The sequence below is a fragment of the Spirillospora sp. NPDC047418 genome (genome assembly GCF_040643275.1).
Lineage (GTDB): Bacteria > Actinomycetota > Actinomycetes > Streptosporangiales > Streptosporangiaceae > Spirillospora.
The window spans coordinates 1-55763 of sequence record NZ_JBEYTW010000036.1 but is presented as its reverse complement, the minus strand read 5'-3'; the positions used below and the strand labels follow the sequence as shown (position 1 = coordinate 55763).

Below are 55763 nucleotides of genomic sequence, written 5' to 3'. Positions count from 1 at the left end.
GGGAGAGGTGCTGGCGGGGCCGGCGCTGGCCACCGAGATCGTCCGCAGCGTCGCCGGCACCCTCGGGCTGATCGCCGCGGTCCCGATCACCACCGCGCTCGCCGCGCTGCTGCGCTCCCGGGGCGCCGCCGCCGGCGAGGCGGCCGAGGACGTCCCGGCATCCGGGGAAGGCGGTGATCACGGGTACGCGCCGGCGGTGAACACGCCGGGCACGGCCGGGCCCGGCGACGCGCGCCCGACCGGCGGCAGGTACCGCCTTCCCCGTCCACCGGCGACCGAGCTCCCACCGCCATCGTGGCCGAGCGGCTCCACCGACCCTTTCCGATGACTCCCGCCCCCGTCACCGCGCCACCGTCCGGGTGCGCGCGGCGAGGTGATCACGAGGGGTAGGGGCCCCACGCGGTCCGGCCCGAGGTGGACGGCTTGCGGCCCAGCTTGCCGGCCCGCACCTGCACGGCGAGGCTGTCGAGGATGACGCGGCTGCTCATCAGGCATGTCGTCTCCGCCCAGTCGTAGGGCGGCGAGCACTCCACGATCTCGATCCCGGCCAGGCCGGGTTCGGAGACCAGCCGGACCAGGTTGAGCGCCTCGCGGGGCAGCAGGCCGCCGGGCTCCGGCCAGCCGGTGCCGGGCACGAACCCGGCATCGATCACGTCGATGTCGAAGGAGAGGTAGACGGCGTCGGCGTCCTTCCAGGCGATCTCCAGGGCCGTCTCGGCGACCTTCTCCACGCCGACGCGCTCGACGTCGCCCACCGTGATGATCGTGGTACCCCGCTCCCGGCCCACCTTGACGCCGGCCCGCGGCGACTGCCAGCCGCCGATCCCGATCTGGACGAGGTTGGTGGCCGGGGCGTTCTTGATGTTGGTGGCGTGGAACCAGGGGGTGGTGTGCATGCGTTCGTCGAGGTCGGTCTCCTGGGTGTCCACGTGCCGGTCGAAGTGGATGATGCCGACGTTGCCGTCCATGCGCGGCGCCAGGCCGCGGATGGTGGGGAAGCCGATCGAGTGATCGCCTCCCAGGACGACCGGGAAGGCGCCCTGCGACACCACGTGCGACATCGCCTGGCTGATCTGGTCGAAGGATTTCTCCAGGTTGCCGGGGATGGTGAACACGTCACCGATGTCGACCATGTTGAGCTGCTCGCGCAGGTCCACGCCGAGTTCGTAGCTGTAGGTGCCGAACAGGCCGGTGCAGCGGCGGATGCCCTGCGGCCCGAACCGGGTGCCCGGACGGTAGGTCGCGCCGGCGTCCAGCGGCACGCCGAACACGGCCACCTCGGCGTCGCCCACGGCGTGGACGTCGTCGACGTAGGGGCATTTCAGGAAGGTTCCGGTCTCGCCGGCGAAATGCGGGATCTCGCCCCTGGCGAAGGTCGAGATGGTCCGGTCCTTGATCGTGGGGGCGCCCTGCAACCCGTGGGCCAGGCGCCGCTCGATCTCCTCCCGGCTCCTGCGCGTGGGCAGCTCGCCCTCGGCCCTCTGCGCCCAGGCGCCTTCCCTGTCGGTCTGCTCGGCCACGGGACCTCCTCCGCGAATCAAGGGGAGGAGGCAGGCCGTACCCCGGCAGCACCCGGCCACACGAGGACCGAGGACAACCCCCGTCCGGACGCGCCGGACGGAGGTGTGCGGACCGTGTCAGATGCGTGTGGGTGGGGGCCGGAGGGCGATGATGCGTGCGGACGCCTCGTCCGGCGAGGCGATGGTGCGGCGGTCCTCGGAGAGCTGGACCAGGCGGGCGGCGGTGTCGGCGAACAGCAGCAGTTGGCGGGCGGTGGAGGGGCTGAAGGGCTCGGCGTTCGGCCGTCCGAGGACGGCGAGGACACCGCGGGTGCCCTCGCCGTTGTCCAGCGGCAGGATCAGGATCGGCCCGGCCGGCAGGGCGCTGAGCGTCTGGTCGGTGACGATCCGCGCCGACAGGGCCCGGCGGGAGTTGAACGCCCGGCCGAGCATCGACCGCCCGCGCCGGACCGTCAGCCCGCGTATCCGGTCGCTGCCGACGCCGACCGCGATGTCGATCCGCAGGGTGTGGGCCTCTTCGGCGGGCAGGGCGATGAACGCCAGGGGGACGCCGGCCATGGAGCGGGCCCGCTCGGTCACGAGCTTCAGCAGGCCGGGCAGGGCGGTCCCGTTCAGGACCGCCGCCATCAGGTCGAACGAGGCGTCCAGCCGCTGCCGGTCGGCCGCGCCCCGGGAGATGCCCGATGGGCCCCAGGCGGTCGCCGGTAGTTCGTCGCCGGTCATGTCGTCATCCCGCTCTCTTCTCTGGCCGGGCGGTGGCCGGGCCCTGAGGCCGCGGTCCGCAGGTCCGCACTGGACGCGACCCGGTGTCGGTGCGTGCGAGCGCCAGGGTGCCGCGGGTCGCTTCGGCCCGGTGGTGTGCGCCGACGGGCATCGACACGTTGCGGCGTCATGGCGCCGGACCTGTCTGGGCTGGAGCGCCCGGTTTGAGAGAAACCAGGGGATGCAGGCTTGGCCGCCCGCATCGAGAAGACCCTCGTCACGATGAGTCTACGCGCTCGCCCCTCCGGTGGACGGCTCGCGCGTGGAGTGTCCGGGGTGTGCCGAGGGGAATGGGTCCGGTGTCCGATCGAGGGGATGAGCATGACCGGGCAGGTGAACGATCGGCCGAGCGCCACTCATGACCGTTTGGTGGAGGCGATGAACTCGGGGGTTCTGGCCACCGATGAGCGCGGCCTGATCACGGCGTGGAACCCCCGGGCCCGGGAACTGCTCGGCTACACCCGCGACGAGGTGCTGGGCAGGCCGATGCACGGGCTTCTGCACCGGGACGCCGACGGGCGCGTCCCGCCCGAACGGGACTGCCGCTTCCTGCGCGGGCTGCGCACCGGCGCCCCCGACCACGGGGACGGCCAGCGGTTCGCCCACCGGGACGGGCGGCTGGTGACGTGCTCCTGGTCGTCCGCGCCGATCTCCACCGCGCACCCGGGCCGGACCGGACCCGCGGACGGGGCGGTGGCCGGGCTGGTCATCGTCTTCCAGGACGCCGCCGACCGGATCGAGGCCGAGCGCGAGCGGCGCGAGCAGAGGGGGCGGGTGCGGCGGGCCATCTCCCGGCTGCGGCTGGTCGCCGAGATCACGACGGTGCTGTCGTCCACGCTGAACGAGCAGGAGGCGCTGCGGCGGCTGGTCCGGCTCGTGGTGCCCGCGCTGGGGGACTGGGCCGAGGTCGATCTGCTGGTCCGCGACGGCCGTGTCGAGCGGGTGGCCGCGACGCACCACGAACTCTCCGCCGCCGACATCGCCCGGCTCGAGGGGCCGCTGCCGCCGCTCCCGCGCGCACCGCGGGGACCGCTGGCCCAGGTGCTGCGCGGCGGCACGGCCGTCGTGGTCGGCGGTGCGGCCGACGTGCGTTCCGACGAACCGCTGGACGCCGCCCAGCGCGAACTCTTCCAGGTCATGGACGCCCAGAGCGCGATCATCGCCCCCCTGGCCGCCCGGGGCGAGACCTACGGCGCGCTGACGCTGGGCTACTCCCGCCCGGGGCACGGCTACGGGCCGGACGACCGGCTCGTCGTCGAGGACGTCGCGCGCCGCACCGGCCTGGTCCTGGCCAACGCGCGCCTGTACGCCGAGCAGCGCAACACCGCCGAGGCGATGCAGCGCAACCTCCTCACCCCGCTGCCGCAGCCGGGCGAGTTGCGGCTGGAGGCCCGGTACGTCCCCGCGGCCCGGGTCAGCTGGATCGGCGGCGACTGGTACGACGCCTTCACCCTGCCCGACGGCGCCATCGGAGTGGTCATCGGCGACATCGTGGGCCACGACCTGCAGGCCGCGGCCCGCATGGCCCAGGTGCGCAACATGCTCCGGGCCCTGGCCTGGGACATGGCCGCGCCGCCCAGCGCCGTGCTGGCGCGCCTGGACGGCGTCATGGCCGCCGTCAGCGACGCCGACCTGGCCACCGGTGTGTTCGGCCGCGTCGAAGAGGCCCCCGGCGGACGGTGGCGGCTGCGCTGGTGCAACGCCGGCCATCCACCGCCGCTCCTGATCACCGGCGACGGCGGCACGCATTTCCTGGAAGAGCACGGAATGCTCCTCGGCGACCCCGACCTCACCGGGATCCGCCCCGACGGCGCCCGCATCCTCCCGCCGCTGTCCACACTGCTGCTCTACACCGACGGCCTCATCGAGACCCACGACACCGACCTGGCCGACCGCCTCACCAGCCTCCGCCGCCACGGCTCCCACCTGGCCCAGCTTCCCCTGCCCGACCTGTGCGACCAGCTCCTGGAGCGCATAGAGCCGAGCGGCGAGGACGACGTCGCGCTCCTCGCCCTCCGCATCCCCGGCTGACCGCCGCCCGCCTGCCCGGCCCTGACGCGACCCAGCCGCCTTCAGTCCCGGCCGGTCGGGTGCGGGTAGTCGGGAGAGCGGTGCTGGAACGCCAGGACGGCGGGGTTCTGGACGACGCCGTCGCGGATCTCGATGGCCCGGTGGACGGTCTTGTCGGCGTCCCAGGCGGCGGGGCCCTTCAGGACGGTCGACAGGTGCGGTATCAGCGCCTGGCTGATCTCCCAGGTCGCCGAGTCCCACAGGTAGGAGGGGCTGTGGTCGACGCCGTAGTGGTGGATGTTGTCGCCGACGGTGTACATGGGGTCGGTGAAGGTGGTCGGGCGGGCCCATTCGAAGCCCATTCCCGCGTCGCAGGAGACGTCGACGACGAGGGTGCCGGGGGAGAAGAGCGGCAGGTCGTCGTTCATGGCGAACATCAGCGGGGCGCCGGTGTCCTGCAGGACGCAGTTGACCACGATGTCGTTCCGGGCGAGGAAGGCGGCCGCCGCGACCGGGCCGTCGTCGGTGGGGACGAGGGTCCGGGTGGGGTTCTCGGGGTCGCGGTCGAAGTGGACGATCTGAGCGGAGTGGATGGGCGAGCCGACGGCGCTGACTCCGCGGTGGGTCAGGACGTGGACGTCGTGGACTCCATGGGCGTTGAGCGCCGTGACCGCGCCGCGCGCGGTGGCACCGAAGCTGATGACGGCGGCGCGGCGCCGCCGGCCGTAGGCGCCGGTGGATCCGGTGAGGGCGAGCGCGTGCAGCACGGAGCAGTACCCGGCGAGCTCGTTGTTCTTGTGGAAGACGTGCAGGTTGAACCCGCCGTCCGCCGCCCAGTGGTTCATCGCCTCGAACGCGATCAGGGTGAGCCGCCCGTCGATGGCGGCCTGGGTGAGTTCCCGGTCCTGGACGCAGTGCGGCCAGCCCCACAGGACCTGGCCCGGGCGCAGTTCCTTGAGGTCGTGGGGCAGCGGTTTGAGCAGCAGGACGACGTCGCAGCGGGCGATGAGCCGGTCGCGGGGGAGGAGCCCGGCGACCTGCGGGGCGAGGTCCTCGTCCGGAATGCCGAAGCTCTCGCCGTAGCCTTGTTCGAGGTAGATGCGCGACCGCAGCCGGGGGTCGATCCGCCGGAGATGCAGCGGATGTATCGGCTGCCGGCGCTCGTTCTCCTTGGCCGTGTGCGCCAGGACACCGAGGCTCAGGCCGGTATCCGGGGTCGGCGACGCCGTTGCGGCGCCGGAATGGTTTAAGTCGTTCTCGTTCGGCAAGTCGGTCCCCTCTCGGGGGTGAAGCCGGTAGGGCGAGTCAGCCTCGACGCTGGATGTCGCGGATCTCCGGCTCTTCCGACATTACTGCAGGCACCTCCGCCGACTTTCTCGGACCAAGGTGCCGGGTCAGGAAGTGCACCTGGTGGGAGACGGCGGCGGCGTGCCAGTCCGCGCCCTGGTAGACGTCGAAGTGGTCGCACGGGTAGTGCCGGACCTCGGCGCGGGCCTTCACCGCGGCCTTGACAGCGGCGTACGGCGGTGCGCTCCGGTCGAAGTCGGCGATCTGGAACAGCACGGGGCACGCGACTCCCGCGGCGTCCTTGATCGGACGGTACGAGCCGAGTTCGACGGTGATCGCGGCGCCGATCCGATTGCGCCAGCTCGGCCCGGCGATGGCCAGGTAGCTCTCCTGGACCCCTTCGAGCGTGAGCGCCGCCCTGGAGCCCGGCCTTCCGACCACCGGCATCATCACCTCCTCCGCGCCCACCGCGCGGGCCGCGTAGGCGCGCAGGCCGAGCGCGGTGGTCCCCAGCAGCTGCGACTTCGGATGGCCGGACAGTGCGAGCCGGCCGGCCGCGGCCCCGTCCACCAGGGGCGTCAGGGCCACGACCGCGGCCACGTCCGCACGGCCCGCGGCCACCGACAGCACGTGGCCGCCCGCGAGCGAAACCCCCCACAGCACCAGCCGGCCGGGGTCGACGCCGGGCAGTCCGGCGGCGGCCGCCAGTGCGGCCCGGTAGTCCTCCTGCTGGCGGCGCGGGGAGACGATCTGGCGCGGGGTGCCGGAGCTGAGCCCGAAGCCGCGGTAGTCGAACGCGAGTACATCGAGACCCGCCCGGGCCAGCGCCGTCGCGAAGGGCTCCAGCCCGGAGTCCATGGTGCCGGCCAGACCGTGCGCCATCACCGCGCACGGCCGTCCCTTCTCGGTGGCGAGGTCGTCGTGCAGGGCCCGGAAGTGCCAGCCGCGGCACTCGACACCGCTCGAACCGAAGCCGATCGTCTCAAAGGTCACCGGGTGACTCCTCGGGTGCGGCGCCTGCGGCGTCAGGGGGGACGGTGCCGTAGATCGTGCGCAGCCAGACCGTCGTCAGCGCGCGGATGTGCTGTTCCCTGGAGAGCGGGCCGCCGAGGACGACATGCTCCAGCGCACGGTCGTTGAGGTCGAGCAGCACGGTGGCCAGTGCGGTGGCGCCGACCCCGTCCGGGGCGTTGCCGGCCTCGCGCTCGGCCCGGATCATGCTCGCCACCGGCTCCACGAACGACTGCCGGTCCGCTCCCCACAGACTTCTGACCGTTTCGCTGACCGCGCGCGTCTCCAGCACGGCCCGATAGATGTGGCGGTGCTCGTCCACCGCCTCGAAGAGGCGGCGGATCACGGTCTCGATCCGCCACTGCGGGCTGCCCTCACGGCCCACGAGCACTTCCGCGGCGGGCCGGATGTCGTCGTACAGCTCCCCGGCCAGCGACGCCACGGCGTGCACCTTGTTCTCGAAGTAGAAGTAGAAGGCCGACCGGGACACGCCCGCGCGGCGGGCGATGTCGGCGATGTTGATCGCCTCCAGGCCGCTCTCCCGCAGGTGCTCCTTCAACGAGGCCAGCAGTGCCTCACGCCGCTGGTCCCCGCGGCCCGGTGGCCTGCGGTCCAGCCCGTCCGCCCGTTCCGCGGCGGCCATCAGACCCGTCCCGCCAGGGCCGGCGCCCCGAACCTGGCCGCGCGGCGCCGTCCGCGCGGCAGTTCCTTCGTGCGCAGCTCGTGCTCGTAGACGAAATAGTCCACCTGCTGGGTGTGGCGCGCCGACTGCACCATGTGCGCGGTGAACCGCTGCTCGTCGGTGGTGATCACCGCCTCCATCTCCGCGGCCGGCGGAGGCCGGTAGTGACCGGCGCAGTACGCCGCGACCAGCCGGGCCTGGCACTCGACGAACGGGAACAACGTGGGCGTGGACTGGGCGAAGCCGACAAAGGCCAGGTCGTCGATGCCCGGCTTGAAGATCCGCTTGTAGAGCCGGATGTGGTTCTCGCGCGCGCTGACGAAGTCCTCGTCGAAGAACGGGAAGGTGATGTTGTAGCCCGTCGCGTAGATGACGACGTCGAACTCCTCGGACGTGCCGTCCTGGAAGTGCACGGTGCGCCCGTCGAGCCGGGAGATGTCGCCCTTCGCCGTCACGTCGCCGGAGCCGAGCCGCAGGGGCAGCTCCACCGACTGGGTCGGGTGCGCCTCCAGGAACTGATGGTTCGGCTTCGGCAGCCCGTACCGCTCCGGCCGGCCCGAGATCAGCGGCTGGCCCAGCTGGGCGATCTTCCGCTGCCAGGACAGCGGGACGTGGGGGACGGTCTGGAAGAGCTCGTCCGCCGGCCGTCCGGCGAGGTACTTCGGCACGATCCAGGCGCTGGACCGGGTGGACAGGGTGACCTGGTTGCCCAGTGCCTTGGACGAGACCTCCACGGCGATGTCGGCCGCGCTGTTGCCGATGCCCACGACGAGGATCCGCGTGCCGGACAGTTCGAGCGGCGTCCGCGGATCGATGTAGGCGTGGGAGTGGAGGGACTCGCCCGTGAACTCGCCCGGGAAGTCCGGAAACCGCGGGTCCCAGTGGTGGCCGTTGGCGACGACCAGGAAATCGAACCTGGTCGTCTCCCCGGACTGCGCGTCCAGCTCCCAGCCGCCGCCGTCGAGGCGCCGCGCACGCACCACACCGTTCTCGAACTCGATGTTCCGCTTGAGGTCGAACGCCGCGGCGTAGTCCTCGAGGTACGCCTTGATCTGGCTGTGGTGCGGGAAGTCCGGATACGACCTGTCCATCGGGAAGTCCTTGAAGGACAGCCGCTCCTTGGACGTGTCGATGTGCAGCGAGCGGTACGCGCTGCTGTGCCCGTTGGGGTTGCCGAACGCCCAGTTGCCTCCGATCCGGTCGGAGGTCTCGAAGCACACGTACGGCACGCCGTAGTCGCCGAGCATCTTGCCGGTGGTCAGCCCGCTGATACCGGCGCCGATCACGGCGGTGGTCGGAGGCGGCACGGAAGCTCCTGCCCGCAAAGTGTGACGAACGTGACAACCCACAAGCTAGCGGCGACTTTTGACACGCGTCAACCACTGTCGACACACGTGCGGAGCTCACATGGGGGGTGGTCGGGGAAAGATCGGGAACACCCGGCGCCGTGACGCTGTTGGTGAATCCTTGGAAGGGCATGATGCGGGCATAAACGAGGTTTGTGCTTGGTTTGCTTTTCTTGTGAAGGTTGCTTACCTTCTATCCGAATCTTGCAGCGCGCCCCATGCGTTGCCGCCGGCCGTGCGATGTGCGGCCGAGGATCGCGGAGCGGTATCCGCACGCGATGCGCGCCATGTGACGCGCGCACCCTCACCGAGATCAGTCGCTGAGATACATCCGTAAAAGTCTGCGCCGCGCCATGCGGTGCGAGGCCGAGTCCGTCCCGGTCGATGCGGCCGGACGGAGCCGGGGACCCAGTGTTCCAGGGGTGAATCGGCGCGCCGAACGGTCGCGCCGTAGGGCTGCTTCCATGCCCGAATCCGTCAGCTAACCCGGTAGGCGTCATGGAAGACAAGGAGATTCCCTGCATGACCGGTCGTTTCGATCGTCTTTCGCTCACCCGGTTCTCCTCCGAGGACAAGGCCGTCGGCGTCGCCGCCGGTGCGGTCCTGGCCGGAGCCGTCGGACTCGCCGTCCTCAACCCCCTGGCCGGCGGCAGCGCCGCGGCCGAGACCCCCGCCCAGGCCGCCGCCGCGGTCGCCGAGCAGAGCACGACCTCCAACAGCACCACCTCCAAGAACGCGGCGATGACCACAGCCGAGGCCAAGAAGGCCGGCTACAAGGTCGCGCCGGGCGCGGTGCAGGCATCCCAGGTCATCAAGCTGGCCGAGAAGCAGGTCGGCATCAGCGAGGGCAAGGCCGGCCAGACCAAGTTCCACGACTGGTACGTCTCCACCCCGCACGCCAAGGCCACCGCCCAGCGCGACGGCGGGTTCTCGGTCAAGGCCTACAACGGCGCCCAGTGGTGCGACATGTTCGTGTCCTGGCTCGGCGCCCAGACCGGCGTGAAGAACATGGGCTGGGACGCCTACACCGTCCAGCACGCCACCTGGTTCAAGAAGACCGACCGCTGGGGCGACAAGCCCAAGCCCGGCGCCGTGGTCTTCTTCGACTGGAAGAACGGCTCCAACGGCTCCATCGGCGGCATCGACCACGTCGGCCTTGTGGTGAAGGACAACGGCGACGGCACCGTGAAGACCATCGAGGGCAACAGCAACAACGAGGTCCAGAAGAAGACCCGCGACACCTCCCAGATCGTCGGCTACGGCTACCCCGACTACGCCAAGAAGTAGCCCCAACCCCAGACCCACCACCCCCGAAGGCGCCCGGCCCCCCGCCGGGCGCCTTCGGGCGTTCGGAATGAAAGCCTCCGCTAGCACGTCCGTCACCGCGCCCAGATCACGCACGGCTACTCCGCGCCCGGACCGGGTCGCCGATGCATCCATCGGAGGGGTACTCGGGCGCGGTCAGATGTCGACCTGGGAACCCATGATGACCGTGCGCGTTTCGGGCAGGCGGAAGTAGCCGGCGGGATTGGCGGCGTTGCGGGCCAGTACCAGGAACAGTCGCTTGCGCCACCGCCGCATGCCGGGTGCCTGGGTCAGCCCCAGCGTCACCTTGGACAGGAAGTAGGAGGCGTGGTCTGGATCGAAGCGCAGTTCGGCGCCGGGGAGCAGGGCGGCTCGGCGCAGAGCGGCGGGCAGATCCTGCGGGTCTTGGAAACCGTGCCGGACGCAGACATGGACGATGCCGTCGTCGCGATAGCCGAGATCGTCGATGCTGAGCTGCTGCGCGGCAGGGATGTAGGGGACGTCCTCGGACACCATCGAGACGATCACCACATGCTCGTGGACGACGTGGTTGTGCTCGTAGTTGGCGCGCAACGCGATCGGGGTCGTCGTCTTGCCCTGGTGGGGGAAGACCGCGGTGCCTGGCACGCGCTGGACCCCGTCCCGGTGCAGCTTCTCGATGAACTCCGGCAACGGTCCCTCTTTGGCGGCACGGCGTGCGGTGACGATCTCGCGCCCGCGCTCCCAGGTCGTCATCACCGTGAACACCGAGATCCCGATCAGCAGCGGCAGCCAGCCGCCGTGGGTCACCTTGGTGAGGTTCGCCGAGAAGTAGGTGATCTCCGCGCCGCCGAGCACGAGCGCGGTCACGATGAGCTTCCAGGCCGCCCAGCGCCAGGCGACCCGCGCGACGACCAGGAACAGCGTGGTGGTGATCAGGAAGGTGCCGGTGACGGCCATGCCGTAGGCGGTCGCCAGCCGTTGGGACGAGCGGAAGCCCAGCATCAGGATCAGCACGCCCGCGAACAGGATCCAGTTGACTGCGGGTACGTACACCTGCCCGGCCTCGCGCGGCGAGGTGTGGCGGACGCGCAGGTGCGGCAGGTATCCGAGCCGGACCGCTTGGCGCGACACCGAGAACGCACCGGAGATCACCGCCTGCGAGGCGATCACCGTCGCGGCGGTGGCCAGCACCACCATCGGCAGCCGTGCCCAGCCGGGGAACAACAGGAAGAACGGGTTCTGGGTGTTGCGGGGATCATCCAGGATCAGCGCGCCCTGACCGAGATAGTTCAGGGTCAGGGCCGGGAACACGACGGCGAACCAGGCACGGCGGATGGGCCCTTTGCCGAAGTGTCCCATGTCGGCGTACAGCGCTTCGGCCCCGGTGATCACCAGGACCACCGCTCCCATCGCGATGAACGCGGTGTAGGGACGGTCGGCGATGAACGCGGCGGCGTACGTCGGCGACAGGCCCCGCACGATGCCGGGCCGATCGACCAGCTGAATCAGTCCTCCCGCCGCCAGCGCGGCGAACCACAGCAGCATGACGGGCCCGAACAGGCTCGCCACCCGGTGCGTGCCCCAGCTCTGCACGACGAACAGGAACGCCAGGATCGTCGCGGCGACCGGCACCACCACGTGTGCCAGCTCCGGGCTGCTCACCTGCAGGCCCTCCACCGCCGACAGCACCGAGATCGCCGGGGTGATCACGCTGTCGCCGTAGAACAGCGAGGCGCCGAACACGCCCAGCGCCATCACCAGGGCCGCCCCTCCCCGCGCGCCGCCGAGCACCCGGCGCACCAGTGCCGCGAGCGCCATCACGCCGCCCTCGCCGTCGTTGTCGGCCCGCAGGATCAGCGTCACGTACTTCACCGACACGATCAGCGTGATCGTCCAGAACACCAGCGAGATCGCGCCGTAGACGTCACCGCTGGTCGGACGGACCGCTCCATGGTCGATCGAGAACACCGTCTGCAGGGAGTACAACGGGCTGGTGCCGATGTCCCCATAGACGACACCCAGCGCACCCACCGTCAACGCGGCACGCCCCCGCGCCCCGGACGCGGAGGCGCCGGGCTCGGACGCCGCCGCCCCAGGCACCATCTCCCCGTCGCCCATAACGGCATACCTAACCGCCCGCGGCACCCCGGAAGCCTCACCAGGTGATCTGTGTCCAGGTCGGACGGCTGAGCCGGGCGAAGGAGATCTCGGGCCGCGGACTTCGTGTCCCGCGGGACGGCACTTTCAGGACGGTACGCAAGTGCCCAACTTTCGCGGCCAAGACTGGCACACAGTACATAGCGGAAGCGGTCCCGCTCGCGGCAGAATTACCTTGATGCCGAGATACTTGGCGGCCGTCCGCTCGTCCACGTCCGGACCGGCGTGCAGGCACCCCGGCAACCAGGCGCGATGCCCCGTACCGCGCGCTCACGGCGCTGATGCGCGGGAGATATGAGGTGGTTGTCATGATCGTTGGAATTCTCAAGGAGGATGCGCCCGGCGAGCGGCGGGTGGCGGTGACGCCGGACACCGTCACCCGGCTGCAGAAGCTCGGGTACGAGGTGGTCGTCGAGTCCGGTGCCGGAGCGGGCGCCGGCTTCGCCGATGACCGGTACGAGGCCGCGGGCGCCGCCATCGGCGACGCGGAGGCCGCGGACGTGGTGCTGGGCGTCGCCCCGCCCTCACCCGAGCGGCTGGACGCCCTGCGACCGGGCGCCACGCTGATCGGCCTGCTGAGCCCCCGCTTCAGACCGGACCTGGTGGAGGACCTCGCCCAGCGCCCCATCACGGCGCTGTCCCTGGACGCGGTGCCGCGGATCTCCCGGGCGCAGTCGTTCGACGTGCTCTCCTCGATGGCCAATATCGCCGGATACCGGGCGGTGATCGAGGCCGCGCACGAGTTCGGCCGGTTCTTCACGGGCCAGGTGACCGCGGCGGGCAAGGTGCCGCCGGCGAAGGTGCTGGTCGCGGGGGCCGGCGTCGCCGGGCTCGCGGCGATCGGCGCGGCCGGCAGCCTGGGCGCGATCGTCCGGGCCACCGACCCGCGGCCGGAGGTCGCCGACCAGGTGCGCTCGCTCGGCGGCGACTACCTCGCCGTCGCCGAGGCCGAGCCGCACGACACCCCGGGTACCGGGTACGCCAGGGAGATGCCGGACGACTACAACATCCGCGCGGCCGCGCTGTACGCCGAGCAGTGCCGTGACGTCGACATCGTCGTCACCACCGCGCTCATTCCCGGCCGGCCCGCGCCGAAGCTGATCACCGCCGAGATGGTGGCGGCGATGCGGCCGGGTTCGGTGATCGTCGACATGGCCGCGGCCAACGGCGGCAACGTCGAGGGGACGGTTCCCGGCGAGCGGGTCGTCACCGGGAACGGCGTGATCATCCTCGGCTACACCGACCTGGCCGGGCGGCTGCCCGCCCAGGCGTCCCAGATGTACGGCACCAACCTGGTCAACCTGATCCAGCTGATGACCCCGCAGCGGGACGGCGAACTCGTCCTGGACTTCGACGACGTCGTGCAGCGCTCGATGACCGTCGTCCGCGAGGGGGAGCTCACCTGGCCGCCGCCACCGGTGCCCGTGTCGGCGGCCCCGGCGGCCGTCCGGCCGGCGCCGCGGGAGACCGAGGCGGACGACCCGGTCGGCAGGGCGAGCCCCGGGCTGCGCCGGGTCGGCGCCGCCATCGCGGCCGCCGGGATGTTCGGCCTGATCGCGGTCTCGCCGGCGGCGCTGCAGGTGCACCTGACCGTGTTCGCGCTGGCCATCGTGATCGGCTACTACGTGATCGGGAACGTGCACCACGCACTGCACACCCCGCTGATGTCGGTGACCAACGCGATCTCCGGGATCATCGTGGTCGGAGCACTGGTGCAGATCGGCACGGGAAGCGCCGCGATCAGCGTCCTCTCACTCGCGGCGATCCTGCTCGCGAGCATCAACGTCTTCGGCGGATTCGCGGTCACCCGCCGCATGCTCGCCATGTTCATCAGGAGCTAGGCAATGACGGTCGCAACCGCGGCGACCGCGGCGTACATCGTCGCGGCGCTGTTCTTCATCCGCGCGCTGGCCGGGCTCTCCCGGCACGAATCCGCGCGGCTGGGCAACGCCTACGGCATGCTCGGCATGGCCGTGGCGCTCGTCGCCACCATCGCCCTCACCGTCGACGACGGCATCGACCTCCCCGCGTTCGGGCTGCTCGTGGCCGCGATCGCGGTCGGCGCGCTGATCGGCCTGCAGCGGGCCAGGTCGGTGGAGATGACCGCGATGCCCGAGCTAATCGCGCTGCTGCACAGCTTCGTCGGGCTGGCCGCGGTCCTGGTCGGCTGGAGCGGCTACCTGCACGTCGAGCACCACCCCGGGGGGACGGAGGCGGCGGCGCTCGCCCGCGAGGGCATGCTCGGCATCCACAGCGCCGAGGTCTTCATCGGCGTCCTCATCGGCGGCGTCACCTTCACCGGCTCGGTCGTGGCCTACGGCAAGCTGTCGGGCAGGTTGAAGTCCGCGCCGCTGATGCTGCCGGGCAAGAACCTGCTCAACGCCGCGGCGCTCGTCGTGTTCTCCGCGCTCACGGTCGCCTTCGTCGTCGAGCCCCGGCTGTGGGAGCTCATCGCGGTCACCGCGGTGGCGCTGCTGCTCGGCTGGCATCTGGTCGCCTCCATCGGTGGCGGCGACATGCCGGTGGTGGTCTCCATGCTGAACAGCTACTCCGGCTGGGCGGCCGCGGCGTCCGGGTTCCTGCTCGGCAACGACCTCCTGATCATCGTGGGCGCGCTGGTGGGCTCCTCGGGCGCCTACCTGTCGGCCATCATGTGCAGGGCGATGAACCGCTCGTTCCTGTCGGTCATCGCCGGCGGGTTCGGCCTCGAGGCGCCCGCCGCGTCCGGCGCCGACCACGGCCGGCACCGGGAGATCACCGCCGCGGAGGCCGCCGAGGCGCTCACCGCGGCCTCCTCGGTGATCATCATTCCCGGCTACGGCATGGCCGTCGCCCAGGCACAGGCCCCCGTCGCCGCGCTGACCGCGCGGCTGCGCGACCTCGGCGCCCAGGTCAGGTTCGGCATCCACCCGGTCGCCGGCCGCCTCCCCGGCCACATGAACGTCCTGCTCGCCGAGGCAAAGGTGCCCTACGACCTGGTGCTGGAGATGGACGAGATCAACGACGACTTCGGCGCCACCGACGTGGTCCTGGTGATCGGCGCCAACGACATCGTCAACCCGGCCGCCGAAGAGGACCCCGCGAGCCCCATCGCCGGCATGCCCGTCCTGGAGGTCTGGAACGCCCGGCAGGTCATCGTGTTCAAACGCTCCATGGCCACCGGGTACGCCGGCGTCCAGAACCCGCTCTTCTTCCGCGACAACACCCACATGCTCTTCGGCGACGCCAAGGAACAAGTCGACGGCATCCTCCGCGCCCTCGAACACCTCACACCTGTCGGCTGACCCGGGGGACGCCCGCAGGGTGAGCGGCCGAAGGCCGGGCGCCCCTCACCCTCCGAGCGAGTTGTAGACGTTCGCGCACTCGACCGGGCAGAGGTACACCTGGGTCCTGGAGTGATCGGTGCCGGGCAGCGTCCACCTCATTTTGATCTTGCCCGTGGAGCGCCCGGGCGAGTAGAGGCTGGGGCTGGGCTGGCTGCTCCAGCCGGATGTGCCTCCGATGATCGCGCCGCTGGAGCTCCGCAGGACCGCCATGGCGCTTCCCCGCACCGGCTTGTCGTAACCGGACTGGACGGTGAAGGACAGCATCTTGCGTGTGGGGTGCTTCCGTTGCGGCTCGACCCTGACCTTGCTCGCGTTCAGCGGCGCGACCTTGCCGTTCATCATCTTGCCCTCCAGGTCGCGGATCGAGCTCTCCAGCGGCCACCACTGCGTGCGGACCTTGAGTCGAATCTCGGCGATGGGCTCGTCCTTCAACGTGGTCTGAACACCGAGCATGCTGCTGTAGAAGCCTCCGCCGGAGCGCTGGCCGGGCAGGACGGGCGGCAGCAGGACCCCCGCCTGGCCCCGGATCTTCTCGCCTCTCTGGTTCAGAGGCTCGATGTCCACACTCGAAACAGCGATCATGCGGCGGCTGGTGTTCTCCACCACCAGGCCATAGGACACGATCGGGTCCTTATCGCCTTCATCCAGAACCTTGTTGAACCGGGAGAAGCCCTTTTCCACGATCCGCAATTGACCGCCATCGTCCGCGCCGGCGAACGGCGGTGTCGAGGGGCTGACCGAGGACGGACTCGCGGTGCCGGTCTTGGAGGTGACCGGGTTGCCATCCTGGCATCCCGCGACCACCACCAACCCGATCAGCCAGCAGGCCGCCAGAGCTGTCCTCGCCGGGGATGACATCGAATCCCTCCCCGTTCGTTGATCATCTACCTTTCGGGCTTAGACGCGCCGCCCTCCGTCCCGGTTCGTCACCGTCCTCGACGGCGGGTTCCCCAACCCCGGAGTCCGCTGCTGGGGGCGGTCTGCGCCATCGGGGGTTTCGGCGGGTGGAGGCGCGGTGGACGGCCGGTCTTCCCTCCGCCCCGTGGGTCCTGACCGTCCACCGGCCGTTCGCGGGGTTACTTGGGGGCGGCATCAGGACGGAGTCGATGATGTAGACGGTGGCGTTGGCGGTCTGGACGTTGCCGCACACCACGTTGGCGTTGTCCTTGCCGACCGTGGAGGACTCGCCCGAGCCGCTGGTGGTCAGCGTGCCGCCCTGCAAGGTCGTGAGGCTCCAGGATGATCTTCACCGTCTCCCTGTCGGCCATGACCTTGTCGAGCGTGGCCTCGGGGATCCCGCCCTTGCCGGGGGCGGGGACGGCCGAGCACGCCGGACCGAACGGCTTGCCGGTCGCGGGCGCGGCCGTGCTGGAGGATCCATCGAGCGGACGCGGCGCGCCCCCGTCGTCCCGGACCTCGGCGAACTGCTCGTCCTGGTCGCCCGCGGCGACCTCGCACTACCGGCCGGACAAGGGCGACGCGACCGCGTGGGCGCTGACGATGGCGCACCGCCGCGCGATCGACCGGGTCCGCTCCGCCCAGGCGAGCCGCGACCGCGAGCAGCGCGCCGGCGCCCCCGGCCCGGACTACGACCAGGTCGCCGAACAGGCCGGCACGCGGTTGGAGCACCAGGAGGTGCACCGCTGCCCGCGCGGCCTCACCGACACCCAGCGCGAGTCGATCGCGCTGGCCTACTACGGCGGCTACACCTACCGGGAGGTCGCCGAACTGCTCGGCGTCGGCCTCGCCGCCGTCAAGACCCGGATGCGCGACGGGCTGATCCGGCTGCGCGACTGCCTGGGGGTGCAGCCATGACCCACGACCCGCACGACCTCGCCGGCGCCTACGCCCTGGACGCCCTGTCCGACACCGAACGGCGCCGGTTCGAACGCCATCTGCCCGGCTGCCCCGCCTGCGCCGACCAGGCCGCAGGCCTGCGCGAGACCACCGCCCGGCTGGCGCTGGCCGTGTCCCGGCAACCGCCGCCCGCACTCCGCGACCGGGTGCTCGCCGAGATCAGCCGGACCCGGCAGTCGCCGCCCCGGCTCACCCGGCGGCTTCCCTCCGCCCGGGGCCTCGGGCCGAGCTGGCTGGCCGCCGCGGCGTGCCTGATCCTCGCCCTCGCCGGCGGCATCACCGCCGCCCACTTCCACGGCGACGCCGAACACGCGCAGGACCTCAACCGGCGGCTGGCCGCCGTGCTGACCGCCCCCGACGCACAGACCTCCACAACCCGGACCCAGGACGACGCCACGGTCACCGTCGTGTCGTCCCGGTCGCTGGACAAGGCAGTGATCACCACGTCCCGGCTCAGGCAACTGCCGTCGGCGAAGACCTACCAGGTGTGGTTCCTGGCCCCCTCCGCCGCCCCGCGCCCCGGCGGCGTCCTGCGGCCGCCCGCCGGCCGCCCGTCCCGGCCCATCATCGCCTCCGGGCTCGGCAACGCCCAACAGATCGGCATGACCATCGAACCCGCGGGCGGCTCCCCCCGCCCGTCCGGCGCCCCCTTCCTCACCCTCCCCCTGATGCGATGAACGAGCGGAGCCTCCGCTCACCTCGCGATCCGTCCCATGGACGTGAACCGCCGCGAAGAGTCGGCCGGACGGGACGCAAAATGACCGACTCCAAAGACGGTCAGCTCGCCCAGGCGGAGGAACAGCGGCGCCGGCCCGGCGTCACGCCCCGCATGCGCAAGATCATGCTGGAGATCGACCAGAAGTTCGGCCCGTTCCCCACGATTGGCTGCTACCGCCCTGGAGACCCGCAGGACCACGGCTCCGGACGCGCCTGCGACTTTATGGAGAGCATTGCCGGCAGGATGCCGACCGCCTCGCCGCGGAACCGCCACCGCCGGCAGCGTGTGGCGGATCACCAAGAACGTCACTGAGGCGCGGCGACGAGCTGGACGGCCCGCCGGACTTCTGGCAGCGCGTTCTGGCGGTCAGAACCGGTGCAGACACCTCCGCGCCTACTTGATGCATCGATCTACGAAGCCTGGTAGTAGATGCCATGGAGGGCGGACGACGACGATGCAAGCCGAGCGCATGACGGACGGAACGGCGGGGCAGTGGCATCACCAAATGCTCACCGAACCGGCCTCGGCCGCGCCCAGCGGCGAGATCTGGCTCAGGTCCGGGGGACGGCTGGCGGTCGCCGACCTGATGCCCGACCGGACGCGGTCCGCCGGCCCCCCCCGCCGACAGCTTCTGAACGATTCGGGATCCACGAGAGCGGACGGATCGATCGCAGCGCCGGCTGGTTCTCCCGTTCGACGCTCCAGACTCTGCGCGAGACGACGGCCACCGGGGAGTTCTGGGGGACCGCCGAGCCGAACTGATCTCCGCGCGGGCCAGCGAGAGGGACCTACTATGGGCTGTAGTATGCGGAGCCGATCCAGCAGGCGTGACGTCGGAAGGCGGTAGATCATGGCCGGGCAGCGCTTCGGCGACCTGGAGGCCGCGGTGATGGACCGGATGTGGTCCTACGGCCGCCCGGCCAACGTCCGCGAGGTCCTTGAAGACCTCCAGCGCGAGCGGTCGATCGCCTACACCACGGTGATGACCGTTATGGACAACCTGCACAAGAAGGGGTGGCTGCGCAGGAAGCGCGTGGGGCGTGCGTACGAGTACGAGGCGGTGGCCTCGCGGGAGGGCTACACCGCCAAACTCATGCGCGAGGCGCTCGCGACCAGCAACAACCAGGCCGCCGCGCTCGTGCACTTCCTGTCCGACCTGTCACCGGAGGAGAGCAGGGCCTTGCAGGCGGCGCTCAAGGTCGTGCAGCCGCGGGACACCACGTGACCGCGGCCGCCACCCTCCTCGCCTACGCGGCACTACTGGGAATCCTGGGGCCCCGGCTCATGCGTGCCCGCGGCTGGGCCGACCGTGCCCCGCGGCTCGGCGTACTCGCCTGGCAGACGGCCGGGGCTTCCGTTATGGCGGCGGTGGTCCTCGCCGGCCTGATGCGGGTGGTGCCGATCGTCCGGACACCGCACGGCCTGGCGGCCTGCCCGGACGCCACCGCTGTGTCGTGCTGAGCACTGGGGCGCTCGAACCGCTTCCTGAGGATCAGTTGTCCGCGGTCCTCGCCCATGAACGCGCGCATCTGGCGGGCCGCCGCGATCTCGCCATCAACCTCGCCGTCGCGTTCGGCCGTGCGTTCCCCGCCTTCTCGCACCTCACGACCCCCTGTCCCGTACCGGACGTCTCACCGGCGGCGTCGGCGCTCTGCTTGCGACGCTGCCGCTGGCACTCGCCGCCAACCCGGCCATCACGGCTCTCCTTGAACGCCACTGCCACTTCCCGATGTAGCGGCGCGACCCGTACCGAGCCGGGCGTCGCTACGGAACTGGTCGCCATCGGCCCCCCAAGACCTCCAGCTGGGGAGGCTGTAGGAGAGGCAGCCAAAGGACGTCCCCGTCACCCCAGGGGTGGGTGACGGGGACGCGGTACCGGGCCGCTCAGGGCGGCGGTGGTCAGGCCACGCGGACGCCGCCGGCGAACGGGCGGCCGGAGATCGAGCTGATCTTGACGACGTCGCCGGTCTGCGGGGCGTGGACCATCTTGCCGTTGCCGATGTACAGGCCCATGTGGTGCAGGTCGCTGTAGAAGAAGACCAGGTCACCGGGCTTCAGGTGGCTCTGCGAGACACGTGTGCCGGCGGTGAACTGGCTCCCGGTGTAGTGGGGGAGGGTAATGCCGACCTGGGCGTAGGCGTACAGGGTCAGTCCGGAGCAGTCGAAGCCCTTGATGTTGGCGCCCTGCGCGGTGCCGTAGGACGGGCCGGACGCGTTGCCGCCGCCCCACGAGTACGGAACGCCGCGCTGGCTCAGGGCCGCTCTGACCGCCCCCATGGCCTTGGCCGAGGCGCCTCCGGGATCCACGTTCGGGGCGGGACCCGCGTTGGTGCGAGCGCCGGAGCCGACACCGAGTTTGGTTTCGACCTTCTTCAGCTTGGTCTGAAGTTCCTTGCGCTTCTTCTTCGCCTCGCCGGTGAGCTCGCGCACCTGCTTCGCGCGCGCTTCGGCCGACTTGCGGGATCGTTCCGCGGACTGCATCGTCTGCAGCAGGTGAGCGACGCGAGTGCTGTCCTGGCGGGCGAAGTAGTGGAGCGTGGCCGACTTGTCCAGCACGGCCTGAGGGTCGTCCGCCGATGCGAACGCGACCGCCGGGTCCGCCGGCCCGTTCTTGTAACTGTCCGCGGCGAGCTTGACGATCCGATCCCGGGCCTCGTCCAGCGCCTTCTTCTGGCGGACGGCGTTGCCCTCGGCCACCTTGGCGGCACGCTGCGCCTGCTGCAGGCGCACGCGCAACCCGTTGTACTGCTCGCTGAGCTTCTCCGCCTCGTCGGCGAGCTTCTTCTGCCGGGCGGTCAGCTCTTTGCGGGTCGGCTGGGGCTCGGCCCAGGCGGGCGGGGGAGCCACGAGCGTCGCGGAAACGGCGATCGATGCCGTCCAAGCCGTGCCCGTGATGAGCCGGCGGCGGATCGGCCTTCTCTCTCCGGCAGCTCGTCGCTGCATGCACTGTCCTCTCCAGTACGCCTACCGGGTGAGCTGCCGGGTTCGGGCCGGAGTCGCCCTACCGCTCATGGTGAGCGGATTCACCCCAGATGGAGAACGGTTCCCCGGTTCCTCGGACGGCGTGGGGCCGCGGGATTCGGCGTGGCCACCGCTGTCCCCGGCGGGGACACCGGACGATGGCTCCTACGGAGCGTAGGAGATAGTGGCCTCATTCGCCACCCAAGTGGCCGAATACGACAAACCGCCTCGGCCGTCTCAGCAGATGTCGGACAACTGCACGATGGTCGCGGCGGCGACCAGGAGGGGCGTGGCGACGGCGACGGCAACGAAGGCGGAGGCGGCCGCCCGGACGACCCGGCGCGGCTTCACCACCTCGGCGGACTCCAGTCGCAGCACTCTCTCCGTCAGCGCCCCCGTGGAGGGCCCTGCGGCGCCGAGGGCGCCCGCCACACCCGGCGTCGCCGCGAGCCGACACAGGGCGTCGACGAGCGTGCGCCTGCCGCAGGCTCGGGCCGCCGCGTCGTCCGCGGCCATCTCCAGCAGCAGTGGCAGGGTCTTCTTCGCCCGGCGGACAGTCGGCAACCAGGGCAGGAGTGCGTAGGCGAGGTCGAGCATGAGCAGCATCGTGTGGTGCCGCTGACGCAGGTGGGTTCGTTCATGGACGAGAACCGCGCCGAACTCTTCGGGAGTGAGGGTCTCCTGCGTGCCGGTGCTGACCACGATCGCGCGCTCCCGGGCGGGCAGCGAATACGCCACGGGGATGGGGTGGTCGAGGACGAGTACGTCGTCGTGCCGTCCATGCTCCTTGGCGACGAGCCGGAGCATCTCCCAGTGCCGGCGCCGGTGCCGCACGGCTCGTCTGAGCCGCGGCAGGCTGCGGGCGAGCCTGGAACAGCAGGCCGTCAGCAGCGCCAGGCTCGCGGCGGCCGCCATGATGATCGCCTCGTCACCATGGTGGGGCAGGCAGTTGCGCAGCCACTCCAGCAGACCGTGGCCGGGCGCCGGCGGTGACAGCAGCGCCACCGCGACGATCCCGATGTCGGCGATGAAGGTGCCGGCCAGCGCCGCGAACCAGCAGGCGATGGCGATCCCCGGATGCGCGGCGGGGCGGCGGAGTCGATCGAGGGCGGGCCCCGCCAGGCAGCCCAGCAGGACCGCCGTGGACACCAGGCTGATCACGAGGTAGATCACGCCGTCATGCCCCCTGGTCGTCGGACGTCCGCCGGCGCAGGGCGTCCAGCAGGTGGCGCGCGTCCTCGGGCGGGACGGCTTCGGCGAACCTCGCCAGGATGCTCCCGTGATCGTCGGATTCGGTGAGCGCGTCGAGCATCAACTCGACCGCGTACTCCTCCCGCGCGCGGGTGGGGGCGTAACGGAAGGCCGTCCCGTCCGGTGTGCGCCGCAGCAGGCCCTTCTGCGCGAGCCTTTCGGCCACGGTCTGGACGGTGTTGTAGGCCAGAGCCTTGTCGGCGTCCTCGTTCAGCTTCGCGAGCAACTCGCGCACCCGCAGCGGGCCTGGCGCGTCCCAGAGCACGTCCATGATGGAACGCTCGAGTGCTCCACCCAATCCGGCCACGCGCCACCTCCGTCCTGCGCACATTGTGCCGGAGAACCGGCTGTGGGCGGGAACGCGGGCTGTCGCTCGCTACTGGCACGTGATGCGCGGCTCGGCCTCATAGGTGGTGTGGAACTTCTGGCGGCGCACCTCCTTCCCGTTCTGCTTGAAGATGCGCCAGACGTCGATCTGGAAACCCTCGGCACCGGGCATCGGGATGCACTTCGGCCCCGGCTCGGTCTTGCTCTCGAAACTCTTGATCGCGTACTTCTCGGAACTCTTCGATTCGATGTCGTAGCGCTCGGTGCTCCAGAAGTTCACGGTGAGGGAGGTGTCGGTGTAGGCGGTGTCGACGAGGACGCCGTACGGCGAGTCGTTGCGCCACCGGAAGTCCGGCTGCGGGAAGGAGACGGTCGACTCGCGTCCGGCCGGATAGCGGGAGATGCAGTACGAGTGAGGGACGTGCTGGACGTCCTGCAGCCCACCGAAGAACACGGCGTTGAACATCGTCGTCGCGAACTGCGAGATCCCGCCGCCGACGTCGTCCACGTACCGCCCGTTCAGGATCATCGGTGCCTCCACGAAGCCGCGCGCCTTGTCCCGCTTGCCGACGATCCCGTTGAGGGAGAACGTCTCGCCCGGCCGGACGATGTAGCCGTCGAGGATGTCGGCGATGGTGTGGATGTTCTTGACCCGGGGCGCACAGCACGAATGGCGGGTGGTGAAAGAACTGATCTTCTGTTTGATGCCCATGTCGCGCGCATGGTCGGTCGCGACTCGCGGCTTGTCGACGGTCATCGGCACGTTCACCTCACGCCCCTGGGGTAGCAGGACCGCGCCGGCGACCGCGTCACCGAGTGCTCGGGAATCGACTCCCCGGCCTTCCGCGGCGGGAACGAGCCGAAGCTTGCCCGAGTCGTCGGGTGCGAAGACCAGGTGGGGAGCGAAGCTCCTCGGCTCCACCGTGACCCGCTCGGCATCGACGGCCAGAGTGACCGGCCCGGACACGGCGACCCGTGCCGGCCCCGCCGCGACCTGGCGGATCTCGTTCGCATCCGCCTTCGGCCGCAGCGGGCTTGTCGGCAGTTCCGTAGTAGTCGGCTTGCCTCTCAGTGCCGCGAGGAAAGCGGCCTTGACCGGAGCGGCGGCCGTCCGGGCGTCCAGCCCGGCGCCCGGTCGCGGAAGTACGGCCTCGGGTGTGGTGCCGCGGAACTTCACCGCCCCTTCCCGTACGGGCGTGCCGATCCGCTTGTTGAGCTGGCCCAGCGCGGCCGCGAACCGGGTCTCGTCCATGCGAATCCGAGGAGTGATCTCCCGTCCGCCGAAGACGGTGGAGAAGACCGAGGTGAACCCGAACCTGCCTGATCGAGGCGTTCCACGGCGGATCGCTCACTGAGCCCGCCGATGTCGACCCCCGAGACCTCTGTTCCCCGTGGCACGTCGTCCCCGGTATATACCGCCGCGCCGCCGTAGCCGACGGCCGTGACGATGACGAGGGCCGCGACGGAGAGAATCTCCTCCGGGTGCGGTCCCCCTGCCGACACCAGACTACTAAGTACCATAGTAGAAAGTGCCGGGAGAGTGCCTCGCCGAGCAGAGCGCCCCTGGTTGGAGTGCATGGAGAAGCCTTTCGCGTGCATATGTACGTCTCGTAGTTCGTTTGCGGCCAGCCGAAGGTTCGCACGTGCCGCGCCGGCAGGCGACGTCCGGCTACTAACTACAAGTAGTACTATCGCTGCGTAGTAGGTAATGCGCGGTAGGAGGGGGAGCGATGACCACCGCGCCTTCAGGCTCGTCCGGTATGGGAAGCGAGGCCGGCTGGAACACCATGGATGCGGCGAGACCGGCCGCATCGCCGCGCGGCAGGCCCCGGTCCGTTCTCGCTCGCCGACCCGGAGCGGATCCGCGCACTGCTCACTGAGGCCGGCTGCACCGACATCAAGATCGAGCCGCTACACGAACGGCTTCGCCTCGGCGCAGACGTGCCGGACGTCCTGACCTGCTTCCGTGATCACCCAGCGGCCTCGTCGAGCATCACCGCCATGGACGACGCCACGCTGGGGAAGGTCGGCGGCGAACTGGCAGAGGCGAAGTCGGAGATTCCACCCGCACTCGGGATGATTTACCCGTAGGGGGTATGTTATCGTCCTCGCGACATACCCCCTAGGGGTACATCTCATGAAGGGTGGACTGTCATGTCCGCAGATCCCAGGCGCTGGTGGGCGCTCGCCGTGCTCGCCACCGCCCAGTTCATGGTCATCATGGACACCTCGATCATCGGGGTGGCGCTCCCCGACATGCAGCGGGAGCTCGGCTTCAACCAGAGCGGCCTGCAATGGGTGTTCAACGCCTACGTGGTCGCGCTCGGCGGACTGCTGCTGCTCGGCGGCAGGCTGTCGGACCTGTTCGGCGCGCGGCGGGTGTTCACCGCCGGCTGGCTGGTTCTGATCGGCGGGTCGGTGGCCGCGGCGGCCGCCACCGGCGCCGAGGCCGAGATCGTCGGCCGCGCGATCCAGGGCGTCGGCTCGGCGCTGATCGCACCGTCGGCGCTGACCCTGCTCATGGTGCTGTTCTCGGCCCGCCCGAAGGAGCTGGCCAAGGCGATGGCGTTCTACGGGGCGGCGGCCCCGGCCGGAGGCACGGCCGGCGTGTTCCTCGGCGGCGTCATCACCGAGTGGCTGAGCTGGCCGTGGGTGTTCATCATCTACATCCCGATCGGCCTGCTCACGCTGGCGATGGTTCCGGCGGTCCTGCCGGACGTGCCCGGACGCCGCGCCGGGCTGGACGTCCTGGGCGCGCTCGCGGTCACCGGCGGGCTGGGCCTCACGGTCTACGCGATCGTCCAGGCGCCCGGACGGGGCTGGGACTCCGCCGGGACCGTCCTGCAGCTGGGCGGCGCCGTGCTCCTGCTGGTGATCTTCGTCGGACTGCAGCGCATCGTCCGCAGCCCGCTGATGCCGCTGTCGGTGTGGCGCACCCCGAACCTGTCGGGTGCGAACGTCGCGATGATGGTGCTGGGCGCCGCGTGGATCCCGATGTGGTACTTCCTCAACCTCTACCTCCAGCAGGTCCTGGGCTACGGGGCGTTCCCGAGCGGCGCGGCGCTGCTGCCGATGACGGCGCTGATGATGGTGCTGATGGTCGGCGTCACCGGACGGCTCATCGCCCGGTTCGGCACCAAGCCGCTCATCGTCACCGGACTCGTCGTCCTGGCGGCCGGCCTGTCGGTGCTGTCCACGATCGACGCGGGCGGGAGCTTCGCCACCGACGTCTTGCCGGGTTCGCTGATCTCGGCGGTCGGCATGTCGCTGGTGTTCATCCCGGCGACCATGGCGGCGATCGGGGGAGTGGCCCCCGAGCAGGGCGGCCTGGCGTCCGGAATCGTCAACACCACCTACCAGGTCGGCTCGGCGATCGGCCTGGCCGTGATGACCGCCATCGCCACCTCGCAGGGCGCCGACCGGCTCGGTGACCTGCCCAGCCTGACCGACGGTTTCCAGGCCGCCTTCATCGGTGCCGCCGTCGTCGCGCTGGCGGGTGCCGGACTCGCCCTGGCCACGCTGCGGACCCCCACGGTCCAAGGAGGCACGGAAGAGCACGTCAAGGAGAAGATCCAGGCATGATCGGGTGTAGGAAGGCCGCCGCCCGGGTCACTGGCCTGGGCGGCACGGCCGTACCGGGAGTTGCTGGTCAGGTCAGCCGATGCTGAGCGCCACGCCGCTGCCGATGCCGAGGGCGAGGGAAACCGCGGCCGCCAGGTAGGCCGTCCATTGGGCAGTGCGGTCCAGGCGCTCGTGCCGGTCGGCGTCTCTGGCGAATGCGGGCACGATCCAGCGCAGGTAGTAGAAGACGCTGGCGACGGAGTTGACGGCGGCGACGGCGGCGAGCCACGTGTAGCCACCGTCCAGGGCCGCGCCGAACATCAGCAGTTTGCCGACGAAGACGGCGGTGGGCGGGGTGCCCACCAGGCCCAGCAGGCAGATGACCAGGGACACCGCCAGGAGTCGGGAGCGTCGCATCAGCGCGCCGTACGCTGCCAGATCGTCGCTGCCGGCGGCGATGACGACGGCGAAGGCGCCGATATTGGTGATGGCGTACGCGGCGAGATAGAACAGCAGGGCCGGCTCGGCGAGATCGCTGCGCCCGGCCATCGCGATCGGGACGAGCAGATAGCCGGCCTGGCTGACGGTGGAGTAGGCGAGGAGCCGCCGGACGTTGTCCTGCCTGAACGCGGCGAGGTTGCCCAAGGTCATGGTCGCGGTGGCGATGACCGCGATGAGCAGCGGCCAGTCGCCCAGGCCGGGCGGAAGGGCTTCGGCCGCGAAGCGGTAGAGGGCGGCGAAGGCCCCGATCTTCGGGACGGTGGTGACGAACGCCGCGACGACCGGGGGAGCGCCCTCGGTGACGTCCGGCACCCAGAAGTGGGCGGGTACGGCGCCTGCTTTGAACAGCAGCCCGGCCAGCAGGAGCACGACGCCGACCATGACCGCGCCGTCCGGAGCCGCCCCGAGTTCGGCGCGGAGCGATGCGTAGGACGTGCCGCGGCCGAGCCCGTAGAGCAGGGTGACGCCGGCCAGCATGAGAATGCCGAGGAAGGCGCCCACGAGGTAGTACTTGAGCGCCGCCTCGGTGCCCGGCGCGTCCTTCCCGAAGCCCGCCAGCGCGTACCCGGGGATGCTGGCCAGCAGGTAGGCCGCCACCAGCACCAGGAGGTCGGACGCGGCGCCGAGCGTGATCGTGCCGAGCGAGGCCAGCAGGATCAGGACGTAGAACTCGCTCTCCCGGCGGTGCCCGCGCATCGGGCTCACGGCGAGCACGATCACCAGCAGCGTCGCCGCCAGGACGACGATCCGCGTCACATGGGTGATCGGGTCGAGCATGAACGCGTCGAAGGTCATCAGGTCCGCCCGGCGGGCGGCGAAACCCGCGGCCACCAGGCCGGACACCAGCCCGATCGCGCACAGTACGGCGACGATCCACTGCCGCGTGCGCGGCAGGAACGACCCGGCCAGCAGCCCGATCACGGCTGCGCCGAGGAGGAACAGTTCCGGCAGCAGATCCGCCGGATTCTCGCGCATCATCGTGCCACCAGCGAGATCACCGCAGCCGAGGCCGGCTCGATGACGTCCAGCAGGAACCGGGGCGCGACCCCGATGACCACCGCCGGCGCCAGCAGCGGGACGACCGCGCCGAGCTCGCTGCGGTGCGCGTCGGTGACCCGCGCCGTCAGCTCGCCCGGCGGCCCCAGGACGGCGCGGTGCAGCAGGCGCAGGAACAGGGCGGCGGTGATCAGGATGCCCGGGATCGCCAGCGCGCCGACGACGACCAGCCCGGTGCCGCCGCTGCCGATGACCCCGGCGAAGATCTGAAATTCGGCGATGAAGCCGGAGAAGCCGGGTAGCCCGAGGGAGGCGAACGCGCCGACCGCGACCAGGGCGGAGAAGACCGGAGCGCGCCCGGCCAATCCGCCGAAGCGGCCCATGTCGTAGGTGCCGGCCCGGTCGTACAGCACCCCGGCCAGCAGGAACAGCGCGCCGGTGATCAGGCCGTGGCTGACCATCTGGGTCGCGGCGCCGTCCACCGCGAGCCGCCGGGCGGCCTGGTCGCCGAGCGCGCCGGCGGCGCCGAGCGCCACGATGATGTACCCCATGTGGTTGACCGAGGTGTAGGCGATCAGCCGCTTCAGGTCCTCCTGCGCGTACGCCACCAGCGCCCCGTACAGGACGCCGATCAGCCCCACGATGATGATCACCCAGGCGTAGCGGCGCCACGCGTCCGGCAGCATCGGCATCGCGATCCGGACGAACCCGTAGGTGCCCATCTTCAGCAGGATTCCGGCCAGGATCGCCGAGCCCGCGGCGGGCGCGTCGGTGTGCGCGGGCGGCAGCCAGGTGTGGAACGGCACGGTCGGCGTCTTGATGGCCAGGCCGATGCCGATCGCCAGCAGCACGAGTCCGGCGAGGCCCGTGGAACCGGCCAGTGGCGGCGTGCGGGTCAGTTCGACCATGTCGAAGGTGTGCGGCTCGGCTCCGAGGTACAGCCCGATGAACCCCAGCAGCAGGGCGAGCGAGCCGAGGAAGGTGTAGAGGAAGAACTTCAGCGCCGACCGCATCCTGTCGCCGTGTCCCCATCCGGCGATGACGAAGTACATGCCGACGATGGACAGGTCGAAGAACACGAAGAACAGCAGCAGGTCCAGGGCGGCGAACAGGCCGAGGGAGACCGTCTGCAGGAACAGGAAGAGCGCCGCGAAGGCCCGTACCTGCCGTTCCTGGCGCAGCGAGTAGATCGCGCAGGCCAGGAACAGCAGCGAGGTCAGGGCCAGCAGCGGCAGCGACAGGCCGTCGACGCCGATGTGGTAGCCGGCGGAGACGGACGGGATCCAGCGCACCTTCGTCTCGTAGGAGATCCCGTCGCCGGTGCCGTGCCCGATCCACATGGCGATGACCAGGGCGAAGTCGACGGCGCACGCGGCGATCCACGTCCAGGTCACCGCGCGGGCGCCGAGCCCGGGCACCGCGTAGAGCCCGAGCGCGACGGCCAGCGGGAGGAAGATCACTAGGGAGAGCACGTTCACCTGACCAGGAGGACGATGAGGATGAGCACGGCGAACAGGACCGCGGCCTGCGCGTAGTAGGTGTGCGCCTGGCCCGTCTGCGGACGGCGGGCGAGGTCGGCCAGCCGGCGGGTTCCGCGCCCGATCGCTCTGACGAGCCCGTCCACTCTGACCTCGACCCGGCGGCCGGCGAGCGCGGAGGCGAGCCGCCCGGTGGCGGCGGTCGCGCGCACGCCTCCGTCGATGACCCGGTCGTCGAATCGGGCGAGTGCGGTGGCCAGTGTGAACACCGGGCGGGCGATGAGCAGTTCGGCGAGCCGTTCGAGATGGAGCCAGTGCTGGGCGGGGGCCGCCCACGCCGTCCGGATCCGACCGCCATGGCGCACGAAGACCCAGGTCAGCGCCAGGACGAGCAGCACCAGGGCGCCGGAGAGCGCCAGCTCGGCAGGCCCCGGGCCCGGTTCCCGGCCGGTGCCGAGAAGGTTGCGCCATGCCTCGTCCACCAGTGGCAGCGCGAAGACTCCGAGTGCGGCGGAGCCGAGGGCCAGTGCGGGCAGCGGCAGCTTTTCCAGCAGGCTGATGTGCCGTGTCCCCACCTGCTCGGTGTCCGTTCGCGTCATCGCGTCGATCGGGCGGGCCACGGCGAACAGGGCCCGCCCCGCATAGCCCGCCGACAGCAGCGCCGCCGCGAGACCGACCGCGTACAGCGGGAGAGAGTGCTCGAAAGCCGCGCTGAGAACCGTGTCCTTGGTGGCCCAGAGCGACAGCGGCGGCGCCCCGGCAAGGGCGAGCAGTCCGATGCCGAAGGTGACGCCGAGCAGCCGATGCCGGCGGGCCGCGCCGTGCAGTTCCATGAGGTCCTTGGTACCGAGGGCGCTCAGCCAGGCGCCGGCACCCAGAAACAGCAGGCTCTTCACGGCGGCGTGGGCGACGAGATGCGCGGCGCCACCGGCCACTGCGCCGGCTCCGGCGCCGAGCACCATGAACCCGATCTGCGCACACGTCGACGCCGCCAGCAGTTGTTTCAGGTCGCGCTGGGCCAGGGCGACCGCGCCCAGCAGCAGCGCGGTGAGCGCGCCCAGCCAGGCGACCAGCGTCGCCGCCCAGCCGGTCGCCGCCAGCAGCGGCTCCAGGCGCAGCAGCAGGTACGCCCCGGCGGCCACCATGGTCGCCGAGTGCAGCAGCGCGGAGACCGGGCTCGGGCCGTCCATGGCCCGCGACAGCCAGAACGAGAACGGCAACTGCGCCGACTTGCCCAGCGCGGCCAGGACGACGCCGGCCGCGATCAGGTCCCGCCAGGGTCCGTCCGCGGCGGCCAGATCGCTGAGGCTCAGCGCGCCCGTTCCGACCAGGGCGGCGCCGGCGGCGAAGTAGAGGCCGAGGTCACCGGCGCGCGTGGTGACGAAGGAGATGTCCGCCGAGCTGACCCTTCTCGGCTCCCGCCACCAGAAGCCGATGAGCGCGTACGACATCGCGCCCATGACCTCCCAGCCCATCAGCAGGACGGCCAGGTCGGTCGCGGTGACCGTCACGAGCATCGCTCCGGTGAACACCAGCATCAGGCCGAAGAAGCGTGCCCGTGACTCGTCCGGGGAGAGCTCTCCGGCGGAGAACAGCAGGACGGCGAGACTGACCGCCGTGACCGTCAGGACGAGGGCGGCGGAGAGCCCGTCCACCGCCAGACCCGCGGGCAGCCGCCCGAAGAGCGGGAACTGCACGGTCGGCCGAACCATCGCCGCCGCGATCGCCAGGCACAGCGCGACCAGCGCGGCCCCTATCGCGATCGCGGGCGCCGGCCGGTCCAGGCTGCGTCCGAAGACGAAGCGTCCGGTGAGCAGCAGCACGCCGGTCACGATCGGGACCGCCGGCAGGAGCCAGCCGAGGATGCTCATCCTTTGAGATCTCCGGCCTCGTCGGTCATGTCGATGTCGCGGGTGCGGAACAGCGCGGTGACGACGGCGAATCCCATCGCCATCTCCAAGGCCATCACGGTCACGGCCACGAGCACCAGCACCTGGCCGTCCGCCGCTCCGGGCGCGACGTAGAACCAGAACGCGGCGCCGGCGACGAGGAGCCCGTTGATCATGAGTTCGAGACCCATCATCAGCATCACGATCGACTGCTGGGACAGCGCCCCGTACAACCCGACCGAGAACAGGGCGGCGGCGAGCACGAGAAAGACCTCGAGGTTCACTTCGCACCGCCCTTGCCGCCGGACGGCCGGTCGTAGCGGCCCCGGTCGGTCGCCAGCACCACGGAGGCGATCATCGTGGCGAGGATGGCGATGCCGATCACCATCATCACCAGCATCTTCGGCCCCATGATCGCCTCGCCGACGGCGAACGTCGGGTCGGCGGGCACGGTCCCACGCCGTGCCGGCCACGGGGTGCGGAAGATGCCGGCCACCAGCGCGGCGAAGACGGCGACGGAGATGGCGATGGCTCCGCGGTGGTTGTGCACCATCGTCATCGGCATGAGCCCGCCCGGGTTCATCATGTACATGATCATGAAGACCGCCATGATGAGCATCTCCATGATCATCATGAGGATCACCAGGACGCCGAGGTAGTCGAGGTCGAGGAGCAGCAGTTCCACGCCGACGCATAGGAACGATGCGAGCAGGGCGAACGTCGCCCGTGCCATCGAGTCGACGACGAAGACGGCCACACCGAAACCCACGGCCCCCACCGCCAGGATCCAGAACGCGACGGTCTGCATCTCACCTCCCTCAGTTCACGACCACGATGCCGACGACCAGGGTCTGCAGCAGCGTGGCCGGGATCAGGACCATCCAGGCGGCGGTCATGAAGCGGTCCATCCTGATCACCGGGAAGCGCTGCCGGACCCAGACGAGGAAGGCCAGCACCGCGCACGTCTTGATCAGCGACCATGCCCAGTCCGGCAGCCACGGCCCGGCACCGCCGCCCAGGAACAGTGGCACCGCGGCCGCCGCCGCGACGGTCAGCAACGCGAACCGGCCGGCGAAGAACAGCAGCCTGTCCGGCCCTGACAACTCGGCCGCGACGCCGCCCGCCAGATCGTCCGCGACCGGGTGGTCCAGCGGCCCCCAGAAGGTCATCGCGAGCGCTGACAGGAGGTAGACCGCGAACGCGACAGGCATCCAGACGACGAACCAGAGGTCGTCCTGCGCGGCGGCCACGTCACCGAAGTCGAGCGAACCCGCGCCCAGACCCGCCGTGATGAGGGCGAACATGTGCGGCAGTTCGTACGCCAGCCCCTGCGCCAGGAACCGGTAACCGCCGATGAGCGGGAACGCCGAGTTGACGCCCCATCCGGTCAGCCACAGCGAGCCCCAGGCCACGACTTCCATCGCGTTGAACCACACGACGCTCACCGGCAGATCCCACACGCTCGTGTCGCCGAGGGGGATCACCGTCGCCGCCAGCAGAGCCGCTGTCGGAAGGCTGATCACGCCGATGCGCATGAGCAGGACATCCGGTGCCAGCGTGCGCCGCCGCTGCTGGACGATCAGCCGGACGCCCTCCCGCAACGGAGCGGCCGGACCACCACCGGCGCGGAACGCCGTGTCCAATGCCGCAGCCGAGTACGCCAAGGCGGCGAGGACGAGAGGCAGCGCCACGACGGCCCAGACCGGCGTCGGCTCACTCACCGGGGACCTCCGCTTTCGCTGCTGTGACCTGGTCGATGTCCGGGTCCAGGCTTGCGACCGTCAGCCGCGCCGCTGCCAACTCCGCGCCGTCCAGCAGCTCGGGGAGCATGGCGAGAACCGCCGCGCTCGTCCGGCGCTCCACCGGACCGCGCGGGCCGTCGCTCCCCAGCAGGGGTGCGGAGTCGTCCAGGCGTCCCAGGGCTTGGCCGATCTCGTCGAGCCAGCCGGCCAGCCGTGCGAACGCGTCACCGAGGTGGCGGGCGGACGGTCCGATGAGACCGTGGCGACCGGCCATGTCCCGGTCGATGACGCCGACGTCGCTGAGCATCCACCGCAACGTTCTCGACCTGCCGGTGCGGCGCGCGAGCTTGGCGACCCGAGGCGCGACATCGCTCTCGGGCGCCCCCGCGATGATCTCGTCGCGCAGTTCGCGGGCCTGGTCGGCCGCACTCTCCCAACCTGCAACGGCCAGCAGCCGGCCCACGCTGTCGAGATGGCTCGCCGCCCGTCGCCGTTCAGCGTCCGCAGTCGTCAGTTGCTCTCCCGCGGCCGACCGCAGCCACGGCTCGTCCCAGAAGGACGATCCGTCCGCTGCCCCTTCCATCACGGCGACCTCTGCGGCCTGGACGACATCCCCTTGCAGCGTCAGACGGAGTACAAGACCGGCGGGCCAGTCGGGAAGAGCCGGACCGAGCGGGACGTGCAGCACGTCGAGCTTCAAACCGTCCCGGTCCGCCGCTCGCTCGGCCATGGCCAGCCCCATCGGCGCCCCCATGTGATGCTGATGACCACCGTGCCCGCTGCCGTGGTTGCCGTGGCCAGCGTGGCCGCCATGCTCCATATGCTCGCGGTGCTGCTCGTCCTCGTCGGACGAACCCGCACCGTGTCCGGCATGACCCGAGTCAGCGGCTGGGGCGTGCTCGTTGTCGTCGCCGTCGTGGTCCTCGTCTTCATGCCGTATCGCTTCGTGGCCGCCGCCGTCGTCCGACTCTGACGAGGCCGCGTGGTCATGCTGATGGCCCGACGCTTGATCGCCGTGCTCATTCATCCCGTCGGCATCACTGTCGGGAGACCACGGTCCGCGCTCTCGGCGGGCCTCGGCGTCCGCCCGCTGCGCCGCGGTGTCCGCCAGCCGTCCGGCCGCCCGATCGAGCTCCGCGACGACCCGCTCGGCCGATGCGGACCCGTCCAGGCGGACGAGAGACCTCGGGCCCGGCATGTCCTCCCAGATCGTGTCCACCGCCGCCGTCAGGTCCGAGCCGGGCCGTCCGCACACGATCAGCATCGCCGCCGCTGCCGGCGATGTGACCATACGTCCGTTCCGCCGACGCAACTCGGCCTCAACGAGCAGCCTGGTCCGTGTCGCTCCGGGCGCCGTGATGACGAACGCGCGGGGATGCGCGTGGGCGAAGCGGAGGAGCCGTGCCGTCAGGCCCATCGGAAGGCCCCCTCGCGCCACGCGTAGACGACGCCGACGATCAGGAGCGCGAGGAACGCGAACATCTCGACGACCGCCTTCGTCCCCACTGAGGCGACCACCACCGCCCACGGATACATGAAGACCATCTCCATGTCGAAGGCCAGGAAGACCATCGTCACGGCGTACCAGCGCACGTGATGACGCGACAGTGCGTGTTCGCGCGGGCGTGTACCCGACAGAAACGGCCCGGCACTCGGGGCACCCGGCGGCGTGTACGCGAACGACAGCGCATAGACGGCCGCGACCACGGCCGCAAGCAACCCCAGAAGTGCGAGTACCGCTACGTACGGCTGCATGCCGGTGCCCCTGAAATCGACTTCCTCCTACGTCCAGTAGGAGATCATGCCCCACGACGGTTCTCATGGCTAACACCCAACGACCGGTCCCCGGCGATTCGGTGCCTACTATGGGAGCTAGTAGAGGACGCGACGTGCCGGCCCGGCTACCGCTGCGGCCGTCCTGCCCGTCCATGCTCATGTGCGCCCGTTGCACTACGCCGGGATCATGGACCCGCTGTGCGGCGGGACCCACAGCGTGCACTCCTCGATGAGCGGGGACTTCTCCATGGCGTGGCGCTACAGCCCGATCGCGTTCCCGGTCGTCCTTGGCGCGATTGCCCTGCTGGCACGGCACGCCTTAGGACTGGCCACGAACCGGAGCGCGAACGGAAGGGGCGTGGCGATCACGCGGATCCGTGAGCCGATGCTGGTCAGGATGAGGAGCAGCGCGCCCGGGATCAGGTCGGGGCGGGACGTCCAGAGGGTAGTGATGCCACCGTCTCGGACGGACATCCAGATCACCATCGCCAGGCAGCAGACCCCGTAGGCCACGAGGAAGCGGAGAGCTGGCGAAATCCCGACCGGCGTCCAGAACGCGCGGTTGCCGGTGTCCCTCGGCAGGACTGTCATGAGTCCTTCTCCAGCAGCGCTTGGAGGCGCTCCCGGAGGGCCGGGTCGGTGGCCGCTTGGTCGAGGAAATGGCTGACCGCCGCGTCACCGTAGGTGCGCAGTACGCCTTGCACGGCCAGAGCGGCCTCGTCGGCGGCGGCCGGTTCGTAGGCGTGGCCGCGCCCGCGGGTAGTGCGGGTCAGGGCGCCCTTCTCGGCCAGTCGGCTCATGACGGTGAGCACGGTGGTGTAGGCCAACGGTGGTGTCCGGTCGTTGTTGAGCGCGTCCAATGTCTCGCGGACGGTCAATGGCCGTTGTGCGCCCCAGAGAACGTCCATGATCTCGGACTCCAGACTGCCGAGCGCCATCGACGTCCTTCCCCTCGAACTACTACGCATCCGTCGTACCAGACGATACCTCGCGCACCGATCCGCGGGAGGTGTGTCACAGCGGCACGGTGGCCCGCGCGGGTGAGAACCCGGGCGTGCCGCCGCGCCACGTCGAAGCCCCGCATCACCCGGCCCGCGAGCGCTGTGACGAGCCCGCCGACCCCGCCACTCATCCACCAACCCCATCTACTGGCTACGTTAGTAGGTCAGGGGCTACAGCCGCCTTCTATCCGAGGGTCTACGGCCTGCGGTACAGGTGGCGCCGAGAAACGGACCTTCCTGCGCCAGAAAGGGGGCGTGCTCGTGGGCGGGGCGTGTATAACAACCGTCTGGCCGGCTCCAGCCGAGCAGAAACTCGAACAGGTCCTGGCCTGGCTCGACAGGCAGGCCATCTGGGGATGAGCCGTGGCCCTGTACATGGTGATCGGCCCCCGGCCTCCGGCAAGATCACCGACGTGTGCAACCACGCCGCCGCGGCTCCATTGCCATCGACTGCGACCTGATTCGAAGAACGCAGCCGCCGTGGGGAGTCCCGTGAGTACGAGCATGCTGCTCGATCTGAGCTGACGTCGCCTTCGGCAGGCGCGGCCTTGTGATTACACAGTGTAACTGAGCAATGGGTAAGCGCAAAGGTGCGCTGGATGCCGTTGGCGCGATGCGGCAGTTGCCGCTAGCGAGTTCACTAGCGGATGATCTTGCTGGGGGTGGTCGTGAGCGGCCTGGTGAGGCGGCTTGCTGGGGCGCTGATTGCGGATCTTGGGGGTGGGGTCAGCCGAGTTTGGGCGTCGCGCGGTCGATGATCGGGGCGACGTCCACGCCTGGGGGGAGGGTGCCGTAGGCGGCGCCCCAGTCGCCGGTCAGGCGGGTGGCGCAGAAGGCGTCGGCTACGGTCGGGTGACCGTGTCTGACCAGCAGGGATGCCTGCAGGACTAGGGCCAGGCGCTCGGCTACGCGGCGGGCGCGGAACTCGATCGTGGCGGTGTCGGTGAAGGCGTCCTTGGCCTCCTTGACGGCGGCGTCCAGGCGCGGGTCGGCTCCTCGGGCGAGTTCGACTTCGTCGAAGAACGCCTCCAGCGTTTGCGGCTCGCGGAGGATCGCACGCAGGAGATCGAGTGCGGCCACGTTGCCGGAGCCCTCCCAGATGGAGTTGAGGGGGGACTCGCGGAACAGGCGGGGCATGCCGGAGTCCTCGATGTAGCCGTTGCCGCCCAGGCATTCGAGGGACTCGGCGGCGTGCGCGGGCCAGCGCTTGCAGATCCAGTACTTGCTGACGGCGAGGGCGAGGCGCTTGAAGGCCGTCTCGGACGCGTCGCCGCGCACCGAGCGGTCGGTGGCGCCGGCCAGGCGCAGCATCGTGGCCGTGGCGGCCTCGGACTCGATCGCGAGGTCGGCGAGGACGTTGCGCATCAGCGGCTGGTCGATCAGGTACTTCCCGAACGCCCTGCGGTGCGCGGCGTGGTGGGCGGCGGCCGTGACGCCGTACCGCATCCCGGCCGCCGCGCCGATCACGCAGTCGAGCCGGGTCATGTTGACCATCTCGATGATGGTGCGGACCCCGCGGCCCTCGTCCCCGACCCGCCAGGCGACCGCGTTCTCGTACTCCACCTCGGCGGACGCGTTGGACCGGTTGCCGAGCTTGTCCTTCAGGCGCATCAGGCGGAAGGGGTTGCGGGTGCCGTCCGGCAGGACGCGGGGGACCAGGAAGCAGGTCAACCCCTCCGGCGCCTGGGCCAGGGTGAGGAACACGTCGCACATCGGGGCGCTGGTGAACCACTTGTGGCCGACGAGCCGGTAGGTGCCGTCGGGCTGGGGCGCGGCCTGCGTCGTGTTGGCGCGGACGTCCGAACCGCCCTGCTTCTCCGTCATCGACATGCCGGCGAGCAGCGCGTTCTTGGTGAGCGGCGCGCGCAGCCCGAAGTCGTACTCGGGCCTGGCGAGGAGCGGCTCGTACTGGGCGGCGAGCGCGGGGGACTGGCGCAGTGCGGGGACGGCCGCGTACGTCATCGAGACGGGGCAGCCGTGACCGGCGTCGACGCGCCAGGTGTAGAACTTCGCGGCGCGGGCGACGTGGGCGCCCTCGCGGGGGTCGGCCCAGGCCGAGCCGTGCAGGCCGTGCGTCACCGCGACGGTCATCAGCTCGTGCCAGGCCGGGTGGAACTCGACCTCGTCGATCCGGTGCCCGTAGCGGTCGTGGGTGCGCAGGACGGGCGGGTTCTCGTTCGCGAGGCGGCCCCACTCCTGGGCCTCCTCGGTGCCGGCCAGGCGGCCCAGCCCGCGCACCTCGGGCTCGGCCCAGGCCGCGCCCTCGCGGGCCAGCCCGTCCAGCAGGACGGCATCGTCGGCCACGTCGTGCCCGGTGAGCGGGGGAACCTGATTGACCACCTCGTGCGTCACCGTGCCGCCCTCCGCATTCCGTCCGCGCATGTTCACGCCGTTGCCGTGCAGGATACAGAACAACGTTCGGACGGCAGATGATCATGCCTGGACCGGGGCCGGAGGTCCATCCTCCTGAAGGGGTGGGACGATCTCGTTCCCCCGGCGGATTGTCGTGCCGCGGCGGGGGCATACCTTCGAGATATGAGTCAGTCCAGCCCGCAGCCCGAGCGGCCCTGCCCCGGCAGCCCGCCGGCCCGGCGGCAGGACGCGCGGCCCGACCGGCCGGTCCCCGGACCCCGCGACGCCCGGACCGCGCCCGGCGCCGTCCGGGCCTCCGACGCCGAGCGGGAGGCGGCGGTCGAGCGGCTGCGGATCGCCTCGGTGGAGGGACGGCTCACCTTCGAGGAGCTGACCAAGCGCACCGAGGCCGCCTACGCGGCCGTGAGCCGCGGCGACCTCGAGCGCATCACCGCGGACCTGCCCGGCATGGGCGCCCCCGGCGCGAACCCCGCGCCCATCCAGGTGAAGCGCCGGTTCAGCGCCGTCATGGGCGACTGCAAGGAGCGCATCGTCGGCCGCATCGACGGGCCGCTGGAGGCGGTGTCGGTGATGGGCGACGTCGTGCTCGACCTGCGCGGCGCGCAGGTCACGACCGGTGAGGTCCGCATCTCCGCGACCGCCGTGATGGGCGACGTCAAGATCATCGTCCCGGACGGGGTGAGCGTCGAGCTGACCGGCCACAACTTCCTCGGCGTCCGGAAGGTCAACGTCCGCGACCCGCACCCCGGCGCCCGCGTGCCCGTGGTCCGGGTCACCGCGACCGCCGTGATGGGCGACATCAAGATCGTCGACGACGAGCACCACGCGCCCGTCCGCCGCGCCATCGCCGAGTGGTGGAAGGACGGCACGTAGCCTCAGCGGCTGTCGTCGCCCCGCTCGGCCTCCCGGACGCCCGCCTCGTCCGGCGGCAGCGTGTCGGGATGCTCGTACCGCACGCCGGGCGTGCCCGTACCGCTCGTCTCCTCGCCGTCCGGCACCGTGCGGCCGCGGGCGTCGGAGCGGTGGGTCACCGGCGCGAACTCGCGGTCGTGCGTCTCTTCGGGTTCATGCCCGAGATCCTCGCCCTTCATGGCACCCCGCATACCCGGCCGCCGCGACGCGAATCGCCGGCTCGACGGGTTAGACGGCGGTGGCGGTGCGGGGCGTCTCGCGCGCCTCTTCGTAGCGGCGGACGATCAGGTCCGCTACCTCCGGGGCGGCGCCCAGCGCGGGGGAGACCGCGGACGCGCCGGCGGCGCGGGTCTCCTTGCCGACCTTGTCGGTGAAGTAGCCGGGCGCCAGGAAGTAGGACGCCACCGCGACGCGGGGGGCGCCCGCCTCCAGCAGCGCCGCCACGGCCTCGCCCGGCTTCGGGCCGGCCGCCGACGCGTACGCCGGGACGACGTCCCACCAGCCGCGCGGGCGCCACTCGAGCGCGAGCCGGGCGATCGTGGCGTTGGCGGACGCGTCGCTGGAGCCCGCCGAGACCAGGACGACCGCCGTGTCCGGGTCGCCGGGGTCGACGCCCGCGTCCGACAGGCGGCGCTCCAGGGCCCGGACGAGCAGCGGATGGGGGCCGAGCGTGCCCGCCGTCCGCAGGCGCAGGCGGGGATGCCGGGCGCGCACCCGGTTCAGGGCGCCCGGGAGGTCGGTCTTGCTGTGGTAGGCGGCGGTGAGCAGCAGCGGCAGCACGACCGCGGCACCGTGGCCGTTGCGGGCCAGGGTGTCCAGGAGCCGGTCCGGTGCCGGGGCGGCGTGGTCGAGGAACGCGGCGTGCACGGGCACGTCCGGGCGGCGCGCCCGGACGGCGCCGAGCAGCGCGGTGACGGTCGCGGCGGCGCGCGGGTCCCTGCTCCCGTGCGCGACCGCGACCATCGGGGGAGCGCTCACAGGTGGATACCGCACTCGGTCTTGCCCAGCCCGGCCCAGCGGCCGCTGCGCGGGTCCTCGCCGGGCGCCACCGGACGGGTGCACGGCGCGCAGCCGATCGAGGGGTAGCCGTCGTAGTGCAGCGGGTTGACCAGCACCCCGTTGTCCTCGATGTAGTTGTCCATGTCCTCCTGGGACCAGTCCAGGATCGGGTTGACCTTGACCATGCCGCGCTTGCGGTCCCACTCGACGACCCGGCGGTCGCGGCGGCTCGCGGTCTCGTCCCGGCGGATGCCGCTGAACCAGGCCATGTAGCCCTCCAGCGCGCGGCCGAGCGGCTCCACCTTGCGCAGGTGGCAGCACAGGTCGGGGTTGCGGCCGAACAGCCGGGGGCCGAGCGCGGCCTCCTGCTCCTCGACCGTCCGGGACGGGGTGACGTTGATGACGTTCACCGGGTAGACGGCCTCGACCGCGTCCCGGGTGCCGATCGTCTCGGCGAAGTGGTAGCCGGTGTCGACGAACAGGACGTCGATGCCGGGCTTCACCTTCGACACCAGGTGGATCAGCGCCGCGTCCGACATGGACGAGGTGAGGCAGATGCGGTCGCCGAACGTGGCGGCGGCCCACCGGATGACCTCCAGCGTGGGCGCGCCCTCCAGCGCGGCGGCGGCCGATTCGACGATGTCTTCCAGATCAAGGGTCGGCCGGTCGGTCTCCAGAAGAGTCACCGAGGGATCTCCTTGCTCGCGGTGCGGGGGGCTCCGACACCGAGGAACTTCAGCGTGAAGGATCGAAGGCAGTCGGGGCAGAACCAGGAACCGTGCTCTTCGACCGGCTCCAGGTTCTCCTCGCCGCAGTAGGGGCAGTAGAACGGCGCCATGCGCTCGCTCATGCGATGTCCGTCCCGCTCACTTGAGGTCGGCGTCGTCGGCGCGGCCCGCCCAGTCGGCGAAGGTCTCGCCCTCGGCGCGCTGCTCGTCGAACCTGCGCACGACCCGCTCGACGTAGTCGGTCAGCCCGGACGAGGTGGTCTTCAGCCCGCGGACCTTCTTGCCGAACGAGCGGCCGAGCCGCCCGCCCAGGTGGACCTGGAAGCCCTCCACCTGGTCGCCGTTCTCGTCCACGACCAGCTGGCCCTTGAGGCCGATGTCGGCGACCTGGACGCGGGCGCAGGAGTTCGGGCAGCCGTTGATGTTGATGGTCAGCGGGTGCTCGAACTCCGGGAGCCGCTTCTCCAGCTCGTCCATCAGGTCCATGGCGCGCTGCTTGGTGTCGACGATCGCGAGCTTGCAGTACTCGATGCCGGTGCACGCCATCATGTGCCGCCGGAACGTGGACGGCCGGGCCTGCAGGTCGTGCTCGGCGAGCGCCTCGACCAGGGCCTCGGTGTGCTCCGCCGGCACGTCCAGGATGATCATCTTCTGTTCGAGCGTGGTGCGGACGCGGCCCGAGCCGTAGCGGTCGGCCAGCTCGCCGATGACGCCGAGCAGCTCCCCGTTCAGCCGGCCCACGCGGGGCGCGAACCCGACGTAGAAGTTCCCGCCCTTCTGCGGGTGGACGCCCAGGTGGTCGCGGTGGACGTCCGGGGCGGTGGGCGCGGGGCCGTCCGGCAGCGCGTACCCGAGGTACTCCTTCTCCAGCACCTCGCGGAACTTCTCGATGCCCCAGTCCTTGACCAGGAACTTCATCCGCGCGCGGCCGCGCAGCCGCCGGTAGCCGTAGTCGCGGAAGATCGAGGTGACGCCGTGCCACACCTCGTGGGCCTGCTCGGGCTTCACGAACACGCCGAGGCTCTGGGAGAACATCGGGTTGGTGGACAGCCCGCCGCCGGCGAACACCTGGTAGCCGGTCTCGCCCTCCTCGTTCACCACGCCGACGAACGCGATGTCGTTGATCTCGTGGACGGTGCAGTGCGAGGTGCAGCCCGACATTGCCGTCTTGTACTTGCGCGGCAGGTTGGAGAACTCGGGGGAGCCGATGTAGCGGTCGTGGATCTCGCGGAGCTGCGGCGTCGCGTCGATCACCTCGTCGGCGGCGATCCCGGCCAGCGGGCAGCCGATGATCGTGCGCGGCACGTCGCCGCACGCCTCGGTGGTGTGCAGCCCGACGGCGGCGAGCGCCTCCCAGATCGCGGGGACGTCCTCGATGCCGACCCAGTGCAGCTGGATGTTGTGCCGGTTGGTGATGTCGGCGGTGCCGCGCGCGTAGTTGCGGGAGATGTCGGCGATGGTCCGCAGCTGCGGCCCGCTGAGCTGGCCGCCGTCGATGCGGATCCGCATCATGAAGTAGCGGTCCTCGAGCTCCTCGTCCGTCAGCGCGCCGGTCTTGCCGCCGTCGATGCCGGGACGCCGCTGGGTGTACAGCCCCATCCAGCGGAACCGGCCGCGCATGTCGGACGGGTCGATCGAGTCGAACCCCTGCTTGGAGTAGATGTCGATGATGCGGCGGCGGACGTTCAGCCCGTCGTCGTTCTTCTTGTTCTCCTCGGTGGCGTTGAGGGGTTCCCGGTAGCCGAGGGCCCACTGGCCCTCGCCCTTCTTACGCTTGATCGCGGGTGGCACGGCGCGCGTCCTCATCTGTTGGTCGTGAGGGACGCGTAGCGCACCGGCAGTCTTGGACGGCCGGCTCAACGCTGAGCAGGATCAGGTCAAAGGTGTCGCCGATGCACCACGCGCCCGCTGAGCAGGGGGCGTGGTCGGGGCGTCACCGACAGATCGCGCTGCGGACGCGCTGGAAGTCCACGTGGCGGCGCTTGGCCAGCAACGGGTCCGCGGCAGTCATACTCGAACTCTGACACGAGGTCTCGCGGACTGTCCAGTTGCGTCCGGGATACGGACACGTGACATGCGTCATCCCTGCCGCCGCCAATTCACCCCGGGCTCGGCGTCCGCGCCCTCCGGGCGCCCGGCTCCGCGCCGCTCCTCCGGCGTCGCGGGCGGCGGCCGATGCTGGCAGTCGCACCAGGAACCGCCGCGGCACTCCTCGTGGCGGCGCTCTCGGCACGGCGGGCAGATCATGTCTCCATTGTCCCCCATCGCGGCGAATGCACTCGTTGATCATGGTCCGGACGACGTTCCGCGCCGTCCAACCGGGTATGGGCACGGGGACGGACGGGGGCGCGGGACCCTGGCGAGACGGCCCGCGCGATGGCCCGCGAGACGGCCCGCGGGACGGCCGGACGGGGGAGGCGATCGGCGTGCGACGCGCGGAGCGGACCACTGAAATGGGCGATGCGGCATGTTCCGGGCGCGTAACGCTCTACGGTGGGGCGGTGTGACGACCGTCTCCGACGCCGAGGGCGTCCCCTCGGCCGGGGACTCCGACTCCGAACGGGGCCCGCGCGGCCCCCGCCCGAAACTGCGCGGGCGGCTGTACGCGCAGGCCCGGTCGGCGGCGCGCACCGCGGGCCGGTTCTGCTGGCTGCTGATCAAGGGCACCGCGGTCGGCGCGTTCCGCTACCGGGTGACCGGCCTCGCGGCCGAGGCCGCGTTCTTCGCGCTGCTGTCGCTGCCGCCCCTCGTCATCGGGCTGATCGGCACGATGGGCCACCTGCGCGGCCTGTTCGGCGCGGACACCGTCGCCGAGATCCGCACCTGGGTGATCGAGCAGGCGCGGACGGTGCTGACCGGCCCCGCGGTCGACACGGTCGTCGTCCCGCTGATCGACGACGTGATCCGCGGCGGCAGCCCCGACATCGTGTCCGTCAGCTTCCTGATCTCGCTGTGGGCGGGGTCGCGGGCGACGAACGTCTACGTCGACACGATCACGATCTCCTACGGCCTGTCCGGCGTCCGCGGCGTGATCCGCACCCGCACCCGGGCGTTCGTGCTGTACCTGATCGGGCTGCTGGTCATGCTGATCGTCATCCCGATGCTGGTGGCGGGGCCGGCGCTGGTGCGGCAGGCGCTGCCGGAGAGCGCGCCGGCGGTGCAACTGCTGTACTGGCCGGTCGTGGTGATCCTGTCGATCCTCTTCCTCGCGCTGCTCTACCACATGAGCGTCCCGGTGCGGACGTCCTGGTGGCGCGAGGTGGCCGGTGCCGTCCTGGCGCTGCTGATCTGGATCCTCGGCAGCGCCGGCCTGCGGCTCTACCTGGCCGGGTCGCTGAGCGGCGTGTCGGTGTACGGGTCGCTCGCCGCCGCGATCGCGGTGCTCGCCTGGCTGTACGTGGCGGCGCTCGCGGTGCTGATCGGCGCCGCGCTGAACGCCGAGATCGACCGGCTGTGGCCGAGCGGCGACACCGCCCGTGCGCGCGCCGTGCGGGAGGCGCAGGCCGACCAGGGGCCCCGCGACCAGGGGAGCGCGGGTAAAAACAAACCCGAATCCGGCTCTGAATAGGCTAAACATGTCGTAACCTCGCGTGTCATGACCCCCAGTGAGGAGACCCGCCGGCTGCGGACCGTGACCGGCACGATCGCGACGTCGGACATCACCGGGCCGGTGCTCTCCCACGAGCACCTGCAGATGGACCTGCGCTGGCCGGCCCGCCCCCAGCTGGTCGACTCCGACCCCGGCCGCTGGCTGGACGAGGAGAAGGGCGTCCAGCGGGAGCTGTCCGCGCTGCGCAAGGAGCACGGCCTCGGCCTCGTCGTCGACCTGACGTGCTCGGGCATGGGCCGCAACGCCGCCGCGCTCGCCCGGATCAGCGCCGGCGCCCGGGTGGCCGTGGTCGCCGGGACGGGCGTGTTCACCGAGCCGTTCCACCCGGCGTTCGTCCGCGAGACCCTCGCCGCGGGATCGGGCCCCGACGGCCCGTCCGGCGTGGAGCGGCTCGCCGAGCGGCTGCTCGCCGAGGTCGGCTTCGGCATGGACGGCACCAACTGCCTGCCCGGCGTCATCGGCGAGATCGGCACCTGGGGCGAGGCCCCGACCGAGGCCGAGGAGCTGTGCCTGCGCGCCGCCGCGCGGGCCGCCCGCTACTCCGGGCTGTCCGTCGCGACCTACGGCCGGGCGGGCCTCGCGCAGCTGGAGATCCTCGGCGCCGCCGGGCTGGCCCCGGAGCGGGTCGCGGTCGGCCAGCAGGACCGGGTGGACGACCCCGGCCAGCACCGCAAGATCGCCGAGACGGGCGGCTATGTGTCGTTCGGCACGCTCGGCCTCGCCGGCGAGGACCACGCCGCCGTCGGGCGCCGCGTGCGCTGCGTGATGGACCTGCTGGAGGCCGGGCACGCCGACCGGGTGCTGCTGAGCACCGGCGTCTCCCGGATGGCGCAGATCGCCCGCTACGGCGGCACCGGCTTCGGGTACCTCTTCGAGACGTTCCTGCCCGCGCTGCGGGCCGCGGGAGCCGACGACGCCACCCTGGACGCGATCCTGCGCGACAACCCGCTGAGGTGGCTCACCGGGGCGTGACCGGGTAGGGGTTCCCCCGGAAGGGGGTGTCCCCATGTCCCGGAACAGATCCGCGCGGGAGGACCTCCAGCGGGCGCAGACCGTCCGGCTCCCCTACACCGACCGCGCCGAGGCGGGCCGCGTGCTCGCCGAACGCCTCGTCCCCCTGGGGCTGGACGGGGCGGCCGTCCTGGCGCTGCCGCGCGGCGGCGTGCCCGTCGGCTACGAGGTCGCCCGGCGGCTCGGTTCCCCGCTCGACGTCCTGGTGACCCGCAAGATCGGGTACCCGCCGCAGCCCGAACTCGGCGTCGGGGCCGTCGCCGAGGGCGGCTCCCCGGTCTTCGACGGGGAGCTGCTGGCCCGGCTCGGGCTCGGCGAGGACGACCTGGCCGCCACGGTCGCGGCCGAACGCGCCGAACTGGACCGCCGCGTGGCGGCCTACCGGGGCGGCCGCCGGCTGCCCGAGGTCGCCGGGCGCCCGGTGATCGTGGTGGACGACGGGCTCGCGACCGGCGGCACCGCCCGCGCGGCGGTGCGGGCGACGCGCGAGCGCGGGCCGTCCCGGCTGGTGCTGGCGGTGCCGGTGGGCGCCGCGGAGACCGTCCGCGCGCTGGAGGCCGAGGTGGACGACGCGGTCGTCCCTGCGGCGCCGTGGGAGTTCCGCGCCGTGGGCCAGTGGTACCGCGACTTCGACCAGCTCACCGACGAGGACGTGACGGCCTGGCTCGCGCGCGCCGCACGCGACCCGGGCGGCAGTCCGGGGTGAGCCCGGTCCGGGGTGAGCCCGGTCCGGGCTGAGCCGGGTCCGGGGTGAGCCGGGTCGCGGGTGGGCGGGGTCGCGGGGAAATGGTGTGCGGCGGGTTTTCGTGAAAGGGCCACGTCGGGGAGCCCTTTGCGGTAAAAGGCGTCCGCGGGATTGTCGTGGTCCGATGTGACCATGCCGTGATGCAGATGTGACTCCGCACACCGGCCCGGCCGGGAGAAGGCCGGGCCGGGGCAACGCAAACGGCCCCGCAGTGCGGGGCCGTGTCGTTTTCAGGTGGCGTGCCGGGGATTGCGACGGGAGCGTTTCGGCGGCCTTCGCGCTCGGTCAGGCGGCGTTGGCGCGACGCATCCGGCGACGGCGCTCGGACGCGCGCTCGTCCTCGTTCAGACCGCCCCACGTGCCGTACTTCTCGGGCCTGGACACCGCGTAGTCCAGGCACTCCGTGCGGACCGGGCAGCCCATGCAGATCTGCTTGGCCTTGCGCTCGCGAATCTCGCGCTCGGGCTGGCGCTCGCCGTCGGGACCGAAGAAGAGGACGAGGTCTTCCCCCCGGCACGCCGCGGCGTCCTGCCAGCCCCAGCTGGGACGAGGGAGGTTTGCCTGCCGACGTACCTGAGCCATGGAACACCCACCTTGATTGGTTTCGAACAAAATCGGGACATGGACGCTCGACGTGCTTCAGGTGACATTGAGTCAGAAGCGCCGAATGTTCCAACGTCTGGAGTTGCCGCTCTGTTCCCCGTCCGGTTACTCCGGAAACCTGGGGACGTGCGACACGGAGGCCCTCGAATGGGGCCTCAAGGAGATTACACGAGGGCCGCCTCGTTGAGAAGGGTGAGTTCCCTAACAACATGGGTTCGCAGGTTCTCCCCGCAGTCCGGCCCGCAGGGATCGGACTGCTGGACGGCCTCCAGGGCCACCCGGTAACGGCTCTGCCGCGCGACAACGACCGCTTCGTACCGCGATGTCCCGGTGACCGATGCGACGGTCACCTCGTCCAGCCCGCGCAGTCCGGTGTGCGCCCGGACGAAATGCTCGGCCGCCTGCGCCGGCTCGGGCGTCCCGGCCCGGCCGCGGAACCGGTCGAGGACGACCTCGCCCCGCAGGTAGGCGTCCACGGCCCGCACGGCCTCGGTCTCGCCGAGGTCGCCGTAGTAGAGCCCGTGGGGAAGACACACCAAATTCGCCGCAAATCGGTCGCCGCCTACATGGGTGGTCTCCCAGACGAGGCGATCGAAACGCGTGGCGAGCGCGCGGGCCAGCGGGGCCCCGGTGCGCGCGCAGCAGGCGTTGTGCCGCCCGTGCGTGCAGGCCAGCAGCACCGGCTCGGCCACCGGCCCGCCGAGCCCCGGCGACCGGCCCGCGGCGAGCGCGGCCAGGTCGAGCGCGGCCAGCTCCGCCGGGTCGGCCAGCTCGCGCCCCTCCATCCAGACCTCGGCGCCGCGCGAGAACGCGGCGTAGACCTGGACCGGCGGGGTGGCCCGGCGGCGCCCCGGCCGCCGGATCAGCTGCGGCCGGACGCCGGCCCGCTTGGCGGCGCGCACCGCGTCGCCCACCGGATCCGGGCCGGGCAGGTCGGTGACGTTCTCCGGCCAGGGGCCGGGGTGCTCGACCAGCAGCCAGGCGCGCGCCTTCGCGGTCGCGCTCCCCAGGCACGGCCGCTCGCCCGTGTGGCTGCCGGGGCAGTGCCCGCAGCCGTTGCCGCCCGTCAAATGATCCCCCCGGCCGATCTTCAATCGATTAGGTAAGGGTAACCTAACGGGTCGCCGTCAAACCAGGTGGGGTGATGCGGGAGGGGTGACGGAGGTCTCAGCGAACCGCGCTCAGTGCAGGGCCGCGCGGGGCAGCAGGGCCTCCGCGGCCGGCAGCGCGGCCTCGCGGTCGGCGTCCACGAGGCCGATCCGGGTGCGGCGGTCCAGCAGGTCGCCCGCGTCGAGGGCGCCCTCGTGCCGCACGGCCCAGGCCAGCTCCGCCCCGGTCACCGGCAGGTTCGGGAGCACGGGCTCCAGCAGCGCCGGATCCTCCCTGCCGAGCGCGGTCAGCAGCGGCGCCTCGGTCCCGTACCGGTGGACGAGGCGGGGCGGCGCGTCGAGCACGTCCAGCCGGGCCCGCGGGGCCGCCCCGACGAGCGGGAGGCGGGCGGTCCGGCTCGGGCCCGCGGTGAGGCCGCGGGCGCGCACGGCGGCGTCCACGGCGTCCTGCGCCATCCGCCGGTAGGTGGTGAGCTTGCCGCCGACGATCGTGACGACGCCGTCCGGCGAGGTCAGCACCGCGTGGCGGCGGGAGATGTCGGCGGTGTCGCGGCCGTTCCCCACGTCCAGCAGGGGGCGCAGGCCGGCGTACGCGCCGATCACGTCCGCGCGGCGCACCGGGACGTCCACGGCGGACCCGAGCACGTCGAGCAGGAACCCGATCTCGGCCTCGGTCGGCTCCGGCACGTCCGGGATCGGCCCGTCGGCCGGCTCGTCGGTGAGCCCCACGTAGACCCGGCCGTCGCCCTGGGGGAGGACCAGCATGAACCGGGCGCCGCCGCCAGGGATCGGCACGTGCAGCCCGGCGGACAGCCCCCGCAGCGTCTCGGCCCGCAGCACCAGGTGGGTGCCCCGCGACGGGCGCAGCCGCACCCCGTCCATCAGGCCGCCCGCCCAGACGCCGGCCGCGTTCAGCACCGCCCGCGCCCGGACGGTGAACTCCCGCCCGGTCAGCTCGTCCCGGACGAGGGCGCCGTCGCCGGCCAGCCGCACCGCCCGGCACCGGGTGAGGACGCGGGCGCCGTGCCCGGCGGCGGTCCGGGCGAGCGCGGTGACCAGGCGCGCGTCGTCGCACAGCTGCCCGTCCCAGGACAGCAGCCCGCCGCGCAGCCCGTGCGGGCGCAGCGCGGGCGCGAGCCGCAGCGTCTCGACCGCCGACAGCCGGCGCGGGCCGGGCAGCACCGAGCGCGGGGTGCGCGCGGCGAGCCGCAGCAGGTCCCCGGCGCGCATCCCGCCGCGCGAGACGGCCGCCTGCCCGCGCGACACCAGCGGGGTCAGCGGCAGGACGAACGGGAGCGCGCGCACCAGGTGCGGGGCCGTGCGGCGCATCAGCACGCCGCGCTCGACCGCGCTCTCGTGGGCCACGTCGACCTGCCCGGACGCGAGGTAGCGCAGCCCGCCGTGGATCAGCTTGGAGCTCCACCGGGAGGTGCCGAACGCCAGGTCGTGCGCGTCGACCGCGGCGACCGTGAGGCCCCGCGAGGCGGCCTCCAGCGCGGCGCCGGCCCCGGTCGCGCCGAGGCCGACGACCAGCACGTCGACCACCTCGTCCGGCAGGGCGGCGAGCTCGCGTTCGCGGCGCGCCGCGTTCAGCGACGTCCGCGGTTCCGGTCCGGTCATCAGGGCTCCTCCGTACGCGCCGCCGCCGTCCGGCGGGGGCGATGGGTCGGGCGGGGTCAGGGCGCGAGCATCCGGTCCAGGACGTGCCGGAGTTCGGCGTCGAAGGCGTCGGGACCGAGGTCGGGGTCGGCGTCGTCGATCATCGTCGGCGCCGACAGCGCGTAGGACTGGACGACCAGCAGCAGCGCCCGCGCCTGCCGGGCGGGATGGCCGGGGCGGACCGTCCCGTCGGCGTGCCCGGCCGCGACGCCCTCCTCGAACCACGCCAGGAACGCCAGCTGGCTGGCGCCGCAGCGGTCCAGGACGTAGGGCAGCAGCAGCTCCGGGTCCACTTCGATGATCTTGCGCAGCAGGGGGTGGTCGCGGAACGTGCGCACGCCGGTGACCAGGCCGTCCACCATCCGGGGCCGGACGGGGCGGCCGTCGTCGGGCGGCTGCAGCGCCTCGCCGATGCCGGTCCACTCGCGGGTCATCAGGTCGGCGACGATCGTGCGGACGTCCGGCCAGCGGCGGTACAGCGTCATCCGGGAGACGCCCGCGCGGCGGGCGATGTCGGTCAGCGTCGTCCGGCGCACCCCGACGGCCAGCACGCAGTCGCGCGCCGCGTCGAGCACGGTGTCGTCGGCGGTCCGTGCCGCCGGCCTGTTGTGACGATTCGACGTCATGTGTCACAGTGTAAGCACAAGGCCGATGGAGCGGGTGGAGAGGGAGGCGGCGTGGAGACGCGGGACATGCTGTGGAGCGGCTGGGGGGATCCGGCCCGGGCCGAGCCGCTGCCCGAGCCGACGGCCGGGCTGCTGCGCGACCTGCTCGGGGTGCGGCCCGCCGCGGCGCCGCCGGCCGCCCTGGCGGCGGTGAAGGTCGCCGCGCCCCGGCTCTCCGGCGGCGACCTGACCGCGCTCGCCGGAATCGTCGGGGACGGCAACGTCCGCGCCGACGCGGAATCGCGGATCCGGCACCTGCGCGGCAAGTCGACGCCCGACCTGCTGCGCGCCCGCGCCGGCGAGACCTCCGACGCGCCGGACGCGGTCGTGCTCCCCGGCTCGCACGACGAGGTCCTCGCGGTGCTGGAGGTCTGCGCCGGGAAGCGGATCGCGGTGGTCCCGTTCGGCGGCGGCACCTCGGTGGTCGGCGGCCTCGCGCCCGAGGGCGTGGACGCCTTCATCGCCCTCGACCTGCGGCGCATGGACCGCCTCGTCTCCATCGACGAGGTCTCCCGGACCGCCGTCCTGCAGCCCGGCCTGCGCGCGCCGGCGGCGGAGGCGCTGCTCGCCGAGCACGGCTTCACCCTCGGGCACTTCCCGCAGTCGTTCGAGTGGGCGTCGATCGGCGGGTTCGCCGCGGCGCGGTCCAGCGGGCAGGCGTCCGCCGGGTACGGGCGGTTCGACGACATGGTCGTCGGCCTGACCGTGGCGACGCCGGCGGGCGCGCTCGACGTCGGCCGCGCGCCGAAGTCCGCCGCCGGGCCCGACCTGCGGCAGCTCGTCCTCGGCTCGGAGGGCGCGTTCGGCGTGATCACCTCGGTCACCGTGCGGATCCGGCCCGTCCCGCGGGCCAGGGAGTACGAGGGCTGGCGGTTCGCGTCGTTCGCCGCGGGCGCCGCCGCGCTCCGCCGGCTCGCCCAGGACGGCCCGCTCCCCACGGTCCTGCGGCTGTCGGACGAGACCGAGACCATGGTCGGCCTGGCCGACCCCTCCGCCATCGGCCAGGGGGCGTCGAGCGGGGCTCGTCCTTTGGATGGTGGTGGGCGGGGGCTGGCGGACGGTGCTTCCGCCGGGTGTCTGGCCGTGGTGGGGTTCGAGGGGACGCCGGGCGACGTGGCCGCTCGCCGGGCCGGGGCCGCGGAGGTGCTCGGCGCCGCCGGCGGCGAGCCGCTCGGCGCCGCGCCGGGCGAGAAGTGGGAGCACGGCCGCTTCAACGCCCCCTACCTGCGCGACTCCCTGCTGGACGTCGGCGCGTTCGCCGAGACGCTGGAGACCGCCGCGTTCTGGTCGGACGTCCCGGGGCTGTACGAGGCCGTGCGGGGCGCGCTGACCGGCACGCTGTCCGAGGCGGGCACGCCGCCGCTCGTCATGTGCCACATCTCGCACGTCTACGAGACCGGCGCGTCCCTGTACTTCACCGTCGTGTCGGCGCAGGGGGACGACCCGATCGAGCACTGGGCGCACGCGAAGCGCGCGGCCGGCGACGCGATCATCGCGGCCGGCGGGACCATCAGCCACCACCACGGGGTGGGCACCGACCACCGCGACTGGTACGCCGCGGAGATCGGGCCGCTGGGCGCCGCCGTGCTGCGCGCGGTCAAGGACCGGGTCGATCCGGCCGGGATCCTCAACCCGGGCGTCCTCGTCCCGCCGGCCCCGGAGGAGTAGCCGCCATGCGCGCGTTCACCGCGATCGTCAACCCGGCGGCGGGCGGTTCCGCGTCCGCGTCCGGCCTGATGCCGCTCGGCAGGCTGCTGCGCGAGGCGGGCGCCGAGCTCGACGTCGAGTACAGCCGGAGCATGGAGCACGCCGCCGGGCTGGCCCGCGCCGCGGCCGGGGCCGGGCGGGTCGTGCTCGGCGTCGGCGGCGACGGCATGGTCGGCTGCGTCGGCGGGGTCCTGGCGGGGACCGGCGCCGTCTTCGGCATCGTCCCGGCCGGGCGCGGCAACGACTTCGCGCGGCAGCTCGGCGTCCCGTCCGGCGCGGCGGAGCTCGCCCCGCTGCTGCTCGACGGCGAGCCGCGCGCGGTGGACACCATCGAGGCCAACGGGACGCCCGTCCTCGGCAGCGTCTACGCGGGCATTGACGCGATCGCCAACGACAACGCCAACAGGACGCGGCTGCTGCGCGGCTCCGCCGCCTACTACGCCGGGGCGCTGCGGGCGGTCCTGTCCTGGCGGCACGCCGACTACCTGATCACCGTGGACGGCGAGCGGCACCGGCGCGAGGGCTACACCGTCGTCGCGGCGAACTCCGGCTACTACGGGTTCGGCAAGCACATCGCCCCGGACGCGCGCGTGGACGACGGGCTGCTCGACGTCGTCCTCATCCGCAAGGCGCCGCGGACGCTGTTCTTCGCTGTGATGCGCGAGCTGGCGGACGGGTCGCACGTCCGGCGCCCCGAGGTGGAGGTCATGCGCGGCCGGGAGGTGCGGATCGAGCTGGCCGGGCCGCCCGGCCGCAGGCTCCCGTACGGGGCGGACGGCGAGCTGCCGGGCGTCCTGCCGGTCACGGCGAAGATCATGCCGGGCGCGCTGCGGGTGCTCGCCCCCTGAGGTTTTGGCCCGGCGTTTGGGCTGGTTTACGCCACCATTACGGCCCTCCGTATAGCGTCAGTTACGTCCCGCTTTCGGGACCTTGGGGCCGTCTGCGGAGGCATCATGAGAGGCGACTGCACGCTCGCCGTTCTGGGGGGACTCATGATGCCCGCGGCCGCCCCGGACGTGGTGGCGCCGGCGTCCTTGGGGGTGACGCCGGCGTCCACCACGCGCACCCCCGCACCGGCCCGGTGCGGGGCCGGGCGGGACGGCCGCCGCCCGGCTTGACGCGGAGATCGCCTCCGGACAGGCTTTGAGGATTCCCTCACCGCAGCCGGAGGCATTCTGTGTCCGAGGTTCCCCCCGCGCCCGACAACTCGCGCACGTCCGAGGAGGGGGCGGGCTGGAGCTGCGGGAGACCCGGCACGTTCAACGAGCTGCTGCCGGCGCGGGTCCCCGACTTCTCCTGGCGGCGTCCTGCGGTGCTGTGGCGGTCCCGCAACGACGTGCTCGCGCGGCTTTTCGGCGACCCGTCCGACGCGATCCGGCGGCGCTGCGTCGCCGCCCTGCGCGAGCGCGGCACCCCGGCCGCGTTCACCGTGCACCGGTCGGCGCCGGAGTTCTCGTTCGCGCTGCTCGGCGACACCGGTGAGGGCGACCGGTCGCAGTACGCCGTCGTGCCGCCGCTGCTGCACGCCGCCGCCGGCACCGACTTCATGATCGTCGCCAGCGACGTGATCTACCCGACGGGGGACGGGGGCCAGTACCCGGAGAAGTTCTTCCGCCCGTACAAGGACTACCCGGCGCCCATCTACGCCGTCCCGGGCAACCACGACTGGTACGACGGGCTGCGCGGCTTCCTGCACGTGTTCTGCGACCTGGACGCCGACTGCTCGCCGCCGCCCTGGCGGGGCCTGTTCGCGTTCGTGCCGCGGCTGCTGTGGCGCCACTCCGGCACGATCGACCCGGAGGCCCTCGCCGAGGCCCGCCGCACGTTCCGGGGCGCGCCCGGCCAGCAGGGCGTCCAGCCGGGGCCGTACTGGGCGATCGACACGCCGTCGCTGCGCATCATCGGCGTCGACACCGGGATCACCGGCGGCCTCGACCGCGACCAGGGCCGGTGGCTGCGCGCGGTCTCCGGTGGCCCCAAACCCAAGCTGCTGGTGACCGGAAAGCCCCTGTACGTGGACGACGACCACCGGCCGGGGCCCATCGAGGGCGGCGGGACGGTCGACGAGATCGTCCGCGACCCGGCGCACCACTACGTCGCCGCGATCGGCGGCGACATCCACAACTACCAGCGCTACCCGGTGCCTACCGGCGACGGCCGGACGATCCAGTACATCGTCTCGGGCGGCGGCGGCGCGTTCATGCACGCCACCCACACGATCCCCCGGACGCACGCGGTGGAGGAGAACGAGTTCCGCTGCTACCCGCTGCGCGGCGACTCGCTGTCGCGCTACAGCAAGCTGTACGGGCGCTGGCTGCGGCTGCCGAAGCTGTTCGAGCTGACCCCCGAGGAGGCCACCGCCGCCGTCCGGTACCGGCTCGGCATCCGGCCGGGGCGCGGCTACAAGCCGGCCGGGGACGCGCGGCCGTCCCGCCGCGCGCGCTTCGTCGCGTCCGTCCTCGGCGTCCCGCGCGACGGCCGACGCCGCCCCCGGTTCCTGCGGCTGCCGGTGCACCGGCTCCCGCAGCGCTTCCGCTCGGAACTGGCCGACTGGGACAGGCCGCCGTTCTTCAAGAGCTTCCTGCGCCTGGACGTGACGGAGTCGCGGCTCCGGATCCGCTGCTACGCCGCGACCGGCTGCGGCGACCACGAGGCGGCGCCGCCGTGCGAGGACGAGGTGACCATCCCGCTGCGCTAGCCCGCCGGCCGGGAATGTGTCCACAATCGGCGTTTTGTGCGCTCGACGTGGTCGGATCCCGTTACAGTCATCCCTCAAACCCCACGGGTGAACGGTTACGGACGGTCGGCCGGAAAACGACCGCGTCCCACAGGAAGAGCGAAAACTCGATGAGTTACCCCCAGCAGGGTCAGGGTCAGGCCCAGCAGCCTTACCAGGGCGGCAACGTCCCCGCCCCCGCACAGCAGGGCGCGCCCGCCGCCGTCGGCGCGGGCAACAACATGAAGCGCCGCAACCCGGTCGGAGCCTGGCTCGGCCTCCCCCTCATCACCTTCGGAATCTACGGCCTCGTCTGGTTCTTCAAGGTCCACGACGAGCTGCACCAGTACGACCGCCGCATCGACAACGCCGCCACCAACGCGCTGCTGTCCATGCTGTTCGGCGCCATCACGCTCGGCATCTGGCCCCTGGTCATGTACGTCAAGCTCGGCGGCCGCATCGCCCAGGCCCAGCGCGCCGCCGGCCTCCAGCCGAGCTGCAGCGGCGGCATCGGCTTCCTGCTCGGCATCATCGGCTTCGGCGTGCTGTACTACCAGATCCAGCTGAACAAGGTCGTCGACCGCTACGGCGACACCCCGGCCGGCCAGCAGGTCTCGCTGGTCGCCTGAGCCGCCGATCGCATCGGGGCTACGGCCCTGGCCCCCGCTGAGAGATCACACCGCAACCCCTTCGCGGATCACCCGCCGCGGAGGGGTTCCGGCGTGCCCGGGGTTCTGTCGGTGGGCGGCGGCAGAATGGGCGGGTGAGGATCGCGGTGGCCGCCGGTCCCGGCAGCGGGGGAACGCTGCGGACGCTCGCCGAGGACGGCACGCCCGCCGCCCCCGCACGCCCCGTCCCCGACCTGGCCGCGGCGATCGCCGAGCAGGAGCGCGCCGCCGCGCCGCGCTGGGTGTGGCCGTCCACCGCGCGGCTCTACCCGCGGCTGCTCGGCGCGGGCGTCCGGGTGGCCCGCTGCCACGACCTCGAACTGGTGGAGAGCCTCCTGCTCGGCCATGCCGGACGGTACGGCGAGCCGCGCTCGGTGCCCGCGGCGTGGGCGCGGCTGCGCGGCGAACCGGTCCCGCCCGACCGCCCGCCGCCGGGCGGCGAGCCCGCCCAGCCGTCGCTGTTCGACGACGACCCCGGCGGCGCCGGCCCCGCCGACGACATCGCCCAGGTCGTCGCGGTGCACGCCGCCCAGCAGCAGGCCGTCGCCGGCCTACCTGGCTTCGCGCTGCTCGCCGCGGCCGAGTCGGTGGGCGCGCTGGTCGCCGCCGAGATGGGCCACGGCGGGCTGCCCTGGTCGGCGCGGGAGCACGACGCCCTGCTCACCGAACTCCTCGGCCCCCGCCCCACCGGCGGCCTCCGCCCCCGCAAGCTCCAGGACCTGGCCGACCGCATCAGCGCCGCCTTCGACCGTCCTCCAGGCCGCCGCCGGCGCCCGCGGCCGCGCCCGCGGGCGGGGCGGGCCGGGGCGCGC

Annotated in this window: 53 protein-coding genes, 3 pseudogenes and 2 riboswitches (1 of these 58 running past the window's edge); of the genes and pseudogenes, 23 read left to right on the top strand and 33 right to left on the bottom strand. The window is 71.8% G+C overall.

Annotation, left to right across the window (positions count from 1 at the left end):
• Window positions 1–328: the end of a YibE/F family protein gene (locus ABZ806_RS22765; protein WP_500219361.1), read on the top strand. Its footprint begins 1109 nt before the window's first position; 328 of the gene's 1437 nt are visible here — the last part of the coding sequence; its start codon lies off the left edge, out of view; its stop codon occupies window positions 326–328.
• 49 nt (window positions 329–377) lie between these two features.
• Here ABZ806_RS22765 and ABZ806_RS22760 read toward each other — a convergent pair whose 3' ends face one another.
• Window positions 378–1520, bottom strand: a complete 1143-nt coding sequence (locus ABZ806_RS22760; RefSeq protein ID WP_500219360.1) for an agmatinase family protein — start codon at window positions 1518–1520, stop codon at window positions 378–380.
• Window positions 1521–1637: 117 nt separating this feature from the next.
• Entirely contained in the window at window positions 1638–2243 is a 606-nt protein-coding gene (locus ABZ806_RS22755) for a GAF domain-containing protein (RefSeq protein WP_500219359.1), read from the bottom strand.
• Window positions 2244–2504: 261 nt separating this feature from the next.
• On the opposite strand from ABZ806_RS22755, the gene ABZ806_RS22750 reads away from it, so the two are divergent.
• Window positions 2505–4313, top strand: a complete 1809-nt coding sequence (locus ABZ806_RS22750; protein ID WP_500219358.1) for a PP2C family protein-serine/threonine phosphatase — start codon at window positions 2505–2507, stop codon at window positions 4311–4313.
• A gap of 41 nt (window positions 4314–4354) precedes the next feature.
• On the opposite strand, the gene ABZ806_RS22745 is transcribed toward ABZ806_RS22750, so the two are convergent.
• The 4 genes from ABZ806_RS22745 to ABZ806_RS22730 are packed head-to-tail and all read right to left on the bottom strand — an operon-like array spanning window position 4355 to window position 8579.
• Window positions 4355–5560: a N(5)-(carboxyethyl)ornithine synthase gene (locus tag ABZ806_RS22745; protein WP_500219357.1), complete on the bottom strand. Its 1206-nt coding sequence runs from the start codon at window positions 5558–5560 to the stop codon at window positions 4355–4357.
• Between the two features lie 37 nt (window positions 5561–5597).
• Window positions 5598–6572, bottom strand: coding sequence for an alpha/beta hydrolase (locus ABZ806_RS22740; RefSeq protein ID WP_500219356.1), 975 nt, complete (start codon window positions 6570–6572; stop codon window positions 5598–5600).
• Window positions 6562–7233, bottom strand: a complete 672-nt coding sequence (locus tag ABZ806_RS22735; protein ID WP_500219355.1) for a TetR/AcrR family transcriptional regulator — start codon at window positions 7231–7233, stop codon at window positions 6562–6564. The genes ABZ806_RS22740 and ABZ806_RS22735 overlap by 11 nt, the downstream gene beginning before the upstream one ends.
• Window positions 7233–8579, bottom strand: a complete 1347-nt coding sequence (locus ABZ806_RS22730; RefSeq protein ID WP_500219354.1) for a flavin-containing monooxygenase — start codon at window positions 8577–8579, stop codon at window positions 7233–7235. The genes ABZ806_RS22735 and ABZ806_RS22730 overlap by 1 nt, the downstream gene beginning before the upstream one ends.
• A 393-nt stretch (window positions 8580–8972) precedes the next feature.
• Window positions 8973–9129: riboswitch (cyclic di-AMP (ydaO/yuaA leader) on the top strand.
• Between the two features lie 11 nt (window positions 9130–9140).
• Here ABZ806_RS22730 and ABZ806_RS22725 point away from each other — a divergent pair.
• Window positions 9141–9905 (top strand): CHAP domain-containing protein, encoded by a 765-nt coding sequence (locus tag ABZ806_RS22725; RefSeq protein ID WP_500219353.1) that lies wholly within the window; start codon window positions 9141–9143, stop codon window positions 9903–9905.
• A 174-nt stretch (window positions 9906–10079) separates the two neighbouring features.
• On the opposite strand, the gene ABZ806_RS22720 is transcribed toward ABZ806_RS22725, so the two are convergent.
• Entirely contained in the window at window positions 10080–12023 is a 1944-nt protein-coding gene (locus ABZ806_RS22720; RefSeq protein WP_500219352.1) for a potassium transporter Kup, read from the bottom strand.
• Between the two features lie 347 nt (window positions 12024–12370).
• Here ABZ806_RS22720 and ABZ806_RS22715 point away from each other — a divergent pair, with 347 nt between their 5' ends.
• Together ABZ806_RS22715 and pntB are read left to right on the top strand one after the other, a co-directional pair.
• On the top strand, window positions 12371–13903 hold the full coding sequence (locus ABZ806_RS22715) for a Re/Si-specific NAD(P)(+) transhydrogenase subunit alpha (RefSeq protein WP_500219351.1): 1533 nt from the start codon (window positions 12371–12373) through the stop codon (window positions 13901–13903).
• Between the two features lie 3 nt (window positions 13904–13906).
• Window positions 13907–15346, top strand: coding sequence for a Re/Si-specific NAD(P)(+) transhydrogenase subunit beta (gene pntB, locus ABZ806_RS22710; protein WP_500219350.1), 1440 nt, complete (start codon window positions 13907–13909; stop codon window positions 15344–15346).
• 45 nt (window positions 15347–15391) lie between these two features.
• Here the strand turns inward: pntB and ABZ806_RS22705 are convergent, their stop codons facing one another.
• Together ABZ806_RS22705 and ABZ806_RS22700 are read right to left on the bottom strand one after the other, a co-directional pair.
• Window positions 15392–16246: a hypothetical protein gene (locus tag ABZ806_RS22705; RefSeq protein ID WP_500219349.1), complete on the bottom strand. Its 855-nt coding sequence runs from the start codon at window positions 16244–16246 to the stop codon at window positions 15392–15394.
• Window positions 16247–16475: 229 nt separating this feature from the next.
• A pseudogene (locus ABZ806_RS22700) lies at window positions 16476–16622 on the bottom strand (fasciclin domain-containing protein); the annotation flags it as partial.
• A gap of 5 nt (window positions 16623–16627) precedes the next feature.
• On the opposite strand from ABZ806_RS22700, the gene ABZ806_RS22695 reads away from it, so the two are divergent.
• From ABZ806_RS22695 to ABZ806_RS22670, 6 genes are all read left to right on the top strand, one after another.
• Window positions 16628–17203 carry a sigma-70 family RNA polymerase sigma factor gene (locus ABZ806_RS22695; RefSeq protein ID WP_500219348.1) on the top strand — a complete coding sequence of 192 codons (576 nt, stop codon included), beginning with the start codon at window positions 16628–16630 and terminating at the stop codon, window positions 17201–17203.
• Complete coding sequence (locus tag ABZ806_RS22690) at window positions 17200–17922, top strand: anti-sigma factor (RefSeq protein ID WP_500219347.1); 723 nt, start codon at window positions 17200–17202, stop codon at window positions 17920–17922. The genes ABZ806_RS22695 and ABZ806_RS22690 overlap by 4 nt, the downstream gene beginning before the upstream one ends.
• An 80-nt stretch (window positions 17923–18002) precedes the next feature.
• Complete coding sequence (locus ABZ806_RS22685) at window positions 18003–18275, top strand: VldE C-terminal domain-containing protein (RefSeq protein WP_500219346.1); 273 nt, start codon at window positions 18003–18005, stop codon at window positions 18273–18275.
• 538 nt (window positions 18276–18813) lie between these two features.
• Window positions 18814–19188, top strand: coding sequence for a BlaI/MecI/CopY family transcriptional regulator (locus ABZ806_RS22680; protein WP_500219345.1), 375 nt, complete (start codon window positions 18814–18816; stop codon window positions 19186–19188).
• Entirely contained in the window at window positions 19185–19424 is a 240-nt protein-coding gene (locus ABZ806_RS22675) for a hypothetical protein (protein WP_500219344.1), read from the top strand. Before ABZ806_RS22680 ends, ABZ806_RS22675 begins: the two co-directional genes overlap by 4 nt.
• Complete coding sequence (locus ABZ806_RS22670) at window positions 19418–19825, top strand: hypothetical protein (RefSeq protein WP_500219343.1); 408 nt, start codon at window positions 19418–19420, stop codon at window positions 19823–19825. Before ABZ806_RS22675 ends, ABZ806_RS22670 begins: the two co-directional genes overlap by 7 nt.
• A 37-nt stretch (window positions 19826–19862) precedes the next feature.
• Here the strand turns inward: ABZ806_RS22670 and ABZ806_RS22665 are convergent, their stop codons facing one another.
• The 4 genes from ABZ806_RS22665 to ABZ806_RS22650 form a co-directional block, all read right to left on the bottom strand.
• Window positions 19863–20906 carry a C40 family peptidase gene (locus ABZ806_RS22665; protein WP_500219342.1) on the bottom strand — a complete coding sequence of 348 codons (1044 nt, stop codon included), beginning with the start codon at window positions 20904–20906 and terminating at the stop codon, window positions 19863–19865.
• Window positions 20907–20909: 3 nt separating this feature from the next.
• Window positions 20910–21058, bottom strand: a riboswitch (cyclic di-AMP (ydaO/yuaA leader).
• A gap of 103 nt (window positions 21059–21161) precedes the next feature.
• Window positions 21162–22097: a M56 family metallopeptidase gene (locus tag ABZ806_RS22660; RefSeq protein WP_500219341.1), complete on the bottom strand. Its 936-nt coding sequence runs from the start codon at window positions 22095–22097 to the stop codon at window positions 21162–21164.
• 4 nt (window positions 22098–22101) lie between these two features.
• Window positions 22102–22506 carry a BlaI/MecI/CopY family transcriptional regulator gene (locus tag ABZ806_RS22655; RefSeq protein ID WP_500219340.1) on the bottom strand — a complete coding sequence of 135 codons (405 nt, stop codon included), beginning with the start codon at window positions 22504–22506 and terminating at the stop codon, window positions 22102–22104.
• Between the two features lie 45 nt (window positions 22507–22551).
• Window positions 22552–23754 carry a VanW family protein gene (locus ABZ806_RS22650; protein ID WP_500219339.1) on the bottom strand — a complete coding sequence of 401 codons (1203 nt, stop codon included), beginning with the start codon at window positions 23752–23754 and terminating at the stop codon, window positions 22552–22554.
• A gap of 539 nt (window positions 23755–24293) precedes the next feature.
• On the opposite strand from ABZ806_RS22650, the gene ABZ806_RS22645 reads away from it, so the two are divergent.
• Entirely contained in the window at window positions 24294–24593 is a 300-nt protein-coding gene (locus ABZ806_RS22645) for a hypothetical protein (protein ID WP_500219338.1), read from the top strand.
• 63 nt (window positions 24594–24656) lie between these two features.
• Window positions 24657–26084 carry an MFS transporter gene (locus tag ABZ806_RS22640; RefSeq protein WP_500219337.1) on the top strand — a complete coding sequence of 476 codons (1428 nt, stop codon included), beginning with the start codon at window positions 24657–24659 and terminating at the stop codon, window positions 26082–26084.
• Window positions 26085–26156: 72 nt separating this feature from the next.
• On the opposite strand, the gene ABZ806_RS22635 is transcribed toward ABZ806_RS22640, so the two are convergent.
• From ABZ806_RS22635 to ABZ806_RS22600, 8 genes are read right to left on the bottom strand one after another with little or no spacing between them, the layout of a single operon-like run.
• A complete protein-coding gene (locus ABZ806_RS22635; protein WP_500219336.1) occupies window positions 26157–27542 on the bottom strand; it encodes an NADH-quinone oxidoreductase subunit N in 1386 nt (461 codons plus the stop codon).
• Complete coding sequence (locus ABZ806_RS22630; RefSeq protein WP_500219335.1) at window positions 27539–29038, bottom strand: complex I subunit 4 family protein; 1500 nt, start codon at window positions 29036–29038, stop codon at window positions 27539–27541. Before ABZ806_RS22630 ends, ABZ806_RS22635 begins: the two co-directional genes overlap by 4 nt.
• On the bottom strand, window positions 29035–30909 hold the full coding sequence (locus tag ABZ806_RS22625; protein ID WP_500219334.1) for an NADH-quinone oxidoreductase subunit 5 family protein: 1875 nt from the start codon (window positions 30907–30909) through the stop codon (window positions 29035–29037). The genes ABZ806_RS22630 and ABZ806_RS22625 overlap by 4 nt, the downstream gene beginning before the upstream one ends.
• A complete protein-coding gene (gene nuoK / locus ABZ806_RS22620; RefSeq protein WP_500219333.1) occupies window positions 30906–31211 on the bottom strand; it encodes an NADH-quinone oxidoreductase subunit NuoK in 306 nt (101 codons plus the stop codon). Before nuoK ends, ABZ806_RS22625 begins: the two co-directional genes overlap by 4 nt.
• The gene (locus ABZ806_RS22615; RefSeq protein WP_500219332.1) at window positions 31208–31735 is read right to left on the bottom strand and encodes an NADH-quinone oxidoreductase subunit J; all 528 of its coding nucleotides are present in this window, start codon (window positions 31733–31735) and stop codon (window positions 31208–31210) included. The genes nuoK and ABZ806_RS22615 overlap by 4 nt, the downstream gene beginning before the upstream one ends.
• Before the next feature lie 10 nt (window positions 31736–31745).
• Window positions 31746–32648, bottom strand: a complete 903-nt coding sequence (locus tag ABZ806_RS22610; protein ID WP_500219331.1) for a complex I subunit 1 family protein — start codon at window positions 32646–32648, stop codon at window positions 31746–31748.
• Window positions 32641–34086, bottom strand: a complete 1446-nt coding sequence (locus ABZ806_RS22605; protein WP_500219330.1) for a hypothetical protein — start codon at window positions 34084–34086, stop codon at window positions 32641–32643. The genes ABZ806_RS22610 and ABZ806_RS22605 overlap by 8 nt, the downstream gene beginning before the upstream one ends.
• Entirely contained in the window at window positions 34077–34424 is a 348-nt protein-coding gene (locus tag ABZ806_RS22600; RefSeq protein ID WP_500219329.1) for an NADH-quinone oxidoreductase subunit A, read from the bottom strand. The genes ABZ806_RS22605 and ABZ806_RS22600 overlap by 10 nt, the downstream gene beginning before the upstream one ends.
• A 208-nt stretch (window positions 34425–34632) precedes the next feature.
• Between ABZ806_RS22600 and ABZ806_RS22595 the strand changes: the two are divergent.
• Window positions 34633–34692, top strand: a pseudogene (locus tag ABZ806_RS22595) (DUF2752 domain-containing protein); the annotation flags it as partial.
• Window positions 34693–34703: 11 nt separating this feature from the next.
• Here ABZ806_RS22595 and ABZ806_RS22590 read toward each other — a convergent pair.
• From ABZ806_RS22590 to ABZ806_RS22580, 3 genes are all read right to left on the bottom strand, one after another.
• Window positions 34704–35036, bottom strand: coding sequence for a hypothetical protein (locus ABZ806_RS22590; RefSeq protein ID WP_500219382.1), 333 nt, complete (start codon window positions 35034–35036; stop codon window positions 34704–34706).
• Window positions 35033–35383, bottom strand: a complete 351-nt coding sequence (locus tag ABZ806_RS22585) for a BlaI/MecI/CopY family transcriptional regulator (protein ID WP_500219328.1) — start codon at window positions 35381–35383, stop codon at window positions 35033–35035. The genes ABZ806_RS22590 and ABZ806_RS22585 overlap by 4 nt, the downstream gene beginning before the upstream one ends.
• A gap of 789 nt (window positions 35384–36172) precedes the next feature.
• Complete coding sequence (locus ABZ806_RS22580) at window positions 36173–37828, bottom strand: acyl-CoA dehydrogenase family protein (protein ID WP_500219327.1); 1656 nt, start codon at window positions 37826–37828, stop codon at window positions 36173–36175.
• A 153-nt stretch (window positions 37829–37981) separates the two neighbouring features.
• Between ABZ806_RS22580 and ABZ806_RS22575 the strand changes: the two genes are divergently transcribed.
• Window positions 37982–38692 (top strand): DUF1707 SHOCT-like domain-containing protein, encoded by a 711-nt coding sequence (locus ABZ806_RS22575; RefSeq protein ID WP_500219326.1) that lies wholly within the window; start codon window positions 37982–37984, stop codon window positions 38690–38692.
• Window positions 38693–38694: 2 nt separating this feature from the next.
• Here ABZ806_RS22575 and ABZ806_RS22570 read toward each other — a convergent pair whose 3' ends face one another.
• The 5 genes from ABZ806_RS22570 to ABZ806_RS22550 are packed head-to-tail and all read right to left on the bottom strand — an operon-like array spanning window position 38695 to window position 42264.
• Window positions 38695–38910, bottom strand: coding sequence for a hypothetical protein (locus tag ABZ806_RS22570; RefSeq protein ID WP_500219325.1), 216 nt, complete (start codon window positions 38908–38910; stop codon window positions 38695–38697).
• A gap of 49 nt (window positions 38911–38959) precedes the next feature.
• Window positions 38960–39694: a sirohydrochlorin chelatase gene (locus ABZ806_RS22565; RefSeq protein ID WP_500219381.1), complete on the bottom strand. Its 735-nt coding sequence runs from the start codon at window positions 39692–39694 to the stop codon at window positions 38960–38962.
• 11 nt (window positions 39695–39705) lie between these two features.
• A complete protein-coding gene (locus ABZ806_RS22560; protein WP_500219324.1) occupies window positions 39706–40416 on the bottom strand; it encodes a phosphoadenylyl-sulfate reductase in 711 nt (236 codons plus the stop codon).
• Window positions 40413–40580, bottom strand: a complete 168-nt coding sequence (locus ABZ806_RS22555; protein WP_500219323.1) for an Insertion element protein — start codon at window positions 40578–40580, stop codon at window positions 40413–40415. Before ABZ806_RS22555 ends, ABZ806_RS22560 begins: the two co-directional genes overlap by 4 nt.
• Before the next feature lie 16 nt (window positions 40581–40596).
• Window positions 40597–42264 (bottom strand): nitrite/sulfite reductase, encoded by a 1668-nt coding sequence (locus ABZ806_RS22550; protein ID WP_500219322.1) that lies wholly within the window; start codon window positions 42262–42264, stop codon window positions 40597–40599.
• A 697-nt stretch (window positions 42265–42961) separates the two neighbouring features.
• Here ABZ806_RS22550 and ABZ806_RS22545 point away from each other — a divergent pair.
• The 3 genes from ABZ806_RS22545 to ABZ806_RS22535 are packed head-to-tail and all read left to right on the top strand — an operon-like array spanning window position 42962 to window position 45785.
• The gene (locus ABZ806_RS22545) at window positions 42962–44026 is read left to right on the top strand and encodes a YihY/virulence factor BrkB family protein (protein WP_500219321.1); all 1065 of its coding nucleotides are present in this window, start codon (window positions 42962–42964) and stop codon (window positions 44024–44026) included.
• 27 nt (window positions 44027–44053) lie between these two features.
• Window positions 44054–45040 (top strand): phosphotriesterase family protein, encoded by a 987-nt coding sequence (locus ABZ806_RS22540; RefSeq protein WP_500219320.1) that lies wholly within the window; start codon window positions 44054–44056, stop codon window positions 45038–45040.
• A gap of 34 nt (window positions 45041–45074) precedes the next feature.
• On the top strand, window positions 45075–45785 hold the full coding sequence (locus ABZ806_RS22535) for a phosphoribosyltransferase (protein ID WP_500219319.1): 711 nt from the start codon (window positions 45075–45077) through the stop codon (window positions 45783–45785).
• Between the two features lie 324 nt (window positions 45786–46109).
• Here the strand turns inward: ABZ806_RS22535 and ABZ806_RS22530 are convergent, their stop codons facing one another.
• The 4 genes from ABZ806_RS22530 to ABZ806_RS22515 form a co-directional block, all read right to left on the bottom strand.
• On the bottom strand, window positions 46110–46406 hold the full coding sequence (locus tag ABZ806_RS22530; protein ID WP_021600082.1) for a WhiB family transcriptional regulator: 297 nt from the start codon (window positions 46404–46406) through the stop codon (window positions 46110–46112).
• A 185-nt stretch (window positions 46407–46591) separates the two neighbouring features.
• Complete coding sequence (locus tag ABZ806_RS22525) at window positions 46592–47497, bottom strand: ferredoxin family protein (RefSeq protein ID WP_500219318.1); 906 nt, start codon at window positions 47495–47497, stop codon at window positions 46592–46594.
• Between the two features lie 111 nt (window positions 47498–47608).
• Window positions 47609–49156, bottom strand: a complete 1548-nt coding sequence (locus ABZ806_RS22520) for a glycerol-3-phosphate dehydrogenase/oxidase (RefSeq protein WP_500219317.1) — start codon at window positions 49154–49156, stop codon at window positions 47609–47611.
• A 56-nt stretch (window positions 49157–49212) separates the two neighbouring features.
• Entirely contained in the window at window positions 49213–49821 is a 609-nt protein-coding gene (locus tag ABZ806_RS22515) for a TetR/AcrR family transcriptional regulator (RefSeq protein WP_500219316.1), read from the bottom strand.
• A 66-nt stretch (window positions 49822–49887) separates the two neighbouring features.
• On the opposite strand from ABZ806_RS22515, the gene ABZ806_RS22510 reads away from it, so the two are divergent.
• The 5 genes and pseudogenes from ABZ806_RS22510 to ABZ806_RS22490 form a co-directional block, all read left to right on the top strand.
• Window positions 49888–51528 (top strand): FAD-binding oxidoreductase, encoded by a 1641-nt coding sequence (locus ABZ806_RS22510; RefSeq protein ID WP_500219380.1) that lies wholly within the window; start codon window positions 49888–49890, stop codon window positions 51526–51528.
• A 5-nt stretch (window positions 51529–51533) separates the two neighbouring features.
• Window positions 51534–52415 carry a diacylglycerol/lipid kinase family protein gene (locus ABZ806_RS22505; protein ID WP_500219315.1) on the top strand — a complete coding sequence of 294 codons (882 nt, stop codon included), beginning with the start codon at window positions 51534–51536 and terminating at the stop codon, window positions 52413–52415.
• Window positions 52416–52744: 329 nt separating this feature from the next.
• Window positions 52745–54265, top strand: a complete 1521-nt coding sequence (locus ABZ806_RS22500) for a metallophosphoesterase family protein (RefSeq protein WP_500219314.1) — start codon at window positions 52745–52747, stop codon at window positions 54263–54265.
• 149 nt (window positions 54266–54414) lie between these two features.
• On the top strand, window positions 54415–54912 hold the full coding sequence (locus ABZ806_RS22495; RefSeq protein ID WP_500219313.1) for a DUF4234 domain-containing protein: 498 nt from the start codon (window positions 54415–54417) through the stop codon (window positions 54910–54912).
• 134 nt (window positions 54913–55046) lie between these two features.
• Window positions 55047–55763 (top strand): annotated as a pseudogene (locus tag ABZ806_RS22490) (bifunctional 3'-5' exonuclease/DNA polymerase); the annotation flags it as partial.

Coding starts and splice junctions, on each gene's coding strand:
- ABZ806_RS22755 (WP_500219359.1), bottom strand. CDS start 2,243: ATGACCGGCGACGAACTACCGGCGACCGCCTGGGGCCCATCGGGCATC.
- ABZ806_RS22750 (WP_500219358.1), top strand. CDS start 2,505: ATGAGTCTACGCGCTCGCCCCTCCGGTGGACGGCTCGCGCGTGGAGTG.
- ABZ806_RS22735 (WP_500219355.1), bottom strand. CDS start 7,233: ATGGCCGCCGCGGAACGGGCGGACGGGCTGGACCGCAGGCCACCGGGC.
- ABZ806_RS22725 (WP_500219353.1), top strand. CDS start 9,141: ATGACCGGTCGTTTCGATCGTCTTTCGCTCACCCGGTTCTCCTCCGAG.
- ABZ806_RS22720 (WP_500219352.1), bottom strand. CDS start 12,023: ATGGGCGACGGGGAGATGGTGCCTGGGGCGGCGGCGTCCGAGCCCGGC.
- ABZ806_RS22715 (WP_500219351.1), top strand. CDS start 12,371: ATGATCGTTGGAATTCTCAAGGAGGATGCGCCCGGCGAGCGGCGGGTG.
- pntB (WP_500219350.1), top strand. CDS start 13,907: ATGACGGTCGCAACCGCGGCGACCGCGGCGTACATCGTCGCGGCGCTG.
- ABZ806_RS22705 (WP_500219349.1), bottom strand. CDS start 16,246: ATGTCATCCCCGGCGAGGACAGCTCTGGCGGCCTGCTGGCTGATCGGG.
- ABZ806_RS22695 (WP_500219348.1), top strand. CDS start 16,628: ATGATCTTCACCGTCTCCCTGTCGGCCATGACCTTGTCGAGCGTGGCC.
- ABZ806_RS22690 (WP_500219347.1), top strand. CDS start 17,200: ATGACCCACGACCCGCACGACCTCGCCGGCGCCTACGCCCTGGACGCC.
- ABZ806_RS22685 (WP_500219346.1), top strand. CDS start 18,003: ATGACCGACTCCAAAGACGGTCAGCTCGCCCAGGCGGAGGAACAGCGG.
- ABZ806_RS22680 (WP_500219345.1), top strand. CDS start 18,814: ATGGCCGGGCAGCGCTTCGGCGACCTGGAGGCCGCGGTGATGGACCGG.
- ABZ806_RS22665 (WP_500219342.1), bottom strand. CDS start 20,906: ATGCAGCGACGAGCTGCCGGAGAGAGAAGGCCGATCCGCCGCCGGCTC.
- ABZ806_RS22655 (WP_500219340.1), bottom strand. CDS start 22,506: ATGTGCGCAGGACGGAGGTGGCGCGTGGCCGGATTGGGTGGAGCACTC.
- ABZ806_RS22650 (WP_500219339.1), bottom strand. CDS start 23,754: ATGGACGAGACCCGGTTCGCGGCCGCGCTGGGCCAGCTCAACAAGCGG.
- ABZ806_RS22645 (WP_500219338.1), top strand. CDS start 24,294: ATGCGGCGAGACCGGCCGCATCGCCGCGCGGCAGGCCCCGGTCCGTTC.
- ABZ806_RS22640 (WP_500219337.1), top strand. CDS start 24,657: ATGTCCGCAGATCCCAGGCGCTGGTGGGCGCTCGCCGTGCTCGCCACC.
- ABZ806_RS22635 (WP_500219336.1), bottom strand. CDS start 27,542: ATGATGCGCGAGAATCCGGCGGATCTGCTGCCGGAACTGTTCCTCCTC.
- ABZ806_RS22625 (WP_500219334.1), bottom strand. CDS start 30,909: ATGAGCATCCTCGGCTGGCTCCTGCCGGCGGTCCCGATCGTGACCGGC.
- ABZ806_RS22615 (WP_500219332.1), bottom strand. CDS start 31,735: ATGCAGACCGTCGCGTTCTGGATCCTGGCGGTGGGGGCCGTGGGTTTC.
- ABZ806_RS22605 (WP_500219330.1), bottom strand. CDS start 34,086: ATGGGCCTGACGGCACGGCTCCTCCGCTTCGCCCACGCGCATCCCCGC.
- ABZ806_RS22600 (WP_500219329.1), bottom strand. CDS start 34,424: ATGCAGCCGTACGTAGCGGTACTCGCACTTCTGGGGTTGCTTGCGGCC.
- ABZ806_RS22590 (WP_500219382.1), bottom strand. CDS start 35,036: ATGACAGTCCTGCCGAGGGACACCGGCAACCGCGCGTTCTGGACGCCG.
- ABZ806_RS22585 (WP_500219328.1), bottom strand. CDS start 35,383: ATGGCGCTCGGCAGTCTGGAGTCCGAGATCATGGACGTTCTCTGGGGC.
- ABZ806_RS22580 (WP_500219327.1), bottom strand. CDS start 37,828: ATGCGCGGACGGAATGCGGAGGGCGGCACGGTGACGCACGAGGTGGTC.
- ABZ806_RS22575 (WP_500219326.1), top strand. CDS start 37,982: ATGAGTCAGTCCAGCCCGCAGCCCGAGCGGCCCTGCCCCGGCAGCCCG.
- ABZ806_RS22570 (WP_500219325.1), bottom strand. CDS start 38,910: ATGAAGGGCGAGGATCTCGGGCATGAACCCGAAGAGACGCACGACCGC.
- ABZ806_RS22565 (WP_500219381.1), bottom strand. CDS start 39,694: ATGGTCGCGGTCGCGCACGGGAGCAGGGACCCGCGCGCCGCCGCGACC.
- ABZ806_RS22555 (WP_500219323.1), bottom strand. CDS start 40,580: ATGAGCGAGCGCATGGCGCCGTTCTACTGCCCCTACTGCGGCGAGGAG.
- ABZ806_RS22550 (WP_500219322.1), bottom strand. CDS start 42,264: ATGAGGACGCGCGCCGTGCCACCCGCGATCAAGCGTAAGAAGGGCGAG.
- ABZ806_RS22540 (WP_500219320.1), top strand. CDS start 44,054: ATGACCCCCAGTGAGGAGACCCGCCGGCTGCGGACCGTGACCGGCACG.
- ABZ806_RS22535 (WP_500219319.1), top strand. CDS start 45,075: ATGTCCCGGAACAGATCCGCGCGGGAGGACCTCCAGCGGGCGCAGACC.
- ABZ806_RS22530 (WP_021600082.1), bottom strand. CDS start 46,406: ATGGCTCAGGTACGTCGGCAGGCAAACCTCCCTCGTCCCAGCTGGGGC.
- ABZ806_RS22520 (WP_500219317.1), bottom strand. CDS start 49,156: ATGACCGGACCGGAACCGCGGACGTCGCTGAACGCGGCGCGCCGCGAA.
- ABZ806_RS22515 (WP_500219316.1), bottom strand. CDS start 49,821: ATGACGTCGAATCGTCACAACAGGCCGGCGGCACGGACCGCCGACGAC.
- ABZ806_RS22510 (WP_500219380.1), top strand. CDS start 49,888: ATGCTGTGGAGCGGCTGGGGGGATCCGGCCCGGGCCGAGCCGCTGCCC.
- ABZ806_RS22505 (WP_500219315.1), top strand. CDS start 51,534: ATGCGCGCGTTCACCGCGATCGTCAACCCGGCGGCGGGCGGTTCCGCG.
- ABZ806_RS22495 (WP_500219313.1), top strand. CDS start 54,415: ATGAGTTACCCCCAGCAGGGTCAGGGTCAGGCCCAGCAGCCTTACCAG.